This window comes from Duffyella sp. Ts4, from assembly GCF_051851875.1.
GTDB lineage: Bacteria > Pseudomonadota > Gammaproteobacteria > Enterobacterales > Enterobacteriaceae > Duffyella > Duffyella gerundensis.
This window is the reverse complement of the sequence record NZ_JBLYPN010000009.1, coordinates 1-57671: the sequence shown is the minus strand read 5'-3', so window position 1 is coordinate 57671 and position 57671 is coordinate 1. Positions and strand designations below refer to the sequence as shown.

45 protein-coding genes and 2 tRNA genes (1 of these 47 running past the window's edge) are annotated in these 57671 nt (G+C 58.4%); 28 read left to right on the top strand and 19 right to left on the bottom strand.

Annotation, left to right across the window (positions count from 1 at the left end; genetic code table 11):
• Positions 1 to 635, bottom strand: the 5' portion of a protein-coding gene (ygbI, locus tag ACJY2L_RS14100; RefSeq protein WP_067431977.1) for a DNA-binding transcriptional repressor YgbI. The gene continues 127 nt to the left of window position 1, outside the view; only the first 635 of its 762 coding nucleotides appear in the window; its start codon is at positions 633 to 635; the stop codon falls past the left edge of the window.
• Between the two features lie 243 nt (positions 636 to 878).
• Between ygbI and ltnD the strand changes: the two genes are divergently transcribed.
• From ltnD to ACJY2L_RS14075, 5 genes are all read left to right on the top strand, one after another.
• Positions 879 to 1790, top strand: a complete 912-nt coding sequence (gene ltnD / locus ACJY2L_RS14095; RefSeq protein WP_439212345.1) for an L-threonate dehydrogenase — start codon at positions 879 to 881, stop codon at positions 1788 to 1790.
• Positions 1787 to 3052 (top strand): 3-oxo-tetronate kinase, encoded by a 1266-nt coding sequence (gene otnK, locus ACJY2L_RS14090; protein WP_439212344.1) that lies wholly within the window; start codon positions 1787 to 1789, stop codon positions 3050 to 3052. The genes ltnD and otnK overlap by 4 nt, the downstream gene beginning before the upstream one ends.
• A complete protein-coding gene (gene otnC, locus ACJY2L_RS14085; protein WP_439212343.1) occupies positions 3049 to 3672 on the top strand; it encodes a 3-oxo-tetronate 4-phosphate decarboxylase in 624 nt (207 codons plus the stop codon). Before otnK ends, otnC begins: the two co-directional genes overlap by 4 nt.
• A 2-nt stretch (positions 3673 to 3674) precedes the next feature.
• On the top strand, positions 3675 to 4460 hold the full coding sequence (locus ACJY2L_RS14080; RefSeq protein WP_439212342.1) for an HPr family phosphocarrier protein: 786 nt from the start codon (positions 3675 to 3677) through the stop codon (positions 4458 to 4460).
• Between the two features lie 69 nt (positions 4461 to 4529).
• Positions 4530 to 5885 carry a GntP family transporter gene (locus ACJY2L_RS14075; protein WP_209501751.1) on the top strand — a complete coding sequence of 452 codons (1356 nt, stop codon included), beginning with the start codon at positions 4530 to 4532 and terminating at the stop codon, positions 5883 to 5885.
• 35 nt (positions 5886 to 5920) lie between these two features.
• Here the strand turns inward: ACJY2L_RS14075 and sbcB are convergent, their stop codons facing one another.
• The 4 genes from sbcB to ACJY2L_RS14055 all read right to left on the bottom strand — a co-directional run bounded on the left by sbcB (position 5921) and on the right by ACJY2L_RS14055 (position 11316).
• Positions 5921 to 7348 carry an exodeoxyribonuclease I gene (sbcB, locus tag ACJY2L_RS14070; protein ID WP_439212341.1) on the bottom strand — a complete coding sequence of 476 codons (1428 nt, stop codon included), beginning with the start codon at positions 7346 to 7348 and terminating at the stop codon, positions 5921 to 5923.
• 217 nt (positions 7349 to 7565) lie between these two features.
• Complete coding sequence (locus ACJY2L_RS14065) at positions 7566 to 8291, bottom strand: DUF421 domain-containing protein (protein WP_439212340.1); 726 nt, start codon at positions 8289 to 8291, stop codon at positions 7566 to 7568.
• Between the two features lie 2 nt (positions 8292 to 8293).
• Positions 8294 to 8992 (bottom strand): DUF421 domain-containing protein, encoded by a 699-nt coding sequence (locus tag ACJY2L_RS14060; protein ID WP_439212339.1) that lies wholly within the window; start codon positions 8990 to 8992, stop codon positions 8294 to 8296.
• Between the two features lie 188 nt (positions 8993 to 9180).
• Positions 9181 to 11316, bottom strand: a complete 2136-nt coding sequence (locus tag ACJY2L_RS14055) for a TonB-dependent siderophore receptor (protein ID WP_439212667.1) — start codon at positions 11314 to 11316, stop codon at positions 9181 to 9183.
• Positions 11317 to 11658: 342 nt separating this feature from the next.
• On the opposite strand from ACJY2L_RS14055, the gene dacD reads away from it, so the two are divergent.
• From dacD to ACJY2L_RS14040, 3 genes are all read left to right on the top strand, one after another.
• Positions 11659 to 12828, top strand: coding sequence for a serine-type D-Ala-D-Ala carboxypeptidase DacD (dacD, locus tag ACJY2L_RS14050; protein WP_439212338.1), 1170 nt, complete (start codon positions 11659 to 11661; stop codon positions 12826 to 12828).
• A gap of 151 nt (positions 12829 to 12979) precedes the next feature.
• Positions 12980 to 14038 carry an FUSC family protein gene (locus ACJY2L_RS14045; protein WP_439212337.1) on the top strand — a complete coding sequence of 353 codons (1059 nt, stop codon included), beginning with the start codon at positions 12980 to 12982 and terminating at the stop codon, positions 14036 to 14038.
• Between the two features lie 148 nt (positions 14039 to 14186).
• Positions 14187 to 14507, top strand: coding sequence for a DUF496 family protein (locus tag ACJY2L_RS14040; protein ID WP_067431926.1), 321 nt, complete (start codon positions 14187 to 14189; stop codon positions 14505 to 14507).
• 38 nt (positions 14508 to 14545) lie between these two features.
• Here the strand turns inward: ACJY2L_RS14040 and ACJY2L_RS14035 are convergent, their stop codons facing one another.
• The 3 genes from ACJY2L_RS14035 to ACJY2L_RS14025 form a co-directional block, all read right to left on the bottom strand.
• Entirely contained in the window at positions 14546 to 15628 is a 1083-nt protein-coding gene (locus ACJY2L_RS14035; RefSeq protein WP_439212336.1) for a LacI family DNA-binding transcriptional regulator, read from the bottom strand.
• A 29-nt stretch (positions 15629 to 15657) separates the two neighbouring features.
• A complete protein-coding gene (locus ACJY2L_RS14030) occupies positions 15658 to 16578 on the bottom strand; it encodes a ketopantoate reductase family protein (protein ID WP_439212335.1) in 921 nt (306 codons plus the stop codon).
• A 123-nt stretch (positions 16579 to 16701) separates the two neighbouring features.
• Positions 16702 to 16777, bottom strand: a tRNA-Asn gene (locus ACJY2L_RS14025).
• 176 nt (positions 16778 to 16953) lie between these two features.
• Between ACJY2L_RS14025 and ACJY2L_RS14020 the strand changes: the two genes are divergently transcribed.
• Positions 16954 to 18657, top strand: coding sequence for a DNA/RNA non-specific endonuclease (locus ACJY2L_RS14020; protein ID WP_439212334.1), 1704 nt, complete (start codon positions 16954 to 16956; stop codon positions 18655 to 18657).
• A 113-nt stretch (positions 18658 to 18770) separates the two neighbouring features.
• The gene (locus tag ACJY2L_RS14015) at positions 18771 to 19892 is read left to right on the top strand and encodes a Gfo/Idh/MocA family protein (protein WP_067431915.1); all 1122 of its coding nucleotides are present in this window, start codon (positions 18771 to 18773) and stop codon (positions 19890 to 19892) included.
• Positions 19893 to 19908: 16 nt separating this feature from the next.
• On the opposite strand, the gene ACJY2L_RS14010 is transcribed toward ACJY2L_RS14015, so the two are convergent.
• The 4 genes from ACJY2L_RS14010 to ACJY2L_RS13995 form a co-directional block, all read right to left on the bottom strand.
• Positions 19909 to 20736: a glycosyltransferase family 8 protein gene (locus ACJY2L_RS14010; protein ID WP_439212333.1), complete on the bottom strand. Its 828-nt coding sequence runs from the start codon at positions 20734 to 20736 to the stop codon at positions 19909 to 19911.
• Between the two features lie 21 nt (positions 20737 to 20757).
• A complete protein-coding gene (locus ACJY2L_RS14005; RefSeq protein ID WP_439212332.1) occupies positions 20758 to 22143 on the bottom strand; it encodes a D-arabinono-1,4-lactone oxidase in 1386 nt (461 codons plus the stop codon).
• Positions 22144 to 22241: 98 nt separating this feature from the next.
• Complete coding sequence (locus ACJY2L_RS14000; RefSeq protein WP_439212331.1) at positions 22242 to 22874, bottom strand: TetR family transcriptional regulator; 633 nt, start codon at positions 22872 to 22874, stop codon at positions 22242 to 22244.
• 200 nt (positions 22875 to 23074) lie between these two features.
• Positions 23075 to 24556, bottom strand: a complete 1482-nt coding sequence (locus ACJY2L_RS13995; RefSeq protein WP_439212330.1) for an efflux transporter outer membrane subunit — start codon at positions 24554 to 24556, stop codon at positions 23075 to 23077.
• Between the two features lie 87 nt (positions 24557 to 24643).
• On the opposite strand from ACJY2L_RS13995, the gene ACJY2L_RS13990 reads away from it, so the two are divergent.
• The 3 genes from ACJY2L_RS13990 to ACJY2L_RS13980 all read left to right on the top strand — a co-directional run bounded on the left by ACJY2L_RS13990 (position 24644) and on the right by ACJY2L_RS13980 (position 29513).
• Positions 24644 to 25258 carry a TetR/AcrR family transcriptional regulator gene (locus ACJY2L_RS13990; RefSeq protein ID WP_439212329.1) on the top strand — a complete coding sequence of 205 codons (615 nt, stop codon included), beginning with the start codon at positions 24644 to 24646 and terminating at the stop codon, positions 25256 to 25258.
• Between the two features lie 74 nt (positions 25259 to 25332).
• Positions 25333 to 26439 (top strand): efflux RND transporter periplasmic adaptor subunit, encoded by a 1107-nt coding sequence (locus ACJY2L_RS13985; RefSeq protein WP_439212328.1) that lies wholly within the window; start codon positions 25333 to 25335, stop codon positions 26437 to 26439.
• On the top strand, positions 26436 to 29513 hold the full coding sequence (locus ACJY2L_RS13980; RefSeq protein WP_439212327.1) for an efflux RND transporter permease subunit: 3078 nt from the start codon (positions 26436 to 26438) through the stop codon (positions 29511 to 29513). The genes ACJY2L_RS13985 and ACJY2L_RS13980 overlap by 4 nt, the downstream gene beginning before the upstream one ends.
• A gap of 222 nt (positions 29514 to 29735) precedes the next feature.
• On the opposite strand, the gene ACJY2L_RS13975 is transcribed toward ACJY2L_RS13980, so the two are convergent.
• Positions 29736 to 30743, bottom strand: a complete 1008-nt coding sequence (locus tag ACJY2L_RS13975) for a LacI family DNA-binding transcriptional regulator (RefSeq protein ID WP_439212326.1) — start codon at positions 30741 to 30743, stop codon at positions 29736 to 29738.
• Positions 30744 to 30986: 243 nt separating this feature from the next.
• Between ACJY2L_RS13975 and ACJY2L_RS13970 the strand changes: the two genes are divergently transcribed.
• From ACJY2L_RS13970 to maa, 4 genes are all read left to right on the top strand, one after another.
• Positions 30987 to 32228: an MFS transporter gene (locus tag ACJY2L_RS13970; protein WP_439212666.1), complete on the top strand. Its 1242-nt coding sequence runs from the start codon at positions 30987 to 30989 to the stop codon at positions 32226 to 32228.
• Positions 32229 to 32246: 18 nt separating this feature from the next.
• Positions 32247 to 33680: a glycoside hydrolase family 32 protein gene (locus tag ACJY2L_RS13965; protein WP_439212325.1), complete on the top strand. Its 1434-nt coding sequence runs from the start codon at positions 32247 to 32249 to the stop codon at positions 33678 to 33680.
• A gap of 119 nt (positions 33681 to 33799) precedes the next feature.
• Complete coding sequence (locus ACJY2L_RS13960; RefSeq protein WP_439212324.1) at positions 33800 to 35164, top strand: carbohydrate porin; 1365 nt, start codon at positions 33800 to 33802, stop codon at positions 35162 to 35164.
• Between the two features lie 66 nt (positions 35165 to 35230).
• On the top strand, positions 35231 to 35788 hold the full coding sequence (maa, locus tag ACJY2L_RS13955; RefSeq protein ID WP_272889040.1) for a maltose O-acetyltransferase: 558 nt from the start codon (positions 35231 to 35233) through the stop codon (positions 35786 to 35788).
• 340 nt (positions 35789 to 36128) lie between these two features.
• Here the strand turns inward: maa and ACJY2L_RS13950 are convergent.
• Positions 36129 to 36204: transfer RNA gene (locus ACJY2L_RS13950), tRNA-Asn, on the bottom strand.
• A 504-nt stretch (positions 36205 to 36708) separates the two neighbouring features.
• On the opposite strand from ACJY2L_RS13950, the gene ACJY2L_RS13945 reads away from it, so the two are divergent.
• The 5 genes from ACJY2L_RS13945 (at position 36709) to cbl (ending at position 42495) form a co-directional block, all read left to right on the top strand.
• Positions 36709 to 37632 carry a sugar ABC transporter substrate-binding protein gene (locus ACJY2L_RS13945; protein ID WP_439212323.1) on the top strand — a complete coding sequence of 308 codons (924 nt, stop codon included), beginning with the start codon at positions 36709 to 36711 and terminating at the stop codon, positions 37630 to 37632.
• Positions 37633 to 37663: 31 nt separating this feature from the next.
• Positions 37664 to 39148 carry a sugar ABC transporter ATP-binding protein gene (locus ACJY2L_RS13940; RefSeq protein WP_187487503.1) on the top strand — a complete coding sequence of 495 codons (1485 nt, stop codon included), beginning with the start codon at positions 37664 to 37666 and terminating at the stop codon, positions 39146 to 39148.
• 16 nt (positions 39149 to 39164) lie between these two features.
• A complete protein-coding gene (locus ACJY2L_RS13935; RefSeq protein ID WP_067431873.1) occupies positions 39165 to 40196 on the top strand; it encodes an ABC transporter permease in 1032 nt (343 codons plus the stop codon).
• Between the two features lie 263 nt (positions 40197 to 40459).
• Positions 40460 to 41377: a nitrogen assimilation transcriptional regulator NAC gene (gene nac / locus ACJY2L_RS13930; protein WP_067431870.1), complete on the top strand. Its 918-nt coding sequence runs from the start codon at positions 40460 to 40462 to the stop codon at positions 41375 to 41377.
• Between the two features lie 152 nt (positions 41378 to 41529).
• Complete coding sequence (gene cbl, locus ACJY2L_RS13925) at positions 41530 to 42495, top strand: HTH-type transcriptional regulator Cbl (RefSeq protein WP_439212322.1); 966 nt, start codon at positions 41530 to 41532, stop codon at positions 42493 to 42495.
• Between the two features lie 35 nt (positions 42496 to 42530).
• Here the strand turns inward: cbl and ACJY2L_RS13920 are convergent, their stop codons facing one another.
• The 3 genes from ACJY2L_RS13920 to ACJY2L_RS13910 form a co-directional block, all read right to left on the bottom strand.
• Entirely contained in the window at positions 42531 to 44324 is a 1794-nt protein-coding gene (locus ACJY2L_RS13920; protein ID WP_439212321.1) for a thiamine pyrophosphate-requiring protein, read from the bottom strand.
• 148 nt (positions 44325 to 44472) lie between these two features.
• The gene (locus tag ACJY2L_RS13915) at positions 44473 to 45312 is read right to left on the bottom strand and encodes a GNAT family N-acetyltransferase (protein WP_439212320.1); all 840 of its coding nucleotides are present in this window, start codon (positions 45310 to 45312) and stop codon (positions 44473 to 44475) included.
• A 9-nt stretch (positions 45313 to 45321) separates the two neighbouring features.
• Positions 45322 to 46653, bottom strand: a complete 1332-nt coding sequence (locus ACJY2L_RS13910) for an NAD(P)/FAD-dependent oxidoreductase (RefSeq protein ID WP_439212319.1) — start codon at positions 46651 to 46653, stop codon at positions 45322 to 45324.
• A 247-nt stretch (positions 46654 to 46900) separates the two neighbouring features.
• Here ACJY2L_RS13910 and phnF point away from each other — a divergent pair, with 247 nt between their 5' ends.
• Both phnF and phnH read left to right on the top strand, forming a co-directional pair.
• A complete protein-coding gene (phnF, locus tag ACJY2L_RS13905; protein WP_439212318.1) occupies positions 46901 to 47620 on the top strand; it encodes a phosphonate metabolism transcriptional regulator PhnF in 720 nt (239 codons plus the stop codon).
• Between the two features lie 228 nt (positions 47621 to 47848).
• Positions 47849 to 48424 (top strand): phosphonate C-P lyase system protein PhnH, encoded by a 576-nt coding sequence (gene phnH, locus ACJY2L_RS13900; RefSeq protein WP_439212317.1) that lies wholly within the window; start codon positions 47849 to 47851, stop codon positions 48422 to 48424.
• A gap of 40 nt (positions 48425 to 48464) precedes the next feature.
• On the opposite strand, the gene ACJY2L_RS13895 is transcribed toward phnH, so the two are convergent.
• The gene (locus ACJY2L_RS13895) at positions 48465 to 51023 is read right to left on the bottom strand and encodes an ATP-binding protein (protein ID WP_439212665.1); all 2559 of its coding nucleotides are present in this window, start codon (positions 51021 to 51023) and stop codon (positions 48465 to 48467) included.
• A 138-nt stretch (positions 51024 to 51161) separates the two neighbouring features.
• On the opposite strand from ACJY2L_RS13895, the gene ACJY2L_RS13890 reads away from it, so the two are divergent.
• The 3 genes from ACJY2L_RS13890 (at position 51162) to ACJY2L_RS13880 (ending at position 54935) form a co-directional block, all read left to right on the top strand.
• Positions 51162 to 52673, top strand: a complete 1512-nt coding sequence (locus tag ACJY2L_RS13890) for a sugar ABC transporter ATP-binding protein (RefSeq protein ID WP_439212316.1) — start codon at positions 51162 to 51164, stop codon at positions 52671 to 52673.
• Positions 52674 to 52685: 12 nt separating this feature from the next.
• On the top strand, positions 52686 to 53669 hold the full coding sequence (locus tag ACJY2L_RS13885; protein ID WP_187486740.1) for an ABC transporter permease subunit: 984 nt from the start codon (positions 52686 to 52688) through the stop codon (positions 53667 to 53669).
• Positions 53670 to 53996: 327 nt separating this feature from the next.
• On the top strand, positions 53997 to 54935 hold the full coding sequence (locus ACJY2L_RS13880) for an ABC transporter substrate-binding protein (protein ID WP_439212315.1): 939 nt from the start codon (positions 53997 to 53999) through the stop codon (positions 54933 to 54935).
• 31 nt (positions 54936 to 54966) lie between these two features.
• Here the strand turns inward: ACJY2L_RS13880 and ACJY2L_RS13875 are convergent, their stop codons facing one another.
• Positions 54967 to 55719: a response regulator gene (locus tag ACJY2L_RS13875; RefSeq protein WP_439212314.1), complete on the bottom strand. Its 753-nt coding sequence runs from the start codon at positions 55717 to 55719 to the stop codon at positions 54967 to 54969.
• A 357-nt stretch (positions 55720 to 56076) separates the two neighbouring features.
• On the opposite strand from ACJY2L_RS13875, the gene ACJY2L_RS13870 reads away from it, so the two are divergent.
• The gene (locus tag ACJY2L_RS13870; RefSeq protein WP_439212313.1) at positions 56077 to 57372 is read left to right on the top strand and encodes an NCS2 family permease; all 1296 of its coding nucleotides are present in this window, start codon (positions 56077 to 56079) and stop codon (positions 57370 to 57372) included.
• Positions 57373 to 57671: the final 299 nt, after the last annotated feature.

The following is a 57671-nucleotide window of genomic DNA, read 5'->3' as shown; positions in this document are numbered from 1 at the left end:
TTGTATTTGGAGCTGTCGCTCAGCAGCACGCGTTTGCTGCTAACCTCGCTTACCGTTTGTTTCACCGTGACCTTGTCTTCATCCGGCGTGAAAATGCCGCGCGGGCCCCAGCAGGAGGCGGAAATAAAGGCGATATCGATCGCCAGATGGCGCAAGGCCGCCGCCGCCGCATGGCCGACGCAGGAGCGATTCTCCCGACAGACGATGCCGCCGGTGTGAATCACCCGGCAACCGCTGCTGTCAATCAGCAAATTGGCAATCTCAAAGTCGTTGGTCACCACCAGCAGATCATCACGTTCGGTTAACTGACGCGCCAGCGCCAGCGTGGTGGTGCCAGCATCAAGATAAATGCAGCTGTGACGCGGAATGTGCTGTGCCGCCAGCAGGCCAATCGCCCGCTTTTCATCGTTGTACATGGCACTTTTTGCCAGATGCGATGGCTCTGCCGCCAGCCGTTCCGCCGTTCGCACGCCGCCCGATACCGACAGCACCGCACCTTGTTCCTCCAGCTTTTGCACATCACGCCGAATGGTCATATGCGATACGCCAAGCCGTTCGGTCAGCTCGCTGATGCTCACCACGCCGCGTTCAGCCACCAGCGCCAGAATTTGTTGATGTCGTTCTACGGGAATCACTGCTTACCCCCCTGCGTTATCATTTTTTCACATTGTAATGTAACAGCGCATCGATGCCAGCGAAAATCACCGCTGCCAGCGGCAGTTGTAGTCGGTATTGATGCGCTTTCCTGTTAACTCCTGTGAAAATTAGCGGCCATGTGTGTTAATTATTGTGAGACTGAGCACGTTTATTGCGCCGCTTCTCTGCCAGGATTAACAGTAACAAACAAATAATCACTTAATTTAACAGCGGAGGCGCATGTGCTTTCAACAGTTCGCAACATCTGTGTAATCGGTCTGGGCTCCATGGGCATGGGCGCAGCACAATCCTGTATTCGCGCAGGTCTCAACACCTGGGGCGCCGATCTCAATCCCACGGCGCTGGAGACGCTGCGTCAGGCAGGCGCGCGCGATGCGCAGCCTGCCGCTCATGACTTTGCCGCCGAGCTCGACGCGGTCCTGCTGCTGGTGGTTAACGCGCAACAGGTGCGCGCCATCCTGTTTGGTGACAACGGACTGGCCGCCAGCCTGAAACCGGGCACCGTAGTGATGATCTCCTCCACCATTTCAGCTGCCGATGCGCAGGCGTTTGCCCAGCAGCTGGCGGAACATCAGCTGGTGATGCTGGATGCGCCGGTATCCGGCGGCGCGGCTAAAGCGGCTACCGGCGACATGACGGTAATGGCTTCCGGCAGCGACGACGCCTTTACCCGCCTGCAGCCGGTGCTGGATGCCATCGCCGCCAAAGTCTATCGCGTCGGCAATGAGATCGGTCTCGGCTCAACGGTCAAAATTATTCATCAGCTGCTGGCGGGCGTGCATATCGCGGTAGGCGCCGAGGCGATGGCGCTGGCGGCACGGGCGGGCATTCCGCTGGCAACCATGTATGACGTGGTGACCAATGCCGCCGGTAATTCGTGGATGTTTGAGAACCGTATGCAGCACGTGGTGGACGGCGACTACAGCCCGAAATCCGCGGTCGATATCTTTGTGAAAGATCTCAATCTGGTGGCAGAAACCGCCAAGTCGCTGCATTTCCCTCTGCCGCTGGCCTCGACCGCGCTCAATATGTTTACCGAAGCGAGCAACGCCGGATATGGTCGGGAAGATGACAGCGCGGTGATCAAGATTTTTAGTGGCATCACGCTGCCGCAGGCAAAGGGGGAGGCATGAGCCGTTTAGGCGTTATCGCCGATGATTTTACCGGCGCCACCGACATCGCCAGCTTTCTGGTGCAGAACGGCCTCGCCACTATTCAGTTTAACGGCGTGCCGCAGGGCGATGAAAAGGTGAATGCACAGGCGATTGTTGTCAGCCTGAAATCACGTTCCTGCCCGCCGGCGCAGGCGATTAGCCAGTCGCTGGCGGCGCTGAGCTGGCTGCAACAGCAGGGCTGCGATCGCTTTTACTTTAAGTATTGCTCCACCTTTGACAGCACCGCCACGGGCAATATCGGCCCGGTGACCGATGCGCTGCTGGCGGCGCTGGATGAAACCCTAACGGTGATCTCTCCGGCGTTGCCGGTTAACGGCCGCACGGTCTATCAGGGTTACCTGTTTGTGAATGACCAGCTGCTCTCTGACTCCGGCATGCGCCATCATCCGGTCACGCCGATGACCGACAGCTATCTGCCGCGACTGATGGAACAGCAGGCGCACGGCAAGGCGGCGGTGATCGGCACCCCCACGCTGGATCGCGGCGCCGGGGCGGTGCGTGAGCAGCTCACGACGCTGGCGCAGCAGCAGGTTCGTTACGTGGTGCTGGATGCGTTACACGAACAGCATCTGCTGGTGCAGGGCGAAGCGTTGCGCGAGATGCGGCTGGTGACCGGCGGTTCTGGCCTGGCGATTGGCCTGGCGCGGCAGTGGGCCAATAACAGCACGGTGAATCTTCAGGCAGAACAGGCGGGCAGGCCGCGTGGCGATCGGGCAGTGGTGATCTCCGGTTCCTGTGCGCAGATGACCAATCGCCAGGTCAGTGCCTATCGCCAACAGGCACCGGCGCGGGAAGTGGACGTGGAAGCGTGCCTGCAACAGGTCGAAAGCTATGCTCAACTGCTTTGTGACTGGGTTGAGGCCAACACGCATCAGCCGCTGGCGCCACTGCTCTACGCCACCGCCGACGCGCAGCAGCTACAAACCATTCAGCAGCGCTACGGCGCCGCACGCAGCAGCGAAGCGGTGGAGCAGCTGTTTGCCGCCGTGGCGCGCGAACTCAAAAGCCGTGGCTGGCAGCGCTTTATTGTCGCCGGTGGCGAAACCTCCGGCGTGGTGGCGCAAAGTCTTGGCGTGACCGGCTTTCATATTGGCCCCACCATTTCGCCGGGCGTGCCTTGGGTACGCGATATCGATCAGCCGCTGTCGCTGGCACTGAAATCGGGCAATTTTGGCGATGAGCAATTCTTTGCGCGGGCACAAACGGAGTTTCCACTATGACTGAACAACAGGCACGACAGGAGATGGTGCAGCTTGGCGCGTCGCTGTTCCAGCGCGGCTACGCCACCGGCTCGGCGGGCAACCTCTCGGTATTACTGGAGGATGGCCGTTTGCTGGCTACGCCAACCGGCTCCTGCCTCGGCGAGCTGCAGGCAGAAAACCTGTCTATCGTGACGCTGCAGGGCGAGTGGCTGGCGGGCGATAAGCCATCGAAAGAGATCGCCTTTCATCGCGCGCTCTATCTGAATAATCCTGCCTGCAAAGCGGTGGTACATCTGCACAGCCATTACCTTACCGCGCTCTCTTGCCTGCAGGATCTCGATACCAACAACTGCATTCGGCCTTTCACGCCCTATGTGGTGATGCGCGTCGGTGACGTGCCGGTGGTGCCCTATTATCGGCCAGGTGACGTGCGGCTGGCGGAAGATCTCGCCGTGCTGGCGCCGCGCTATCGGGGTTTCCTGCTGGCGAATCACGGCTCGGTGGTGGTCGGCGGTTCGTTACGCGAGGCGGCAGATAATACCGAGGAGCTGGAGGAGACGGCGCGCCTGATCTTCACCCTTGGCGATCGGCCTGTGCGTTATCTCACCGACGGCGAAGTCGCGGAATTAAGGAGCTAATCATGCCAAAGTTTGCGGCTAACCTGTCGACACAGTTCACCGAACTGCCTTTTATCGAACGCTTTGCTGCGGCTGCTGCTGCGGGCTTCGAGGCGGTGGAATTTCTGTTTCCCTATGATTATCCGGCGGCGCAGCTGAAGCAGTTGCTGAGCGAGAATCAGCTGCAGCTGGTGCTGTTTAATACCGCACCAGGCAACGTCGCGGCGGGCGAGTGGGGCGTATCTGCCATTCCGGGACGCGAAGCGGAGGCGCGAGCGGATATCGATCGCGCGCTGGAATATGCGCGTGCACTCCATTGCCCGCAGGTGCACATCATGGCGGCCACGCTGCCCGAGGGTGCCGATCGTGAAGCCTTTTGCCAGACGTTCATCAGCAATATGCGCTACGCCGCCGAGCGCTTTGCACCGTACAACATCGATCTGCTGATTGAGGCGCTGAACCCGCTGACCAAACCCAACTATCTCTATGCCAGCCAGTATCAGACGCTGGAGATGGTAAAGCGCATCGACCGACCTGGCGTCTATACCCAGTTGGATCTGTTTCACGCGCAGCTGGTTGACGGCAACCTCAGCCACCTGATTCGCCACTTTGCTGGCTGCTATCGCCACGTGCAGATCGCTTCTGCGCCCGATCGGCATGAACCGGACAGCGGCGAGATTAACTATCCGTGGCTGTTTGCGTTGCTCGATGAGGTGGGATACCGCGGCTGGATCGGCTGTGAATACGTTCCCCGCGGCAACACGCTGGACGGCCTGGGCTGGTTTCAGCCGTGGGCAACGCGCCGTTAACGCCAGGGCGGCAGGCAACTGCTGCCCCGTTCCTGTCTGCTGATAACAAAACTTTTCCTGAGGTTTACCATGTCGACCGCGTTGCTGTTAGCCATTGCGACCGCCAGCATTGTCATTTTGCTGCTGCTGGTTATTAAAGCCAAAGTTCATCCTTTTGTTGCCTTGCTGATAGTGAGCCTGTTTGTGGCGATCGCCACCGGCATTCCCGCTGAAAAAATCATGGAAACGATCACCAGCGGCATGGGCGGATTGCTCGGACATATCACTATTATCATCGTGCTGGGCGCCATGCTCGGCGCGGTGATCGAAGCCTCCGGCGGCGCTGAGTCGCTGGCGCAGCGCTTCAGCAAATCGCTGGGTATCAAGCGCACGGTAGCGGCGTTGACCATGGCGGCGTTTATCCTCGGTATTCCGGTGTTTTTCGAGGTCGGCTTTATCATCGTGATTCCGCTGATTTATGGCTTTACCAAGGTGGCGCGCGTCTCGCCGCTGAAGTTTGGTTTGCCGATGGCGGGCGTAATGTTAACGGTGCATGTCGCCTTGCCAACCCATCCGGGCGCAGCAGCGGCAGCCGGTATTCTGCATACCGATATGGGCTGGCTGATGATGCTTGGCATCGTGATTTCGATTCCGGTGGGTATTGTTGGTTATTACGTGGCGAAGCTGATGAACCGCCGCCATTTCCAGCTTAGCGTTGAGGTTCTTGAGCAATTGCAGATGGCGAAGCCCGAAGGCGCGCCGAAAAAACATGAGCCTGCACCGCCGGGTGCGCTGACCATTAGCGGACTGATCGTGGTGCCGATTGTATTGATCGTACTGGGCACGCTGTCGCACACGCTGCTGGATGAAGCCAGCATGCTGCGCAAAGTGATGACGGTGATCGGCACACCGCCCATTGCGCTGCTGATTGCGCTGGCGCTGGCCGCCTGGCTGTTGGGGCTGCGCCGCGGCTGGAGCAAAGACAAGCTGGAGCAGCTTACTGCCCACGCTATTCCTGGTTCGGCCAGCGTGATTCTGGTGGCAGGCGCGGGCGGCGCTTTTGGCAAAGTGCTGGTGGAGTCGGGCGTCGGTAAAGCGCTGGCCCTGACGCTGGAGGCGCTGCATCTGCCCCTGATGCCCGCGGCGTTTATCCTGTCGCTGGCGCTGCGCGCCTCCCAGGGATCGGCCACGGTCGCCATTCTCACCACCAGCGGTCTGCTGGCGCAGGCGCTAACCGGCGTCAGTGAGATGCAACGGGTGTTGATTACGCTGGCGGCCTGCTTCGGCGGCCTCGGATTATCGCACGTTAATGACGCCGGATTTTGGGTGGTCACGCGCTATCTTGGCCTGTCGGTCGCCGATGGCCTGCGCACCTGGACGGTGCTCACCACGGTGATGGGCGTTTGTGGTTTTGCCCTGACCTGGCTGGTCTGGGCGATGGTATAAGGCAAAAAAATCCCCTCTGTCGAGGGGATTAGTCGTTATGAAACCAGTTCGCGCGCGTACTCATAGAGCGCTTTCAGCTGCGCTATCTTATCGCTGTCCGCCTCATGCAGGCTGGCCAGCGACTCAAGCTCCAGCAGGAAACTCTGCACTCGCTCCGGATTCAACACTTCCCGACGATGCTGCAACCAGCGCTGCTGTTCGGCATCATCCAGCGTGCCGGGAAAGTTGCGCGCCCGGTAGCGAAACAGCAATTTCTCAATGCGCACATCGTTGAAGGTCAGATCCAGCGCGGGCAGATTCTTCGCCTCGGTCTGCTGCAAAATGGTCATGGCGGCTTTATCGGCATCACTGAAAAAGCCGTTATAGATCTGCGCGTCCACATCCTCGGAGGGGGTAAACGGTTCAGCTTCAGCAAACAGCGCCACCACTTTTTCACGGATGTCGCTTTGCTGGCGCAGCGTTGCCAGATTATTCAGGCAGTGCTGGCGATCGATGCCTAACCGTTGCGCATCTTCCGGCCGCAGCGTATTGGCGGGCGCCAGCACCGGGCATTTATTGATGTGCACCAGCTTGATCGGCACCGCCGCTTCACCGTTCAGCGCATCGGCGCGGGTATAAAGCCGCTCGCGCAGGGCATCGGCATCCAGCGTCAGCAAGGGCGTAATATCGCCAGCCAGATCGCAAACAATCAGCGCGTTACGATTTTCCGGGTGCCAGGCCAGCGGGGCGATCCAGCTGGTGTTGCCGCGCCAGGCGCCAAACATGCCGGAAATATGCAGCAGCGGTTTCATCTGCGGAATATCGATCAGCGTATTGAGCTTCTGCTTGTTGCGATGGCTGAACAGGAAGTCGAAAAGTTTTGGCTGTTTCTCTTTAACCAGCTTCGCCATAGCGATAGTGGCGTACACATCAGACATCGCATCGTGCGCATTTTCATGCGCCACGCCGTTGGCTTTGGTCAGCAGCTCAAGGCGGAAGCTGGGAAAGCCTTCTTCATTTTCCGGCCAGTTGATGCCATCGGGGCGCAGCGCATAGCATGCGCGCATGACGTCGAGCAGATCCCAGCGCGAATTACCGTTTTGCCAGCTCCAGGCGTAAGGATCGTAGAAGTTGCGATAAAAAATATTGCGCGTCACTTCATCATCAAAACGCACGTTGTTGTAGCCCACCACGCAGGTGCCCGGCACCGTAAACAGCGCATGAATCCGCGCCGCAAACTCCACTTCACTGATGCCGCGCGCCGTCGCCAGCTGCGGCGTAATGCCGGTGATCATCACCGCCTCTGGCTGCGGCAGATAATCATCCGCGGGCTGGCAATAAAACACCTCCGGCTCACCGATGATATTGAAATCCATATCGGTACGGATACCGGCAAACTGCGCCGGCCGATCCAGCGATGGGCTCTTGCCGAAGGTCTCATAATCGTGGAAAAGGAAGGTAGGTTGTTGGGCTGTTTTTGACAAAATGGTATCCGGTTCAGAGGGCTGGATTGAGGTAATAAGCGCTTATTATACCCAGGAATCGGCATCCTTGTTATCAAACGGAACATTGGCGGAACCCGCCGCGCATTCTGGCCGCGTTTTTTTTCGACACCTCACCTGAGGCCTTATCCAGCCGGGGCGAACCATTATTTCTTGCCTGCAGCCTTCTGCCAGCACCCCAATAATCAAACCACATCCTTCAGCCTGCTTCCCTGCGGTGATCTTCTTGATGCGCACCATAAACCTTGTCGATGCCGAGCCGTTTTACCGCAGGCTGCCATTGTTGCCTGCCACAGTGTTCACATCCTTCATCTGGCGGGCATTGCGCATTGACCACATGGCCGCAGTGTCCGCAGGCAAAGCAGTGGTCCACCGCGATACGTTGGGTAAACGTTTTGCTCTGTTCCGGCAGCAGCCATAATCCCGCGCGGGGTTGCCGATACAGCAACAGGCTCACCCGGCCAGAGGGTTCCAGCCAGGCACGGCGCACTTCGCCGAGGTGCTGAACCCCCATTGCGCGCAGTTCGGAAAACGCCCGATCGCGTGATAGTTCGGCGTGCTGCAAGTGCTCCAGCGCCAGCCGTCCGTCCATAACCAGCGGCGTGGCATCGCCCTGGGTCAGGGTCTCTACCCGGCGATAATAAAATGAGCACAGCGACAGCAGGCGGAAACAGCCCAGCAGCGTGATCAGCAACAGCAGGGTGGTCAGAATGCCTTTATCCGGCGTCTGCAGCGGCGCACCAATTGCCGCGCCGGGCATCACCATGATCGCCAAATCGATGATGCTCAGCTGTCCGGCAAAGCGGCGGCCCATCAGACGCAAAACCAGCAGCAGCACCAGATAGATGACCACAAAGCGCAGCATGACTTCAGCGGCAAAGCTCCACGGCGCTTCGCCCATCAACCATCTGTTCAGCCTCTCCATGATTAATCCTCCACCGAGACGCAGGCTGGCAGCCAGTGTTGCGCATGGCAGCGGATGCAGGCGCAGTTTGGAGCCGGTTGCTGTTCAATTACATGACCACAGGATGCACAGGCCAGATGCCCGTCATCCTGCATGGCGGCCAGCAAGGCTTTATCATTGTGCGGCACAATCGGCAGGCCCGGCTGCGGTGTGTCGCTCCAGATCAACGTCAGCGCGCCAGAAGGCTCAAGATAGACGCGGCTGAGCTGACCAGGCTGCTGCACGCCACGACAACGCAGCAAAGAGAACATTTTTTCGCGCGAGAGCACGGCACCGCGCAGCGTATCAAGCTGTAGGCGGCCATCCTCCAGCGCGATGCGTTCCGGCCCAACCAGCAGCCGATCCACAGAACGAAAGCGCAGGCTGATATGGCCCATCAGATGCTGCATCGCCAGCAGGCCGATTACGATCAGCAGCGGTGGCAACAGGCCGCGCTTATCGTCCAGCAATGGCACGCCCATGGTGCCCGCGAGGGTAATCACCGCAGAGAGTTCAATCAGCGTATATTGCGAGGCGACGCGGCGACCCAGCAGGCGCAGTGCGACGATGATAATGACAAAACAGAGCAACGCGCGGATCATCACTTCAAGTAAAAATAGCGGAGGATGGCTGCCCAAAACCAAACGGGTGACATCCGAAAGTGAAATATCATCCTGTTTCATGACGACTGCAACTCCAGACGGTAATCATGGGAACAGTGATTATATCCGCCCGGCAAGAGCTTGCCCGCCAGCCACCCTCGCTGCCGTTTTGCTTGCTGGCCGCCGCGCCTTGTGGCATCGCCACTGGGCGATTATGTAAAAAATCATAAAAAAACCCGGCGGGTGCCGGGCTGTTAGGGGGTAGCGTATCAAAACGACAGGGTGACGCCTGCGTACCAGGCACGTCCCGGTTCGTTGTAGGTCGAGGCGCCTTCGTTCTCGCGATAGACGCGCTTATCCAGCAGGTTATTGATACCCGTGGTGGCACGCAGATTTTTGGTGAGATCGTAATTAAGGTTCAGACCAACCACCGAATAGGCAGCCACTTCGCGGTTGGAGAGCGTGCCCGCTTCGGTACGAATCTCGGCATACTCGCGCGGCTTCTGACGGCCATACATCGTCCAGTTCACATTGGTGGAGAACTTGTCGGTTACCTGCCAGTCGAGCTGCGTATTGATGGTGTATTCCGGGATGATCGACAGCGGATTGCCGGTTTGCTTGCTCTCGGAGGTAATCATCCAGGTGGCATTAGTGCGCCATTCCAGCGTGTCGCGAATAACCGGCACGCTCAGATTGCCTTCCAGTCCTTCCACTACCGCCTTGCCGCCATTCTCCCAGCGCAAAATGTTGTAGCCGTTGGAGGCTCTGCCCACCCGATCGGTGCCGGAGACGATTTTGTTTTTATAATCGTTGCGGAACCAGGTGACGCCCGCGATCCAGCCATCATGCGCAAACTCAAGGCCAAACTCTTTGTTGATGCTGATCTCCGGATCCAGATCATCATTGCCCAGCAGATAACAGCTGCCGCTGGTCAGGGTTAACGGACAGCCGTTGCCGCGCGTGGCCAGCAGATAGCCTTTGGTGGACTGATAAAGGTTCGGTGCCTTAAAGGCGCGCGCGATGCCCGCTTTCAGGGTGAAGTTATCGCCGAGGCTCTGGGAGAGGTTCAGGCTCGGACTCCAGTTACCGCCAAAGCTATCGTGATAGTCGAAACGCAGACCGGGAATCAGTTCGGTAGAGGAGGTGGCGGCAATATTATTTTCCAGATAGATGCCGCTGAGGTCGGCGCTGTTTTCGCTGCTGCGCCCGGCAGGATCGCCGGACGTCCCGCCGATGGTTACGCCCGCCGCATCAGTAGCTGACATTGAAGCGGGATCGTTCAGCCGATCGCGGTTCCATTCTGCGCCCAGCGTCAGCGTATGGTCGACCCACAGCTCAAACGGCACGTTAACTTCGCCATTGACGCGATAGCTCTCCAGACGGCTGGTGTTGAAGCTGTTGTCGTTGATCATGCCCTCAACGCGGCCGGTCGAGCCTTCGGTCAGGCGGGTATTATTGGTTTTTTCATAGTTGAAACTGAGCGTTGACTGTCCCCAATCCCAAATGCCGTTATGCGCAACTCCGTAGCTCTGACGATAAAGACGATTGGTCTCATGGCCATACAGTGATTCTACCAGGCCATTCGGGCTGGCGTTGGCGTTGCTGTACTGCGTATCACCGGCGTAAATATTGCCCTGGCGGCTGTAGCCATAGCTAAAATCCACCACCTGCAGCGGCGTGATTTTCCACGATAGCAGCGCATTGATATCTTTATTGCGCACGCCTTCGCGACCGGCGGCGTAAGAGCCGTTTTGCTGATTGTTGATGTCCCAGGCGTCGGCATCGGTTCTGTTGATGTTGCCGTAAAGGCGCATGGTCAGCGCGTCGCCGGCCAGCGGGCCGCTGAGATTGAAGTTGGCGCGGCGGGTGTCGCCTTCGGCATCATCTTCCGGCTGGTTGGTAAACAGCGACAGCGAGCCGTGCCAGTCACGGGTAGGGCGTTTGGTAATGATATTGACCACGCCGCCGGCGGCACCGGAGCCATAGCGCGCCGCAGCGGGGCCGCGCAGCACGTCGATGCGCTCCACCATTTCTGCCGGTACCCAGTTGCTGTCGCCGCGCGTATCACGCTCGCCGCGCCAGCTGTAGCGAACGGCGTTGCGCGAGGTGACCGGCACGCCATCGATCAGAATCAGGGTATTTTCCGGTCCCATGCCGCGAATATCGATCTGGCGATTGTTGCCGCGGCTGCCGCTGGCGCTGTTACCGGTGAGGTTGACGCCGGGCATTTTGCGAATGATATCGGAGAGATCGTTTACCGGCGGGCTCTTTTTGATCTCTTCCGCGGTGATCACCGAGGCGCCAGGCTGCTGCTTCAATTCCTGCTCGGCGGTCACGATCATCGCCTCGTCGGCGGCAAGGCGTTCTGTGTCGTCAGCGGCCAGCGTGCTGGTGCTGACCAGCACGGTTAACAGCAGGGCGGCAGGGCATTTTTTGTCATGTTTAGTTACATTCACCGGAGGTTTTCCTGTACCTGGAAACAATTAGAAGCGAATGCGCATGATAATGATAATAATTATCATTGTGTACACCCGGAAATGAATCTCCTTTATTTCCTCACGATTGCTGATAAAACCAGCGATTAAGTTCATCGCCCGGCCTGAAAAACCGCCTCACGGCGGGCGCAGCGGCGCAAAATTTAGCGCCAGCGTCATCATTCATATTTTCTTGCAATTGCCCGCAACAAAACGCCGCGCTTTGCCGTACAAAGTGCGCCGGAGATTTATTTTTTAGATGAGGAAGTTGTGTTGAAAAGGCGTCTGAGTGTTTCGTTATCCGTTGTTGTGGCTCTGATTTCTTCGGCATATGCCGATGACGATACGATGCCTTTCCCCCTGACGCCACCGGCGATCGATGCCGCTTCCTGGGTATTGATGGATGCCACCACCGGGCAGATCCTCACTGCGGGCAATCCTGATGAGCGGCGCAATCCGGCCAGCCTGACCAAACTGATGACCGGCTATGTGGTGGATCGGGCAATCGATCAGAAACGTATCACGCGTGATGACGTGGTGACCGTCGGCAAAGACGCGTGGGCTGCCGGTAATCCGGAGTTCAAAGGCTCGTCACTGATGTTTCTCAAGCCCAACGAGAAGGTCAGCGTGCGCGATCTGAGCCGCGGCGTCATTATCGATTCCGGCAACGATGCCTGTGTGGCGCTGGCCGATTACGTGGCGGGCAGCCAGGCCAATTTCGTTACGCTGATGAACCAGTACGTCAGCAAGCTAGGCCTGGCAAACACCCATTTTGAAACCGTGCACGGGCTGGACGCGCCGGGTCAGTTCTCCACCGCCCGCGATTTGGCAAAACTGTCGCGCGCTATTATCGCTGGTGAGCCCGATTTTTATCAGATGTACAGTGAGAAATCGCTGACCTGGAACGGCATCACCCAGCAGAACCGCAACGGCCTGCTGTGGGATAAAACCCTGCACGTTGACGGCCTGAAAACCGGTCATACTGCCTCGGCGGGCTTTAATATCATCGCCTCCAGCGTCGAAGGCCAGCATCGCCTGATCGCAGTGATCATGGGCGGTAAAAGCAGCAAAGGCCGCGAAGAGCAGGCGCGCAAACTGCTGACCTGGGGACAGAACACCTTTGATACCGTGCAGCTGTTCCATGCCGGGAAAAAGATCGGCGATGAGCAGGTCTGGTACGGCAATCCGCATCAGGTCGCGGTGGGCACGCAGCAGGACTATTATCTTTCGGTGCCGCGCAGCGAAGTCAAAGACGTCAAGGCCACCTACGTGATCGATCGCCCGCTGCTGGAAGCGCCGCTGAAGGCGAATGAGCCGATCGGCATCATCAAAGTGCTGGATAAAGGCAAAACGTTGGCCACCTATCCGCTGGTCACGCTGAACGCGGTTAACCAGGGCGGTATTGTGACGCGTATCGAAGATTATCTGAAGCTCAAGCTGTAACGCTGGCGCGCGGCAGCACAAGGTTGTAACGTTGATGTTGCCGCGCGTTACCGCGTTGTAAAATATAGAGAAATATCACCATAAAGCCGCGCTAATCCCGGCGCTCAGGCGTAAGATAGCGCGCAAATTGTTCGCTATTATGGAGCCTGCTTTGCGTCCCGATAAGCCGATATCGGCCTTTGAATTCCGCCTTTACCGACATTACCGCATCGTTCACGGGGTGCGCATCGCCATCGCCTTCATTCTCTCTTTTCTGCTGGTGCGCCTGACCGATATTCCGGAAGGCACCTGGCCGCTGATCACGCTGGTGGTGGTGATGGGGCCGGTTTCCTCATGGGGAAATGTGTTCCCGCGCGCGATTCAGCGCATTGGCGGTACCCTCGCCGGTTCACTCTCCGGGCTGGTGGCGTTGAAACTGGAGCTGATTTCGCTGCCGTGGATGCTCGTTTGGTGCGCGGTAGTGATGTTTGTCAGCGGCTATCTGGCGCTGGGTAAACAGCCTTATATGGCGCTGCTGATCGGCATTACGCTTGGTGTAGTGGTGGGTTCACCGGCTGGCGATATGGTTACCGCACTGTGGCGCGGCGGCGATGTGATCCTCGGCTCGCTGCTGGCGCTGTTTTTTACCAGCATCTGGCCGCAGAAAGCCTACATTCAGTGGCGCATCCGCCTGGCAGAAACGCTCACCTCAACGGCAAAAATCTATCACGCCGGTTTTTCTCCCAACGTGGTGCAGCAGCCGCGGCTCAATAAACCGCTACAGCGGGTACTGGCCGACGTGGTGAAGCTGCGTGCGCTGCTGGAGCCAGCCAGCAAAGAGACGCGTATTCCGCGCTCGGTAATGGATGCGATTCAGACGGTGAACCGCAACATCGTCTGTACGCTTGAGCTGCAAATCAACGCCTGGTGGGCATCGCGCGAAAGCCATCTGATCCTGCTAAACGCCCCGGCGCTGCGGCGCGCCCAACAGATGAGCGAGGCAACGCTGCGCAATCTGGCTGAGGTACTGATCAGCGGCGATCCGGAGAAAGTGGCGAGCAACAGCCACGAGCTGGCTGAAATCGCCAGCGAACTGCGTACGCTGATTAACGCCGCTAAAATTGGTGAGGGTGTGGAAACGCCGATTCACGGCTACGCCTGGCTGAGTCTGGAACTGGCTAAGCAGCTGGAAAGGTTAAGCGATCTGATTCGGCTGGCGCTGCGCAAATAACAACATACTGTGTGGAAAGGTATTTTCGCGCTAATATAAGCACCAGTCCGAATTTAAATGTGAAAATTGCCATCGGTGTCGGCGAGCCGCTAAGCTGAAGGCTGAACTTGTTACGCCTGCTCATGCAGGCCCAATCAAAGGTGTCATCATGGAAAATGCTAAGCAATCATTTCAGGACGTGCTGGAGTTTGTACGTATGTTCCGCCGCAAGAACAAGCTGCAGCGCGAAATTCACGATAACGAGAAGAAGATTCGTGACAACCAGAAACGCGTGCTGCTGCTGGATAACCTGAGCGAATATATCAAACCTGGCATGAGCGTTGAGGCGATTCAGGAAATCATCGCCAGCATGCGTGTGGATTACGAAGATCGCGTTGACGATTACATCATCAGAAACGCCGATTTGTCGAAAGAGCGTCGTGATCTCTCCAAGCGCCTGAAGGCGATGGGCGAGCCGAAACCGCAGTAATCGACCCTCCCTCATCCTCATTGCAGGATGAGGGAATGCTATTCGTGGCGCGGCTTCCGCGCCCGCAGCCTCTGCGCCAGCCTCGCCAGCTCATCGGCAATCTCCTTCTCTTCATCAGCGATATCCGCTCTGGCGGTGGTCTCGCGAATCACCAGTTCCGTGGTCAGCGGCGGCGCCTGCCAGCTGCGTTGTTCGATATTCGCGACCAGTTGCAACACACTCTGTTTGCCAAGCTGCCGTAAATCCTGACGTACGGTGGTCAACGGCGGCTGATACCAGGCGCTTTCCGCCGTATCGTCGTAGCCCACCACCGACACATCCGCCGGAACCCGCACGCCGTGTTGATGTAACGCGCGCAGGGCGCCGAGTGCCATCTGATCGTTAGCGGTCAGCAGCGCATCGGGCAGGTTATCCGGCAGCAGCGTTAGCATCGCCTGATAACCGGCGCGCGCGCTCCAGTCGCCTTCCAGCACGCTGTGCGGTTGCAGCTGATGTTCCGCCAGCACCTGTTGCCAGACGTCAAAGCGCTGTTTTGCCGCAACAGAAGAGGCGGGGCCGTTGAGCAGGGCGATGCGCCGATGACCGAGCGCCAGCAGATGTTCAGCACCCAGACGCGCGCCCCATTCTGCCGAACAGACGCACTGGGCCACCGGCGCATCCGCTGCCACGTCCATAAACAATGCAGGCAGCGTCGCCAGCAGTTCGCTCAGCTCACAGGCGTCGGCGGTGTGCAGCGGCAGGTTGAGCAGCAGGCCATCTACCCGCTGAGCCAGCAGTTCGTTGACCGCTGCGCGCGCCGCGTCAACACCGGGCGCATCGGCCATGGCGATCACCAGCTGATAACCCTGCGCCGAGGCTTCATGTTGAATGGCCGACGCGATCTGCGCCGGTGCCTGCAGCACCAGATCGCTGGTCGCCAGACCGATGGTGCGCCGGGTTTTGCCCGCCAGCTGTTGAGCAACGCGGTTGGGCACGTAGTTGAGCTGGCGCATTGCCGCTTCCACCCGCTGTCGGGTGTCAGGTGCCACCTGCTGCGAGCGGTTTAGGACGCGCGACACGGTCTGATATGAAACGCCAGCCGCACGGGCCACGTCGTCGAGCGTCACCGAGCGGGATGCCATGACCTTCTCCTGAATAATCTGCGGTGGCGTTATGCCTGTCGTTGCTGTTGCCAGACGTTAAGCTGCGTCCATGTCGCGCTGAGCAGCGGCGTTGGCACGCTGTGTCGCTGCGCGCGCTCGACCAGATCGCCAATAATTTGCTGCGCCTCGATGGCGTTGCCCTGCATCAGATCGCGATACATCGATGAGGTCATCGGTTTCTCAGTCTGACACAGGCTTTCCAGCAGGCGCGCGGTGACGGCGGGGCGATCCTCATAGCCGGAAGCGACCAGCGTCGCCAGCACCTCGGCAAACAGCGCGCCGATCAGCTGCTCGCCCTGCGGCGCGGCCATGACCTGCGCGGTATCGCCGCGCATCAGGCAACATACCGCGCCCAGGCTGGCCAGAAACAGCCATTTCTCACACAGATCGCGCTGCACATTATCACTGAGCTGTGCCTCGATATTCGCCTGACGCAGCAGCCGATCAAGCTGCTCAATGCGGGGCGTCATCTCGCCGGAGAATTCACCGTAGATCAGCTGATGCAGCGGCGTCATCTGCACAATCTGCTGCTGGTCATTCAGCGTGGCGATGATTTTGCACAGGCCGCCCACAATGCGCGCCTCACCAAAGCGCTGGCGCAGGGTGGCAATATGCTGCATGCCGTTGAGAATCGGCATAATCATCGTCTGCTCGCCGACCGCCGGGGCAATATCGTCCATTGCCTGGTTCAGCGCGAAGCTTTTCACCGAGAGAATAATCAGATCGAACGGCTGGCTGAGTTCATGTGCCTGCAGCAGCTGCGGTTTGAGAGTCAGATCGCCGTGCGGGCTGATGATCTGCAGGCCATCGCGCTTCAGCTGTTGCGCGCGCTGCGCCCGTACCAGAAAAGTCACATCCAGCCCGGCCTGCGCCAGTCGGGCACCAAAATATCCGCCGGTTGCACCAGCACCGACCACCAGAATACGCATCCTTCTCCCTCCGTTATTGTCAGCAGAAAGGCATAACCTGGCAGATTACCCGGCCCGATGCCAGCCGCGATCGACCAATACAAAAAGCCCGCTCGGGTTTCCCTGAGCGGGCTTCTCTAAATTTGGCTCCTCTGACTGGACTCGAACCAGTGACATACGGATTAACAGTCCGCCGTTCTACCGACTGAACTACAGAGGAATCGTGTGAACGGGGCGCATATTATCGGGCAGGTTACGCCTTGTCAAAGGCTGATTTCATAAATTTTACTGATTGCTGAATAAAACGGCAATCTGCGCTTTTTACCCTTGCCATGCCAGCGTCATCTTTAGCGACTATGGTTAGAAAGCGCCCTTTGACCGCGCCGGAGAGAAACCATGAACCAGCAACTGCAGGCTATGATTCAACACCGCGTGGCGCAGGCCATGCCGCAACCGCGAACGGTGATTACCGGCGGGCAAAACGACCTGTTGCCCACCGCCTTTATGACTCAGGGCGTGGCCCGCGCCCGGGCGGTGGCGATGATCCGCGAAGATGGCGTGCCAAAGGGCACCGGCTTTCTCATTCCCGGCGGGCTGTTTGTCACTAATCATCATGTGCTGCCGGAGCGCCCGGCGCCGGGTAAGATTACGCTGACCTTTGGCTTCTGGCTGGATGAGCAGGGCGTGGTGCGGCCGGGAACGCTGTGCGAGATTGACGCCGAACGCTTCTGGTTGACCAGCCCGCTTGCGGCGCTGGATTGTACGGTGGTGGCGCTGGGTGCTTTTCGTGACGGCGGTCGCGGCGATCTGCCGCTGGCAATTCCGCTGGTGGCGGGCATGGCGGAGCCGGGCGGCTACCTCAATATCATTCAGCATCCCGGTGGCCGGGCGCAGCAGGTGGTGCTGCGCAATAATGTGCTGCTTGCTAATCCGAAACCCTGGCTGCATTACGCCTCTGACACCGAAGCCGGTTCGTCCGGTGCGCCGGTATTTAACGATCGCTGGCAGCTGGTCGGCGTGCATCACGGCAGCGTACCCGATGCACAGGGCCAGCGCATTAATGAAGGCCTCGCCGCCAGCGCGCTGATCGCCTGGCTCAGTGAAATGCTGCCGCAGTTGCCGTCACCGATGCAGCCGCAGTTACAAAACGCCCTGCGTGGCGATCTGCATGCGCAGCCGTTGGTCGGCGCGCCGGACAGCTATTACGCCAACCGCGACGGCTATCAGCTCGCTTTTCTTGGCGAGCAGACGGTGACATTGAAGGATATTGTGGCACCGCGGGCGGCAGAGGTGGCGCCCTTGCTGGATGGCCGCAGCGGCAGCGATGCCATTCTTAACTATGAACACTTTTCGCTGGTGATGCATGCCAGCCGTCGCCTGGCGTTCTTCACCGCCACCAACATCGACGGCGCGCGTTATGTGGCAATCGATCGCGCCAGCGGTCAGCCGTCGCTGCTTGCCGAGGCGGACAGCTGGGTGGAGGAGAGCCGCCTCGACAGCCGCTATCAGACAGGCCAGGCGTTTTACCGTGAATTCAGCCGCTGGTTCGACCGCGGCCATCTGACGCGCCGTAGCGATCCCACCTGGGGCACGGCAGAAGAGGCGATGCGCGCTAACCGTGACACCTTTCACTTTACCAACTGTTCGCCGCAGCATTTCCGCTTCAATCAGAGCCTGAAATACTGGCAGGGGATTGAACGTTATATTCTGGAATTCGGCGTATTGAAATCTAAAAACCGCATTACCGTGCTGACCGGCCCGGTGCTTAACGGCGACGCGCGACCCTACGGCGAGGTGAGCGTGCCGCTGCTGTTCTGGAAAGTTGTGCTACGCATCGGCCCGGACGGAGACCCGCAGGCGACCGCGCTGATCGCCTCGCAGGCGGCATTAATGGATGAGCCGCGGCGCTTGCTGGCGCGCACGCCGGCAGAGAGCGCGCCGGATGTCGATGAGTTCCGTATTACCGTTGCCGGTCTGGAGAGCCTGACCGGACTCGATTTCTCCGCCTTTCGCCACTGGGATAGCTGGCAACCCGCTCCGGCGCTGCGTGCCGATCCGCTGCCCGCCGCGCTGATCCTGTCATGGGAAGATCTGCTGTAGCGGCAGGCGTGATGCGTGACCGCACGGTGATCACAATTATTTCATTTTGTCATTGTCGCTGCGATAAATGAAATATATATTTCATCTGATTACTCATTTATCAGGAGCGCAGCATGAAAAAGGTCCGCATCGGCATGATTGGCAGTGGCTACATCGGTCGCTGTCACGCGATCGCCTACGCACAGGCGGCAACGGTTTTTGCGCTAAAGGGCGAAATCGTGCGTGAAATGCTGGCGGAGGTGAATCCGCAGCTGGCGCAGGAGAAAGCCCAGGCGTTTGGTTTTACCCGTGCCACCGGCGACTGGCGCGAGCTGGTCAGCGATCCGCAGATCGATGTGGTCGATATCTGCGCGCCTAACTTTTTGCATAAAGAGATGGCGCTGGAGGCGATTCGTCACGGCAAGCACGTCTATTCAGAGAAGCCGTTAGCCCTGAGCGTCGCCGATGCTGAAGCGATGACCCGTGCCGCGCAGCAGGCAGGCGTGAAAACGCTGGTGGGCTTTAACTACATGAAAAACCCCACCAGCCAGCTGGCGAAAGAGATTATCGCCCGCGGTGAGATTGGCAAGGTGGTGCATTTTTACGGCACGCACAATGAGGATTATCTGGCTAATCCAGCCACGCCACGCGACTGGCATTGCCAGCAGGCGCTGGCCGGGCTGGGCGCGCTGGGCGATCTGGCTGCCCATATCGTCAATATGGCGCACTATCTGGTGGGCGGCATTACTGAGGTCAGCGGCGACATGCAGACGGTGATCACCGAGCGGCCCGATCCGCAGGCGCTGGATCGCCTGTTGCCGGTGGAAAATGAAGATCAGGCCAGCGCGCTGCTGCGTTTCAGCAACGGTGCGCACGGCGTCATCGAAACGTCGCGTATCGCCTGCGGCAGCAAAATGGGTTTGACCTACGTGGTAACCGGCACCAAAGGCACGCTGCGTTACACGCAGGAGAGAATGGCGGAGCTGGCGCTTTATCTGCATGATGACGAGGCGGGACGGCAGGGCTTTAAAACTATTCTTACCGGCCCGGCGCACCCGGATTATGCTAATTTCTGCGTTTCAGCGGGTCACGGCATCGGCTTTAACGATCAGAAAACCGTGGAGATCCGTGATTTGATCAACGGCGTGGCCGCGGACGATCCGATGTGGCCCGATTTTGCCGAAGGGTTGCAGGTTTCAAAGGTGCTGGAAGCGATTGCGGTATCAGCGAAAGAACGGCGCTGGATCAACGTCTGATCCTGCGCCGTAAGCGTTAGTCGGCCATCGTCTGCCACCAGAGTTTATCGAGCGCGTAATATTTATCGCGCTCGCTTTCTGGCTGGTTCAGATCGCGGTGCCAGGGCTTCGCCTGGATATAGTGCAGGTTTTTAATCTCGTCGACTTTACAGCTGGCGGCATGCTGATAAGGCAAGGTTTTTAAGGCGTTATAAACCCACGAAAGCGGCTGCCAGCGCCCGGCGAACACCTCATTCAGCAAATCCTGTTCAGAGAAGGCGTAAGCGGAAAGATCGTCGATTGCCGCAATGCTGTTGGCCAGCGCCGCAAACTGCGCGTCGTCTGGCGTCAGCACCAGGAAGCCGCCGTTAAGGTAGTTATCCAGCGACGCCGGAGCGGGCAGGCCGCGATCCTGCCAGGTGTAAAAGCAGTTTTCTGGCTGCCAGCTGGCGGGATAACTCGCCACCTTATTTGGGTTACAGCGGCAGGCGTGGCAGGCGGCAATCTCGCCGGGTGCCAGCGGCTGATCAAACAGCTCATCCATGTTTTTCAGCACCAGCATATCGGCATCGAGAAACACCAGCCGACTAAACTCGGTAAGCTGCCAGGCGCGCAGCTTGGTCCAGACTTCGCTGAACTGTGCCGAGGCGTAATGCTGTTCCAGTTCGGTTTTTGGGGCCAGCGGTTCCACGGCACGCAGCAGGCAGCCCGCCTGTTGCAGGCGCGCACGGTCATCTTCACCAATATTGTCGGTCACCATCACCACCAGCGGCCAGGCGCTCTGGCTCTGCTGGAGTGATTTGTGCAGTGCCTGCACCCCAATCAGGTATTCCGGCTGGGTAAGCAGCGTAATCCAGGCTTTCATGTCATCCCTTTACTCAAAAAATTAATCGAACAGCTTAGCAAGATAGTCGTTGCTGAATTTCTGTTGCGGATCGAACTGGCTGCGCAGGGCGCGGAAGGCGTCCCACTGCGGATAGATTGCACTCCAGTTATAGAGCGACTGATTGTAATATTTGCCCCAGTGTGGACGGCCGCCTTCCGCCGCCAGCAGCTTCTCGACTTCGGTCAGGAAATGCAGCCCCGCTTCAGACAGCGTACCGTCATCGGCGTAATAGACGACAAAGCCGAAGTAGCAGGTCTCCTGCTGCGCCGACGGGTTAAGCCAGCCGGAAGAGGCACCGGTGCAGCGAATGATAATGGGGTAGTGCATGTGCGGCTGGTTTTCCGCATACCAGCGTTTGATCTTGCTGATGATCTGCGGCGTTTTCGCCAGCGGCACGCCAATCTCGACGTTGATCTGCGGCACGGCAATCCCACGGCAGAACAGCTGATAGATGTCGCCGGTAACGTCGGAAAAATCGCGGAAGCGGGTCACGGTACGGAACTGTTTGCCGCCTTCGCCGCGAATCTGCGTATCACGGTGCATATGTTCCAGCGTCTGATCGATGGTCTGATTCAGCTGGCTGTTGCCTTCGCCTTCATTCTGCTTAACCACTTCACGGTTGTTCTGCTGATACGCCTGGGTCTCTTCCGCCGTCGCCTCGCGCGCATTCCAGACGTGCATCTGGTTGTCATCAACAAACCACCAGGCTTTACTGAGGGCAAAATCGCGGTTCCACTGCGGCAGATCCTGCTCCAGCGTATCGGCGCTGAGGGCGGTTTTGAAACAGGTATAGATGTGCGCTGGCCGGGTGCGCAGCGTCACGGCGGTAACGATGCCGAGTGCGCCCATCGACACCTGCACCGCGCCAAATTCACTGTCCTGCGGCGTAAACTCACGCAGCGTGCCGTCGGCCATCAGCAGGCGAATCATGATCGCCTCGTCGGCCAGCGAGCTTTGTTGTAATCCCTGACCGTGGGTGCCGGTGGCCATGGCACCCGCCAGCGTTTGCACGGAAATTACGCCCGGCGACGAGGCAAGCATGCGGTCCATCTGCGTCAGGCAGTCATAGACGTCGCTCAGCAACGTGGCACCGGCAAAAGTCACGGTGTCATCGGTGCTGGCAATCAGCCCACTCAACGCGCTGAGGTCGAGCAGCAGATCGCCACCGGCGGCGATATCCAGCATGCGACCTGGCGCCATGCGGCTGCCAATAACGCGGATTTTGCCGTGATGAGACGCGACCAGCTGCTGCAATTCCGCTTCGTTTTGCGGACGACGCAGCTGCTGGCGATTGCCGAGGGTGGCGTTATGCGCCCAGTTCCACAACTGCGGATCCTGTTCGGTGGCATGCGTATTACGCAGCGGATAGAGTGTCTCTTCGTTCAAGACGGCGTTCCTTTTGTCAGCTCGGTGAATTGCGTCTCTTTACGCAATGGTGAAGTAAGCGTAGACCAGGAACCTGCCGCTACGTTAATGCCACCTGACTAACGCGGGCAGATGTAGCCCAGTGTGGCATCAACGGCTAACTGACGGTTGCGGCGAATGCTTTCCGCCTCGCTGTCGTTGGGGGTGAAGAGGGTGTTGAAGGTGTAACGATTTGCAACATGATGCACGCAAATGCTGCTGATCAGCCGGTGCACATCCACCGTATCGATGGACGGGAGGAAAACCGCGTCGCGCTGGCCACGCTGTAATACCGCCTCCAGCACATCCAGCGCGCTTTTGTTCAGCGCCTTGATGCGCGCGGAACGGGAGATATAGCGGCCACGCAGAAGGTTTTCGGTGCAGACCAGCCGCATAAAATCGGGATGCTGAGTGTGATAATCAAAGCTCGCTTCCACCAGTCGAATCATCGCCTCGCGCGGCGGCAGGCCGGCGAGTTCCAGTCCGCTTTCATGCTCGCGCATCGCCTGATAGACCTGCTCCAGCACCACAACATAGAGCTGCTCTTTACTGGCGAAGTGATACACCACCATGCGCTTGGTGGTCTGCGCTTTTTCAGCGATCTCTTCCATGCGCGCGCCCTGCATGCCAAATTCGGCAAAATTAGCCAGCGCGGCGGCGATAATGCGCTTTTTTAGCCCTTCCGGGTCATTTTTACGTTTTGAACTGTCCACATCATGCTCAGCAAAATAAGAAGCAAAGCGGCATGGTAGCACAGGGCTTTACGCGTCAGTAAAGCGGGACGCCGGAATAAAAACGCCGGCGCGGCAGGGAACAGCAGCAGGATTTAACGCCACGCATGGCGGCCACGGCTCTCTGGCCTTTCTCTGCCGCAAGGCTGATTTACACCGAAACTGTCAGGCGCGTTGGCCGGTTACGGCTTTGCCCGCGCACCGATGCCAGCCGGTGCGACATCCCCCTTCTCGGGCTGCCAGCCACCGCCCAGTGCATTAAAGGTCGCCACCGCCGCACGCGCCGTGGCCGTTTGTGCCTGGGCTCGGGCATCGGCCGCCTGCAGCAGATTTTGGTCGTCATACAGCACGTCAATCAGGCTGGCAGCACCCTGTTGCCAGGCGCTAAAGGTTGCATTGCGTGCGCTGCTCAGCGCAGTTTCCCCGGCAATCAACGTAGCGGTTTGTTTTTCAGTGTTGGTCAACGCGGAGAGCGCATTTTCCACGTCCGCCGTGGCCCGTAATGCGGCCTGTCGATACGCCGCCAGCGCTTCAGCCTGCTCGCCTTTTGCCTGCGCGATCTGCGCGTTGATGCGGCCGAAATCAAACAGCCGCCAGCGTAAGCCGATGACGCCGGACGCCTGGCTGGCAGCACCGGAAAAGAGATGGCCTTCGGAGATTGCCGTGGCGCTGCCGAGCAACGCACTCAGCGAAAAGGTGGGGTAGTATTCGCCAATCGCCTGGCCGATGCGCGCGTTAGTCGCCGCGAGACGGCGCTCGGCCACGATCAGATCGGGTCGGCGTCGCAGCAGGTCGGCAGGCGTGCCGGTGGCGGTCATTTGCGGCACCGATGGTATGGCAGCAGGTTTGGCCAGCAGCGTGCGATGGGTGCCCGGCGGCGTGGCCAGCATCACGTCCAGCGCATTCATCGCGGCATCAATGGCCTGTTGCAGGGCAGGAATACGGGCTTCAACCTGTGCCAGCGCGCCTTCGCTCTGTTGCAGCTGACGAGTTTCCACCAGCCCCTGCGCGGTAAGCAGCCTGACTTTTTCGGTCAGCTCACGCTGTGCCGCCACCTGTTGTCTGGCGATCTCCAGCCGTGCCTGTAAACCGCGCAGCGTGATATAGCTGTCTGCCGTTTGCGCGGCAACTGCCAACCGGGTCGCCACCACCGCCGCCTGTGCGGCCTGATACTCTGCCAGCGCCGCTTCTCTGCCCCGGCGCAGGCCGCCAAACAGATCCAGCTCCCAGCTGGCGTTGAGATCGGTTTGCCAGGCGCTGCCATAACGCGAGTCATCCGGCCTGGCGTTAAGCAGCTGACCGATCGGGGTTTCCAGCGACTGTCTGGCGCGCGCGCCCTCCGCGCTGACCGTGGCAGAGGGCAGCAGCGCCGCCGTGGCCGCGCCAACGCCCGCACGCGCCTGGCTGAGACGGGCTGCCGCCTGGGCGATATCAAGATTCTGCGCCAGTGCGCTTGAAACCAGGTGGCTTAACAGGGGATCATGGAACGCTTGCCACCAGAGGCTAAAACTGGCGGGCTGACCGGTGCCACTCTGCGAAACAGCGGATGAGGTCTGATAGCGATCGGACAGCGCGAGATCGGGACGATGATAATCGGGTCCCACCGCGCAGCCTGCCAACAGGCTGCCGCTGACCAGCAGAGAAAGGGCACGCAGAACAAACATGAGCATTCCTTGAACAACTGAATTTGTGACCATATTATACTTTGGTCACTCATTGTCAATCAGGCCGGTGCGGGCTAAGCTGGAGAAATGACGACACTTATGAAGAACTCCCACACGCGTGGCCCTCTGGATCACAGCGTTCGCGAACAGGTGGTGGCCGCGGCCACCGAGTATTTCAGCCACTTTGGTTATGAAAAAACCACCGTATCTGATTTAGCCAAAGCCATCGGCTTTTCCAAAGCCTATATCTATAAATTTTTTGATTCCAAACAGGCGATTGGCGAGGTGATTTGCAGCAATCGCCTGGCAATGCTGCGGGATATCGTGCTGTTGGCAATCGCCGATGCGCCCACGGCATCGGAAAAATTACGCCGTTTTTTCAAGGCGTTGGTTGAAGCAGGCAGCGATCTCTTTTTCCACGATCGTAAGCTGTATGACATTGCGACCGTCTCGTCCCGCGATAAATGGCCTTCCGCCGTGGCGCATGAGGCGCAGCTACTGCAGCTGGTGCAGGAGATTTTGCTGGCGGGTCGTCAGTCAGGGGAGTTTGAGCGCAAAACGCCGCTGGATGAGGCGTCACATGCCATTTTTCTGGTGCTGCGCCCTTATATCAGCCCCGTCCAGCTGCAGTACAATCTGGATACCGCCGATGAGGCGGCTCAGCACCTCTCTTCGCTGATCCTGCGCAGTCTGGCCCCTTAATTTGTGACGATTGACATTTTTGGTCACTAGTCGGAGAATGCGGTTTCTGTCCTGATACTTCAGTAAGGGAACCCATGCTCCGGCTTAATGCTGCCTCCATCGCCGTTTTACTGTTACCGCTTGCCCTGACGGCCTGCGGCGACAATCCCGACGCCACCGATCCGCGTACCCAGCCTCCGCTGGTGCGGGTCGCCGCCGTGACGCCTGCGCAGCACAACGCACGGGCATTTAGCGGCGTGGTGGTGGCCCGTACGCAAAGCGACCTCGGCTTTCGCGTCTCCGGCAAAATCCTTGCACGGCTGGTGGAAACCGGCCAGCGCGTGCGGCGCGGTCAGCCGCTGCTGCGTCTGGATCCGGTTGACCTGCGCCTGCAGGCGCAGTCTCAGCAGCAGGCGGTCGCCGCCGCCCGCGCGCGCGCACGACAAACCGCCGACGATGCTGCGCGCTATCGCGGGCTGGTTAGCGCCGGTGCGGTCTCTGCCTCCGATTACGATCGCATTAAGGTCGCGGCTGATACCGCTAAAGCGGAGCTCAGTGCCGCACAGGCGCAGGCCGATGTGGCGCGGAATGCCACCGGCTACGCCGTGTTACTGGCCGATGCCGATGGCGTGGTGGTTGAAACGCTGGCGGAGCCGGGGCAGGTGGTCAGCGCCGGACAGCCGGTGGTGCGACTGGCGCACGCCGGGCAACGCGAAGCGCGGGTGCAGCTGCCGGAAACGCTGCGTCCCGCCGTAGGCAGCACCGCGCGGGCAACCTTATACGGCGCCAGTGAGGATGCCGAACCGGCTACGCTGCGGCTGCTTTCCGATGCGGCCGATCCGCTGACCCGCACCTATGAAGCGCGTTATGTGCTGACCGGCGCGCTGGCCAACGCGCCGCTGGGCGCTACCGTGACGCTGGCGATCGGTGATGCAGCCGCGTCGACGCTGATGCAGGTGCCGGTCGCCGCACTGTACGATGCGGGCAAAGGCAGCGGCGTCTGGCGGATTAGCGGTGAGCCCGCCAGCGTCTCCTGGCAGCCGGTGCAGGTGGTCGGCATCAGCGATGAGGCGGCCAGCGTCACCGGCAACCTGCGGCCCAATGAGCAGGTGGTCGCGCTCGGCGCCCATCTGCTGCATGAAGGGGAAGCGGTGCGTCTGCCGGACACGCATCACGCTGCTCCCACCGGGAGTCAGCCATGAGCAGCGGCCGCTTTAACCTCTCCGCGCTTGCCGTCCGTGAGCGCGCCATAACCTTGTTCCTGATTATCCTGATCGTGGTGGCGGGCATCCTGTCGTTTTTCGAGCTGGGACGCGCCGAAGATCCGCCGTTTACCGTGAAGCAGATGACGGTGATTACCGCATGGCCGGGCGCCACCGCTCAGGAGATGCAGGATCAGGTGGCGGAACCGCTGGAAAAGCGCCTGCAGGAGCTGAAATGGTATGACCGCAGCGAAACCTACACGCGGCCAGGGCTGGCATTCACCATGCTGTCGTTGCAGGACAGCGCGCCGCCTGCCGAGGTGCAGGATGAGTTTTATCAGGCGCGCAAGAAAATCAGTGACGCAGCCAAAACGCTGCCCGCGGGCGTCATCGGCCCGATGGTCAACGATGAGTTTTCCGACGTGACCTTTGCGCTCTATGCGCTGAAGGCCAAAGGTGAGCCGCAGCGCCTGCTGGCGCGCGATGCCGAACAGCTGCGCCAGCAGTTGCTGCACGTGCCGGGGGTAAAAAAGGTCAATATTATCGGCGAACAGGCTGAACGCATTTTTGTCTCGTTCTCACACGATCGGCTGGCGACGCTGGGCATCGCGCCGCAGGATATTTTTACCGCGCTCAACGAACAAAACGTACTGACGCCCGCCGGTTCAATTGCCACTAAAGGCCCGGAGATTTTTCTGCGGCTGGACGGCGCGCTGGATTCGCTGGAAAAAATTCGCAACACGCCGATTGTGGTGCAGGGCAAAACGCTGAAGCTGGCCGATGTCGCCACCGTGGCGCGCGGCTATGAAGATCCCGCCACCTTTATGATTCGCAATCAGGGGGAACCGGCGCTGCTGCTCGGCATCATCATGCGCGAAGGCTGGAACGGGCTGGAACTCGGCAAGGCGCTGGCGGCGGAAACCACGCAGATTAATGCATCGATGCCGCTGGGCATGTCGCTGGTCAAGGTCACCGATCAGGCGGTGAACATCAGCGCCTCGGTGGATGAGTTCATGGTGAAGTTTTTCGTCGCCCTGCTGGTGGTGATGGTGGTCTGCTTTATCAGCATGGGCTGGCGCGTGGGCGTGGTGGTGGCCGCGGCGGTGCCGCTCACGCTGGCGATCGTTTTTGTGATTATGGCGGCGTCGGGTAAAAACTTCGACCGTATTACGTTGGGCTCGCTGATTCTGGCGCTTGGCCTGCTGGTGGATGACGCGATTATCGCCATTGAGATGATGGTGGTGAAAATGGAGGAGGGCTACGATCGCATCAAAGCTTCGGCCTACGCCTGGAGCCACACCGCCGCGCCGATGCTGGCGGGCACGCTGGTCACCGCAGTGGGGTTTATGCCGAATGGCTTTGCGCACTCCACCGCCGGGGAATACACCAGCAACATGTTCTGGATTGTCGGCATCGCGCTGATCGCTTCATGGGTGGTGGCGGTGGTGTTTACGCCTTATCTCGGCGTAAAAATGCTGCCGGAGATCAAAACCGTGGCGGGCGGCCATGCGGCGATCTACAACACGCGGCACTATCAGCGCTTTCGTCGGCTGCTCGGCGCGGTGATTGCCCGCAAAGGCTGGGTCGCGGCGGCGGTGGTCGTGGTATTTGTGCTGGCGGTGCTGGGCATGGGACTGGTGAAGAAGCAGTTTTTCCCAACGTCAGATCGCCCGGAAGTGCTGGTGGAAATCCAGATGCCTTATGGCAGCGCCATTGCCCAGACCCACGCTGCCGCCGTGAAGGTTGAGCAGTGGCTGCAACAGCAGCCGGAAGCGCACATCGTGACCAGCTATATCGGTCAGGGATCGCCGCGTTTCTATCTGGCGATGGCGCCAGAGTTGCCCGATCCCTCGTTTGCGAAAATTGTGGTGCTGACCGCCGATCAACAGGCGCGTGAGGCGCTGAAACAGCGTCTGCGCCAGGCGATTGCCGGCGGGCTGGCGTCAGAAGCGCGCGTTCGCGTTACGCAGCTGGTGTTCGGTCCTTACTCACCCTATCCAGTGGCGTGGCGGGTGATGGGGCCGAACCCGGATACGCTGCGCGATATTGCGGCGAAGGTAGAGGCGATCATGCAGGCCAGCCCGATGATGCGCACCGTGAACATCGACTGGGGCGCACGAGTGCCGACGCTGCACTTCAGCCTCGATCAGGATCGTTTGCAGGCGGTAGGGCTGACTTCCAGCGCGGTAGCGCAGCAGCTGCAATTCCTGCTCTCCGGCGTGCCGATTACCGCCGTGCGCGAAGATATTCGTTCGGTGCAGGTAATGGGCCGGGCAGCAGGGGATATTCGTCTCGATCCCGCCAAAATTGCGGGCTTTACGCTGGTGGGCAGCGCCGGACAACGCATTCCGCTGTCGCAGGTGGGCGAAGTCGCGGTGCGCATGGAAGATCCGCTGCTGCGCCGCCGCGATCGCACGCCCACCATTACCGTGCGCGGTGATATTGATGAGGCGTTGCAGCCGCCGGACGTCTCTGCGCGGCTTGCACCTTTACTGCAGCCGGTGATCGATGCGCTGCCTGCGGGCTACCGCATTGAGCAGGCGGGATCGATTGAAGAGTCCGCTAAGGCCACCAAAGCGATGGCGCCGCTGTTTCCGATCATGATCGCCATGACGCTGCTGATTATCATTCTGCAGGTGCGATCGATATCAGCGATGGTCATGGTGTTTCTTACCGCGCCGCTGGGGCTGATTGGCGTGGTGCCGACGCTGCTGCTGTTTAATCAGCCGTTTGGTATCAATGCGCTGGTGGGGCTGATTGCGCTGTCAGGGATACTGATGCGCAACACGCTGATTCTGATTGGGCAGATTCACCACAATGAGCGCGAAGGGCTGGATCCGTTTCATGCCGTGGTGGAAGCGACGGTGCAGCGGGCGCGGCCAGTATTACTGACGGCAATCGCCGCCATTTTGGCCTTTATCCCGCTGACCCATTCGGTGTTCTGGGGCACGCTGGCCTACACGCTGATCGGCGGCACCTTGGGTGGCACCCTCGTCACGCTGGTGTTCTTGCCAGCGATGTACGCCCTCTGGTTTCGCATTAAGCCGGATGGCCGCGATAACGCCGCCAGCTAATCGCTGAAGAGAGTGGGGCGTTCAGGCAACTGGACGCCCTTTTTTTATGCGCTGGGCCACGCATTATGAGGCCGCAGCGTGATCGGGTATCGAGCGGCGTATCCGTGGCGGTGCGCGGTGATATCAAAAAAGCAGGCAACGCATAAGGTGCAATGGCCGCAATCAACAACCTGTTTAACCGCTGCGCGTTTTAACGCTTCGGCGTCGGAAACCTGTGGCGATTCACTTTACTGCATTCATTGACTGACGGAGCAGTAATGGGCTGTCGACTTTTATGACATCGCGATGGGCTTTACCTTCGATAATGTGAAGCGCACTCAGCCTGCCAATTTCATAATGGGGTAATTGCACCGTGGACAACGGCGGCAGGAACAAATCACCGATCCCCACCATATTATCGTAGCCCATCACTGCCACATCTTCGGGGATCCTCAGGCCTTGTGCCATGAGCGTCTGGTACACCATAAACGCGATGCGATCGTTACCGCAGATCACTGAATCGAATAAGGGTTTTTGCTGATGAATATGTGCCTGCACAACCGCCGGAATATCCCGATAATGCTCATCGCCAAATGCCATGTAATAGTGGCCCAGTGTCTCAGGGGCCACTCCAGCCTCTCTGCATGCCTGTTCCAGACCTTTGCGGCGTCTGACCGTGGCAAGATGGGCCGCAGGCAAATGTAAGCAGAGTGGGCGCCGATAGCCTGCAGACAAAAGCGCACGTACCGCAGCATATTGTCCATGTTCGTCATCCGGAATATAACTCGCTACCTGTTGATGCAGGCTTTCGCAATTGGCGAGCACACAGGGCAGGTTTAATAACTTCTCGGGCAGCGGCACCTGTCGCAATCCCATGGTGGTATAGATAATGCCATCCGGCCGGTGTGAGAGAAGCAGATCAACCATATTCTCCGGGCTGTCATCCGAAAACATGTTCACCACAAAGCTATTCCAGCCATGCCCCCGTGCCGTTTCTTCAATGGAGAGGGTAATTTCCACCGAAAACGGGGTAGTAACGGTATCCAGCGCCAGCACACCGATCGTTTTTGCAATGGCATGAGCGCCGCGTATTTTTTTTGCCGATAAATCGGGCACGTAATTGGTCGCATCGATAGCAGACTGTACGCGGGACAAGGTCTCCGGCTTTAGGCGCTCCGGGGAGTTTAATGCCCTGGAAACCGTCATCAGCGAGACATTCGCCAGTTTTGCCACATCTTTCAGGGACGCCATGCGTTTTGCTCCAGCTCTGGTCTGTGCCACAGGTTATAAAACTAACTTGCTGATGTAAAAGGATCATCCGTGATTTTGGACGACGGAAGTGGGTTGCAGTAAATAAGAAATATTGATCATGATCTCATACTGTGTATGTTAACGTTAACTTTTGTGATTAACATCCAGAATTGCAGCAAAACGCCATGCGCCTCTCTTAATGTTAACGTTATCATTTTGGCCCCACCTCAGTATGAGATTGTCATAATGAAAACCCGTCATTCTCACCGTTATCTGATACTCAGTTTTTTATTGTTCTTTTTCTTTGTCACCTGGTCTTCTACCGGCTCACTGCTCTCGATCTGGCTACATCAGGAAGTCGGTCTGAAAGCAGGGGATACCGGAATCATTTTTTCAGTGGTCTCTTTTTCCACGCTGTTTGTGCAAATTTGTTATGGCTTTATTCAGGATAAGCTGGGGCTGCGCAAGCATCTGCTCTGGTTTATCACCGCATTATTGATTTTTTCCGGCCCGGCCTATCTGTTGTTTGGCCATCTGCTAAAAATTAACGTCTTTCTGGGCAGTTTTTTTGGCGGCATTTATATCGGTCTGACATTCAATGGCGGTATTGGCGTACTGGAATCTTACACCGAGCGTGTCGCCCGTCAGAGCCAGTTTGAATTCGGAAAAGCAAGGATGTGGGGGTCGCTGGGTTGGGCCGTGGCAACCTTTTTTGCCGGACTCTTGTTTAATATTAAACCGGCATTAAACTTCGCCGTCGCCAGCTGTTCTGGTTTGATCTTCTTCCTGCTTTTGATGCGCTTACGCGTTTCTTCAGCCCCCCATGCAATGGAGGAGGCGGTGGCAGGGGGAAAAGTCACGCTTGAGGATGCATTACGCCTGCTGACCCTGCCGCGTTTCTGGGCGTTAGTCTTCTTTGTGGTCGGCACCTGTATTTACGGTGTCTACGATCAACAGTTCCCGGTCTATTTTTCATCACAGTTCCCGACGCAACATGAAGGGAATGCCATGTACGGTTATCTTAATTCGTTTCAGGTATTCCTTGAGGCCGCAGGCATGTTTTGTGCGCCATGGCTGGTCAATCGTGTCGGCGCTAAAAACGGGCTGATTTTCGCTGGAATGGTGATGGCGATGCGCATGGTCGCTTCCGGGTTAGTGGAAGGCCCGCTGCTTATCTCTATTACTAAGCTGCTGCATGCCGTTGAACTCCCGATACTGTTAATCGCTATCTTCAAATACAACAGTCTTAACTTCGATAAACGCCTCTCTTCCACGCTCTATCTGGTGGGCTTTGCCTGTACCAGTTCAGTGATTGCCACCGTGTTGTCACCCCTCGCTGGCTACAGCTACGAAAAATACGGATTTGCTCAGTCCTACCTGTTTATGGGAGCGATGGTGTTCTGTATCACCTTTATTTCTATTTTCTTGTTGCGCTCCGGTAAAGCTTCACTGGATCCGCAGGTAAGCCCACTTTCCACTATCTGATTGAAAAGGCTGAAAATTATGAACTACACAATTGCTCAGGCTGAACAGGAGCTGCAGGCTAAATGCGAGAAGCTAAACCTGCGCTGGTATCCGCGCTATCACCTTGCCGCCAGGGCTGGCTGGATTAACGATCCTAATGGCCTGATCTGGTTTGAGGGCTGGTATCACGCCTTTTATCAGCATCATCCTTATTCCACTCAGTGGGGGCCGATGCATTGGGGACACGCGCGGAGTAAAGATTTGCTTCACTGGGAGCATTTACCGGTTGCTCTGGCCCCGGAAGGGCCGGAAGACAAAGACGGCTGTTTTTCTGGTTCAGCGGTTATTGACGGCGATACCCTGGCGCTGATTTACACCGGACATAAATTTCGCGGTGATGTCAGCGACGACGAGAACCTTTATCAGGTTCAGTGCCTGGCAACCAGTCGCGATGGCGTTCACTTTACCCGTCAGGGGAGGGTTATCGATACCCCGGCGGATTTGCATCATTTCCGCGATCCCAAGGTCTGGCGCGAAGGGGATAACTGGTACATGGTCGTTGGTGCACGCGTTGGTGATACCGGGCAAATACGCTTGTATCGTTCAGCCGATCTGCGTCAGTGGCAGGATGAGGGGATCCTCGATGAGGCGGAAGCCGGTATGGGCTTTATGTGGGAGTGCCCTGATTTGTTTAGCCTGAATGGCAAACGTGTCCTGATGTTTTCTCCGCAGGGGATAGCCGCACAGGGTTTTGAGAACCGTAATCTGTTTCAGAGCGGTTATCTGGTGGGTGACTGGCAGCCCGGAGAGCCGTTTGTCCGCGCAGGGGAATTCGTCGAAATGGATCACGGGCATGATTTCTATGCCCCGCAGAGTTTCCTGACGCCAGATGGCCGCCGCATCGTGATTGGCTGGCTGAATATGTGGGAGTCGCCGATGCCGGAGCAACAGGACGGCTGGTGCGGAATGTTGTCTTTGCCGCGTGAGCTGACGCTTAATGAGAACAATCGTCTGCAAATGCGCCCCGCGAAAGAGGTGGAAGCTCTGCGCCAGGCCTGGCTGCCGTGGCCGGTCAGTAGCCTGAAAAACCAGCAGACTCTCATGGCGAACAAAGCGGAGGCCATGGAAGTCGTGCTTCACTGGGACTGCACAAGCAGTGATGCGGAACAGTATGGACTTAGCCTGGGAGAGGGTCTGCGTGTTTATGTTGATACACAGATGCAGCGTCTGGTGCTTGAACGCCGTTATCCGCAGTACGGATTATGCGGCACACGCAGCGTACCGTTGGTTCCCGGCGCGCCTCTGGCTTTACGTCTGTTTATTGACAGCTCGTCGATCGAAGTATTCGTTAATGACGGTGAGGCATGCCTCAGTAGCCGAATATATCCTGATGCCGATCGCCGCCAATTAGGTTTATTCGCCTGGCATGGCACGGCGACATTATCAGAGGCTGGAGCCTGGCAGCTGGAATAAACCATTTCAGTAACGATAATAACCCGTCTTTAATGATGGGCGGGCTATTATCGCGTTTATCTTCGGGCTCTGTTTATAAAAAATGACAAATTAATATAAATAATAAGAAGGATTTTCCGATGAATAAAATCTGGGTCGGAGCTATTTTGACGTCTGTATGTACCTCGGTAGCCCATGCACAGGATACGCTTTCCCTCGAACAGCGGCTGGAACACATGGAGCAGCGGCTGAAGGCCACTGAGCAGCGCGCGGCGGGTGCGGAGGCAGAAATTCGCGCCCTCAGGCAGGAGAAACAATCGTCCCCGGTGGTAAAGAATACTCCCGCAGTGCCCGTCGCGCCCGCTCCGGCTCCGGCTCTGCAGCTTACGGGCTATGGTGATATTAAATTTTATGGCGACGTTGAATTTAATATGGATGGCGCCAGCCGCACCGGCAGTCTGACCTCGATAAAAACCAGCACAAATAAAAACTGGGCTCCGGAAGATAAAGAGCGCTGGGATATCAATGGTCGTATTTTGCTCGGCTTTGATGGTGTGCGAAAGGGCATTAATGGAAAATATGCCGGGTTTAGCGTTCAGCCACTGGCTGATATTAACGGAAAAATGAACCTTGACGATGCGGCATTTTTCTTTGGTCAGCAGGATGACTGGAAAATTAAAATCGGTCGTTTCGAGGCCTGGGATATGTTCCCGCTTAATCAGGATACCTTCATTGAATATTCCGGTAATACCGCCAACGATCTCTACAGTGACGGTTACGGTTATATCTATATGATGAAAGAGGGCCGCGGACGCAGCAGCAGCGGTGGCAATTTCCTGCTCAGTAAGACCCTTGATAACTGGTATTTCGAACTCAACACGCTGATAGAAGATGGCAGCTCGCTATTTGTCGACAATAAGTATCACGGCAATGCGTTAGATAACCGTAAAAATGTGGTGTATGCCCGCCCGGTTGTGGCCTGGCAATCTGGCGAGTGGTCGGTGGCCGCCGCTGTCGAAAGCAATCTGGTGAATAATGCCTATGGGTATCAGAATACGCAGGGGACCTGGGTGGACCCGTCGAGCCGGACCGGTTACGGCATAACGACGAGCTGGAACACGCTTAAAACGGATGCAGAAAACGGTGCGGTCGTGAACCTGAGTACGGCTTATCTCGACGCTGCTGATGAAAAAGATTTCAGCGCAGGGATCAATGCCTTATGGCACCGCGTGGAGTTGGGCTACATCTATGCGCATAACAATATCGACAAATTCAATATGGCCGGGATGGCCAGTGACTGCGACAGCGACTGCGCGATTCTGGCACCGGGTAAGTATGACATTCATACTCTCCATGCTTCATGGCATCTGCCCGATATCATGGATATGCCTAACTTCAATATTTACCTGGGCGCTTATGCCTCCTGGCTTGAATCGCCGACCGTTAAAACGGGTAATACCGATGACCGCTATGGTGCGCGCGTACGCTTTAAATATCTTTTCTGACACCGGTTGCCGTAAAAATCTGATACGGGGAATGGGCATGAGCGCATCACTAAAGGATATCGCACTATGACGTTGAATCGCGAAAAACAAAAAATGATCGCCGGTGAACTCTATAAGAGCGGTGATGCATTACTTATTAGCGAGCGCAGACGCGCACGCCAGCTTTTACATGATTACAACCATTCATCGCCAGATGATGAAGAACGGCGGAAGCAGTGGCTTAACGAACTGTTAGGCACTCATCAGGGAGCGTATATCGAGCCGACTTTCCGCTGTGATTATGGTTACAACATTCATCTGGGCAAAAATTTCTACGCCAATTTTGACTGCGTGATCCTTGACGTATGTGAGGTGCATATTGGCGATAACTGCATGCTGGCGCCGGGAGTGCACATCTATACCGCCACTCATCCGCTTGATGCTCAACTGCGTATCAGCGGGAAAGAATTCGGCAAGCCGGTAACGATTGGCAATAATGTGTGGATCGGTGGACGTGCGGTGATCAACCCCGGTGTAACCCTGGGCGATAATGTGGTGGTGGCTTCCGGCGCGGTAGTGACAAAAGAGGTGCCGTCTAACTGCGTCGTAGGGGGAAATCCAGCCCGTATCATTAAGCAGCTTTAGAGACCGGTGGCGCAGTCGCTGGAAAAGAGGGAATGATATAGCCGTTTTGGCGCGGATACCGTCATGCGGGTATTCCTGCCAGCGATCTATGCCTTCGGATTTCGCATAAAGCCGCCAACTAATGGTGAAGAGAGTAGGGCGTTCAGGCAACTGGACGCCCTTTTTTTATGCGCTGGCCCACACTTCGCGCACTGGGCCGCGCATTATTGTGCCGAAGCGTGATCTGGCATCGGTTGCGGTCATTAAGCTGCGGGCTCGCGCGTTCGATAATCACCCTGCAGCAATAAATGACGGCCATGAAAAAGCCCGCTCAGGTTTCCCTGAGCGGGCTTCTCGAATTTGGCTCCTCTGACTGGACTCGAACCAGTGACATACGGATTAACAGTCCGCCGTTCTACCGACTGAACTACAGAGGAATCGTGTGAACGGGGCGAATAGTAGCGATGGCCCTGGTAAATGTCAAAGCCCGAATCCCGCTTTTTCGATCGTTTGCTGGCAAAAGCAGCAGATTGCCCGCTTAAGCCGCGGCCTGCTGCAAAACTAAACTGCTGGGCGGATCTCACTTTGAGGCAATTTCGCCGGAGATGTTAGAGGCGTGTCAAAGTTTTGTAATTGGGCATTTTTAAAACATACGTTTCAGTGGTTTTATAATTAAAGTTTCAAATAATAATTTAATGAAATAAATAAATCTTTCTGATTGGCGGCGCGTTCCGCCCGTTACGAAAGGGGGATTAAGCAATAATCCACTACGTTATCAGCTGATTGATACACAGGAGAACGCTCAAACGCCTGAAGACTGCATCGTGTTATCTCACTCATGCTCTACGGATTCGTCAGTGCCGTTGGATGAATGTAAAAGAATTTTTTCATTCGTCGTTCCAGCCAACCTGCGCATATTAATGATGAAAAAAGGGTCACCCATGAACATTAGAAAAACCGTTATTGCCTCTTTGCTGGTGTGTATGTTACCTGCCGCCGTCATGGCGAAAGATATTACCGTAGGCGTCTCAATGGCGTTGTTTGATGACAACTTTCTCACCATTTTGCGCAACTCCATGCAGCGTGAAATGAAAAATGAGCAGGTCAACGGCCAGGTTGAAGATGCGAAAAACGACGTCGCGCAGCAGCTGCAACAGGTGCAGAACTTCATTGGTCAGGGCGTTGACGTGATCATCGTCAACCCGGTAGACACCAACGCGGTGAAGCCGATTGTCGATCAGGCGAAGAAAGCGGGCGTGCCGCTGCTGTTTGTGAACCGTAAGCCGCAGATTGAGCTGGGCGATAAAATGGCCTATGTCGGCTCCGACTCTGAACTGGCGGGCCGTCTGCAGATGGAAGCGCTGGCAAAAGCGATGAACGGCAAAGGTAACGTGGCGATTCTGATGGGCGATCTGGCCAACGAATCCACCCGTGAACGCACCAAAGGTGTGGAAGCGGTGGCCAAAAAATACCCAGGCATCAAAATTGTGCAAAAACAGACGGCGAAGTTTATGCGTAACGATGCCGTGGACGTGGTCAGTAACTGGATGACCGCCGGTGATGATATCAATGCCATCGCTTCCAACAACGATGAAATGGCGATTGGTGCCCTGCAGGCACTGGGCAAAAACAAAGACAACGTGCTGATTGCTGGCGTCGATGGCACGCCGGATGCGCTGCAGATGATCAAAAGCGGCAAAATGGTGGCCACCGTGTTCCAGGATGCGAAAGGTCAGGGTGAAGGCGCGATTAAAACCGCCGTTAAGCTGGCGAAAGGCGAGAAAGTTCAGAGCATTGTCGACATTCCTTTCCAGTTAGTGACTAAAGACAACTACGAAAAATACCTCAACCTTAACCAGAAATAATTCTGTCTAATCAGCAGGATGGAGGTGATTTATGGTTGCTTATGCGCTGGAAGCCGAAGGCATCAGCAAGTTCTTTCCTGGCGTTAAAGCCCTGAGCAATGTCTCACTGCGCGTGCGTCCCGGAACGGTACATGCCTTGATGGGTGAAAATGGCGCGGGCAAATCGACGTTAATGAAGTGCCTCATCGGGATTTACCGTCCCGATGAGGGCACCATTCGCGTCAAGGGTGAGCCGGTGCAGTTTGTCGACACGCTGGACGCGCTGCGTTCCGGTATCTCAATGATTCACCAGGAGCTTAACCTGGTGCCGCACATGACGGTGGCGGAAAACATCTGGCTGGGTCGCGAGCCGATGAAATATGGCTTCGTCGATCACCACGCCTTACGTACGCAAACGCAGGCGCTGCTGAGCAAGCTCAATATCCGCCTGCAGGCGGATAGCATGGTCGGCGAACTGAGCATCGCCGCGCAGCAGATGGTGGAGATCGCCAAGGCGGTCTCATGGAATGCCGACATCGTTATTATGGATGAGCCCACCTCGGCGCTGACCGAGAGTGAAGTGGCGCACCTGTTTACTATTATTCGCGACTTGCGATCCCAGGGTAAAGCTATCGTCTACATCAGCCACAAAATGGATGAGATCTTCAACATTACCGATGAGATCAGCATCTTTCGCGATGGCAAATGGGTCAGCAGCGATCACACCGCCAATTTTACCCGCCAGTCGCTGATCACGCAGATGGTGGGCCGCGAACTGACGCAGCTGTTTCCTAAGTTCAACAACGCTATCGGTGAAGAGGTGCTGACGGTACGCAACCTGCAGCGTAAAGGCACCTTTCACGATATCAGCTTCAGCGTACGGCGCGGTGAAATCCTTGGCGTTGCCGGATTAGTCGGCGCGGGCCGCAGCGAGGTGATGGAAAGCCTGTTCGGCATGACCAGCACCGACGGCGGTGAAGTGCTGATTGACGGCGTGCCGGTGAACATCGATTCGCCGTCCACCGCGATTGAAAAGGGCATGGCGTTTCTGACCGAAGACCGCAAAAAGTCCGGTCTGTTTCTGGTGCTGTCGGTGATGGAAAACATGAGCATCGTCAACATGCCGGAATACAGCAGCAAGGCGGGTTTCGTCAGCCATGTGCAGATGGCGCAGGATTGCATGGAGCAGATCCGCAAGCTCAATATCAAAACGCCAACCATGGATCAGATCATCAATAACCTGAGCGGCGGCAACCAGCAAAAGGTGCTCATCGCCCGCTGGCTGCTGGCGCAGCCGAAAATCCTCATTCTTGACGAGCCGACGCGCGGCATTGATGTCGGTGCCAAGGCGGAGATCTATCGGCTGATCAGCGAACTGGCCAACCGCGGCGTTGCCATCATCATGGTCTCCTCAGAGCTGCCGGAAATTATCGGCATGAGCGATCGGGTCATGGTCATGCACGGCGGTCGGATCACCGGGATTCTGGATAAAGAGCAGGCTACGCAAGAGAACATCTTGTCGCTGGCATCGGAATAGGGCGCGAGGAACCATTATGAGCAACACGAAAGTTAACGTTCAACAGCCGGCGGAGCAGCGTTCGCTCTCTGACCGACTGAAGCATCGGGTGCCAAAAGACACCGGTATTTTTATCGTCATGATCGGCATTGCGCTGATTTTTGAAATTGCCGGCTGGTATGTGCGCGATCAATCTTTCCTGATGAACACCAACCGTCTGGTGCTGATTCTGCTGCAGGTGGCGATTATCGGCATTATTGCGGTGGGCGTGACCCAGGTGATCATTACCACCGGCATCGACCTGTCGTCGGGCTCGGTGATAGCGCTAACCGCGGTGGTGGCGGCCAGCCTGGCGCAAACCTCTGACAGCCTGACGCCGATGTTTCCTTCGCTGGTGGATCTGCCTGCGGCGGTGCCGATTGGCGCCGGGATTGCGGTTGGCCTGATTTGTGGGCTGCTCAACGGCGTATTGACCACCAAAACCGGCATTCCGCCGTTTATCGCCACGCTGGGGATGATGGTGTCGGCGCGCGGCCTGGCACAATATTACACTCAGGGTAATCCGATCAGCTTCCTCTCCGATGGCTTCACCTCCATCGGCGAGGGTGCCATGCCGGTGATCATCTTCCTGGCGGTGGCGCTGGTGTTCCATATCGCCCTGAAGCATACCCGCTACGGCAAATATGTTTACGCCATCGGCGGCAACATGACCTCGGCGAAGGTCTCCGGCATCAACGTAAATAAATATCTGGTGATCGTCTATACCATTGCGGGCGGCTTATCCGGGCTGGCGGGCGTGGTGCTGGCGGCGCGCGTCAGCAGTGGGCAGTCGAGCATGGGCGTTGGCTATGAGCTGGATGCCATTGCGGCGGCGGTCATCGGCGGCAGCAGCCTGATGGGCGGCGTGGGGCGCATTACCGGCACGCTGATTGGTGCGGTGATTTTGGGCCTGATCAAAAGCGGCTTCACCTTTGTGGGCGTCGATGCCTACGTGCAGGACATCATCAAAGGGATGATTATTGTCGCGGCGGTGTCGATCGATATGTACCGCAACCGTCAGAAGCGCTAAATCCCAGGGTAAGCGCAGCCATTTGCACGCTGGCTGCGCTTATTTGCACTGAAAGGGTGCGCAACGCGCCAGCCAGTAGATAACCACAACTGATTACTCCGCCCGGGGTAATCAGATTCTCTTATTTTACCGCCTGTTAGCGATCTGCTCCCCGCCTGCTAAAAAAACCTGGCCTGCTAATTGCAACGTCACTGATTATATTGGCCGTAAGGCTTTTGATCTGATGACCCAGTGGGTTCCCGGGGATCCATAACGGAGGCAAAATGAACTTAAGACGACTGAAGTACTTTGTGAAAATCGTCGATATCGGCAGCCTGACGCAGGCAGCGGAAGTGTTGCATATTGCACAGCCTGCACTCAGTCAGCAGGTGGCCACGCTGGAAAACGAGCTGGATCAACAGCTGCTGATTCGCACCAAACGCGGCGTCACGCCTACCGACGCCGGAAAAATTCTCTATGCGCATGCTCGCACCATTTTACGTCAGTGCGAGCAGGCGCAAAAAGCGGTGATCAATGCCGGACAAACGCTGAGCGGCCAGGTGTCGATTGGCCTGGCGCCAGGCACCGCGGCCTCTTCGCTGACCATGCCGCTGCTGCAAACGGTGCGCGATCGCCTGCCCGATGTGCTGGTCTATCTGCATGAAAACAGCGGCGCCTCGCTGAATGAGAAGGTGATTAACGGCCAGCTCGATATGGCGGTGCTTTACGATCGGGCGCCTACCGCCGGTATCACCAGCACACCGCTGATGAAAGAAGAGCTTTATCTGGTGGGCGCGACCGATTCGCCGGGCCTGACGGTGGATCTGGCTGACGTGGCGCAGATGAACCTGTTCCTGCCGCGCGACTACAGCGCGGTGCGCAAGCGTGTTGACGAGGCGTTTTCACTGCGTCGTCTGAGCGCGCGCATTATCGGTGAAATTGAATCGATTGCCACGCTGACGGCGGCCATCTCCAGCCAGATGGGCGTCACCGTGTTACCGGAATCTGCGGCACGGGCGCTGGTCAGTTCCACACCGGCATGGATGGCGCGCATCAACAGCCCGTCGCTTAACCTGCCGCTGTCGCTGAACGTCTCTTCACGCCTGCCGCTTTCACCTTCTGCACAGGCGGTGAAAGATATTCTGCTGTCGCTGGTCAGCAAGCCAGCGGTTGAAGACCGTGAACTGATGCTGGTGAGTTAACCTTTCCCCACGGCGCGCAGTCGCGCGCCTGCTTTATCCCCCCTCGTAGCGTTATCACTAAATCGCATATAAAAACCGTTTTTATTATTTGTTGCTATGGATAAGCATTCTTAAGATGACCTTATCTGACAAATAATTACAGGGGTACGCGCGTGAATTTCCAGCAGCTTAAAATAATTCGGGAAGCCGCCCGTTGCGAATTCAATCTGACCGAAGTGGCCAATGCGCTGTTCACTTCGCAATCGGGCGTCAGTCGTCACATCCGCGATCTGGAAGATGAGCTGGGCGTGGAGATTTTTATCCGTCGCGGCAAGCGGCTGCTGGGCATGACCGAGCCGGGCAAAGCGCTGCTCACCATCGCCGAACGTATCCTTGATGAGGCGGGCAAAGTGCGGCGGCTGGCGGATGTCTTTACCAGCGAAAGCAGCGGCGTGCTGACTATCGCCACCACTCATACCCAGGCGCGTTACAGCCTGCCGCGGGTGATCAAAGCCTTTCGCGCACTCTATCCCAACGTACGGCTGGAGCTGAATCAGGGATCGCCGCAGGAGATTGTATCGATGCTGGTGGCCGGCGAGGCGGACGTTGGCATCGCCAGTGAACAGCTGGTGAATCACAGCGCGCTGGCGGCTTTTCCGTGGTTTGGCTGGCACCATGCGCTGCTGGTGCCTAAAGCGCATGAGCTGACCCGCCAGGATCCGGTGTCGCTGGCGGCGCTCAGCCGTTATCCACTGATCACTTACCGTCAGGGCATTACCGGTCGTTCAAAGGTGGATCGGGCGTTTCATGGCGCAGGGCTGAAGCCCGATATCGTGCTGAGCGCGCAGGATTCCGACGTAGTAAAAACCTATGTTGAACTGGGATTGGGCGTGGGGATTCTTGCCGATCAGGCGTGCCAGCTTGATGAGCATTCGTCACTGGTGCGGCTGGATGTTGGTCATCTGTTTGAGTCCAATACCGTCTGGCTTGGTCTGAAACGCGGCCAGCTGCAGCGCAACTACGTCTGGCAGTTTCTGGAGTTGTGCAACGCTAACCTGTCCATTGAAGAGATCAAACGGCAGGCGCTGTCGCTGCATGATGAGAGCACCACGGAACCGGTGCTCGATTTTCAAATCTGATTCAGGGCGGCCTCATTGCAGGGCCGCCGTCGCGCTTACTTCTTACCCGGTAAAATCTCGTTAAACAGCTGGCTGGCGGTATCGCCAATCACCTGAGCTGCTCCGCGGTCGCCTTTGATCATCGACGCCATAAACGCTTTCGCCTGTTTCAGCGTAATGTGCGGCGGCAGCGGTGCCACTTCCGGATCGGTTTTCACTTCCAGCACCACCGGGCGATCGGCGCTCAGCGCTTCCTGCCAGGCGGCACTCAGCTGCTCAGGGTCATCAACGTAAATGCCTTTCAGGCCAAGCATCTCAGCAAACTGCGAATAGCGCACGTCAGGCACCTGCTGGCTCGCCTCGAAACGCGGATTGCCTTCCATGACGCGCTGCTCCCAGGTGACCTGATTGAGATCCTGATTATTGAACACGCACACCACCAGCTGCGGCGTGGCCCAGCCCTGCCAGTATTTCTGAATGGTGATCAGTTCGGCCATGTTGTTCATCTGCATCGCGCCGTCGCCGACCAGCGCCACCACCGGGCGATCGGGATAAGCAAACTTGGCGGCGATGGCAAAAGGCACCGCGGCGCCCATGCAGGCGAGGCCGCCGGAGAGCGTGGCGCGCTGCCCCTGTTTGACACGGAAATCACGGGCGAACCAGTTAGCGCAGGAGCCGGAATCGGAGGTGACAATAGCGTTATCCGCCAGCAGCGGCGACATCTCCCACACCACGCGCTGCGGGTTAACCGGATTGGCCGGTGCCATGGCGCGCGCTTCCATCACCTGCCACCACGCTTTGACGTTGAGGGCAATCTCCTCCTGCCACTGGCGATCGTCTTTGTGTTCCAGCAACGGCAGCAGCGCACGCAGTGTTTCCGCTGCATCGCCGTGCAGATTAATCTCGTTGGGATAACGCAGGCCAAGCATCGACGGGTCGATATCGATCTGCACCGCCCGCGCCTGGCCCTCTTTCGGCAGGAATTCGGTCCACGGGAAGCCGCTGCCGATCATCAATAGCGTGTCGCATTCGGCCATCATGTCAGAAGAGGGCTGGGTGCCGAGCAGACCAATGGATCCGGTGACAAACGGCGCGTCGTCCGGCAGCACATCCTTGCCGAGCAGCGCTTTGGCCACGCCGGCACCGAGCAGGTTCGCGACCTGTACCACTTCCACCGCCGCGCCGCGTGCGCCCGCACCGATCAGAATGGCGACCTTTTTACCGGCGTTAAGGATCGCCGCCGCTTTTTGCAGGTCTGCCTCGTACGGCACCACTTTTGGCCGCTGATAGCCGGTGCCGGAGTGGGTAAAACCGTGTGCGTGCTGCGGCGGCTGCCACGGCTCATCCTGAATATCTTTCGGCAGGATCAGCACCGACACGCCGTTCTGCGCGATAGCGATGCGCACGCCGCGATCCACCAGATGGCGGATCTGTGCCGGTGCTGCCGCTTCCTGTACGAAGTTAGCCACATCAGCAAATACGCGATCGAGGTTTAATTCCTGCTGATAGGTGGCACCGCGTGAGGTCGCTTCTGCCTGGCCGGAAATTGCCAGCACCGGCACATGGTCGACTTTGGCATCATAGAGGCCGGTCAGCAGATGGGTGGCACCAGGTCCGCCGGTGGAGAGGCAAACGCCCAGCTCGCCGGTGAATTTGGCATGCCCGGCGGCCATAAACGCCGCCATCTCTTCGTGTCGCACCTGAATAAATTCGATGCCCGCGCCTTTCTTGTTGGCGCGCTGAATGGCGCCGAGCACGCCGTTGATACCGTCGCCGGGATAGCCATAAATACGCGTAACGCCCCAGGCCTGCAGGCGTTCAACGAAAAAATCACTGGTCATCGTGCTCATTGCTTATTCCTTCTGATGAATGCGGTCGAGAGGAATAAGCATAGTTGAGGTTAACGGCACCCTGGGCAGAAGCGGCCGAAAAAGCGGGATTAGCGGGTAAAGAGCATGGAAAATCGGCGATCTACCGCTGCGCCTGCTATCGTGTCGATCAGGCCATCGCCTGCGACATCAGGCCAAAGGTCTGCGCGCCCTGCGGCTGCCACGGCGTGCCGTGAATCATCGCGACCGGGCTGTCGACCTTCGTTAGTCCGCACTCAGTCAGCCACGGGCTGAAGCGGCTTACCGGCGTATCGAGGCGCACAAATTCGCCTGCCAGACGGCACAGCGCGTCGCTGACCAGCCGTTTCGCCGACGCCTCATCCGTTGCCAGCAGCGGCCCGACGGTGTGGCCGTGGCCAAAACGCCGCGTCACGGCGAAGCCGCGCATTTGCTGCTGTTCATCCAGCAGAACGCGCAGCGACGCGTCCGTCAGCAGGCGCATCAGCAGGCGGGTGCGCACCATGCCGCTGGCCTGATAATCCAGCGCCGTTAACGCCGCAAGATCGCCGTTCTCTCCGGCGCGGAGCTGCCAGCCAGCGGGCAGCAGCGGCGCGGCGACATCATCCAACTGACGGGTTTGGTGCTGCATCACCTGACCGGTGACGACAAAACCGAGTTTTTCATACAGGCCGCGGCCCATTTCGGTGGCATGCAGGCGCACCTGACAATCGCTGAACCGCGCCAACATGTTAAGCATCAGCTGGCGGCCATAGCCCTGACCGCGCAGCGCCTCGGCAACAATCACCACGCCCAGCGATGCGATGCTATCGCCCCAGCGCCAGCCCATCGCCGAACCGAGCACGCGCGTGCCATCGACGATCACCGTGCCTTCACCCAGCTGCAGCATCTGCTGCAAATCGCTGAGCCGGTGCGGCCACTGCAGCTGCTGCGTAAGCGCCGCCACCTGAGGCAGATCGGCCTCGGTCATGTTCCTGAGGATAATGGTCATCTCAACTCCTTACATCATGCCGGGTTGATCAAGGCCGGTGCCATCCACCAGCCGGGAATAACGATAGGGTGCCGGATCGACGATCGGATCGGCGTTCATGATCAGATCGGCGGCCAGCCGTCCGGCGCCAGGACCGATGCCAAAACCGTGGCCGCTGAAACCCGCTGCGATCAGCAGGCCGGGCAGGGCAGGCACGGCAGAGATCACCGGAATGGCATCGGGCGTACTGTCGATCATGCCGCCCCACGCCTGCGCCAGCTGTAGGCCCGCCAGCGCCGGATATTCGTTGCGTATCGCCGCCAGTCCCTGCTCAACGATCTGCCGATCGGCGGCGGGATCGAGGATTCTGCACTTTTCAAACGGCGACTGGCGATCAAACTGCCAGTTAACCCAGGCTTCCGGGCCGTGCAGAAAAGGCCGCAGCCCCAGCGAAATATGCAGGTTGTTACGACGCTTTTTAAAGGTGGGATAGAACTGGCGCGCATAGCGCAGGCTCTGAATGCCTGGCTCAAGCCGCCCTTTGCCCGAGACCGATACGGTATAGCTGCCGTCGCGCTGAGGTCGACAGGCAAAATCTGGCGTGTAGAGCGGTGCGGCGATCGCCTGGGCAATGGGCGCGGTACGAAAGGCGGTGCCGATAACGTTGCCCAGCGGCAGGTCGATGCCGTGACGGCGACAGAACAGCGAACTCCAGGCACCCGCGGCCAGCAGCACGCTGCTGGTTTTGATCCGTCCGCGCTCGGTCCAGACGCCGCTGACCCGTCCGGCTGTAATATCCAGCCCACGCACCGCGCACTGCTGAAAGAGCTGCGCGCCGAGGCGCTGGGCGGCGATAACCAGTCCGGCGGCGGCCAGTGCCGGTTCTGCGTGGCCATCGGTCGGCGACGACAGGCCGCCGCGCCATGCGGTACGGCTGCCGGGCGTCATCGCCTTCGCCTGCTGCGCATTGAGGATCTCGCTGTGCATGCCGTAGCCTTTCGCCATCTGATTCCAGCGTTCCCAGGTAGCGATCTCCTGTGGGTTGCAGGTGGCGTAAACCAGGCCCGAGCGACGGAAGCCCAGCGTTTCGCCGGTCTCCGCTTCCAGCTCGCCCCAGCGTCGCAGGGCATACATGCTTAGCGGCAGCTCGCGCTCGTCGCGGTTCTGCTGGCGACACCAGCCCCAGTTACGGCTCGACTGTTCGCCGCTGACCAGCCCTTTTTCCAGCAGCACCACCCGAACGCCGCGCCTCGCCAGTTCATAAGCAGCGGCGGCACCGGCAATGCCTGCGCCGATGATCACCACATCCGCGCTGTCGGGCAGATGGGCGTTGTCCTGTACGTAGCGCATCAACGCCGGCATAACGATTCCTTAAGGGTTGTAAAGCGGAGCCAGCTCTGTTGCCGGGCAGGCGGCCAGTTTACGGTCAACGCCGCTGCGGTTAAAGATCCTTTCGCCATCCGCTCCCTCCGGTCTGGCCCAAAGTGGGCATCTTCATGTTTTCGCCATCTGCCTTTCACCCCGCTGTCACACTGCGGGCGCAAAGTCGTCGTCAACAACGCAGCGACGTGCGCTGCGGGTTCCCCTCATATTAATGGAGGATTTTACGGTGAGTGAGTTATCCAGACATCCGACCAGAGTCTACCAGGCGATTGCCGCCCAGCTGGAAGCGTCGCTGCAACACGATTATCGCTGCGGCGACTGGCTGCCTTCCGAGCAGCAGCTGGCCAGCCACTATGCGGTGAACCGCCACACGCTGCGCCGTGCGGTGGATGAACTGGTGATCAAAGGGCTGGTGCAGCGCCGCCACGGCGTTGGCATTTTAGTACTGACCCGGCCCTGGGATTACCCGTTGCATGCGCAGGCGCGCTTCAGTCAAAACCTGATGGAGCAGGGCAGTCATCCCACCAGCGAACGGCTGCTGGCGGTGCTGCGACCGGCGAGTCAGGAAGTGGCGCTGGCACTGGCGATCGAAGAGGGCGCCAGCGTCATTCATCTGCGCACCCTGCGTCGGGTTAACGGCGTGCCGGTCTGCATCATTAACCACTATCTGCCACAGCTCGCCTGGTGGCCAACGCTGCAGCAGTTTCAGAACGGATCGCTGCACAGCTTTATCAGCCGCGAGCTGAATCACGATCTCACCCGCCAGCAGACGCGCATCAGCACACGCCGCGCGCAGGCCAAAGAGTGCCAGCGGCTGGAGATCAGCCTGCATGCGCCGCTGCTCTGCGTGCGTACTCTGAACCGCACCGCCAGCGGCGAGATGGCGGAATACTCCGTTAGCCTGACCCGCGGCGACATGATTGAGCTGACGCTGGAGCATCAATGAATAACGCAACCCCGCGCCTTGCCAGCAGTGGCTTTCCACGCGGGTACAACGGAGCAACATCTTTTGCTGCCACCGCGATAGCACTGGCCGCGCCATGCCGAACGCCACCGGATCACAGGAAAAGCCGATTCAGCTCTGGCTGGCGGCATAACAGGCGCGGCGCAAAACGCACGCACGATATCTCAGGCAGTAAGCTGACTTTTTTATTCTGATTCGCGGAGACAATGCATGACCTTACTGGCAAGTTTTTATCATCCGGTGGCCGATTCCCAGCGCGCCTTTCGCCGCATTCTCAAGGCAATGAGCGAGCCTGGCGTCATGGTGATGCTGCCGTTGCAGCAGGGCTGGGGCGATCTCTCACCGGCGGCAACCGCCACGCTGCTGACGCTGGTCGATAATGAAACCGCGCTGTGGATCGATCCGGTGCTGGATGGCGACACGCTACGCAGCAATCTGCGTTTTCATATCGGCGTGCCGTCGTGTGAAGCGCGCTGTGCGCCTTTTGCCCTGACCCACGCCGCCGCCGATCCCGATCCGCTGGCATTCGCCGCCGGAGACAATCTGGCACCGGAAACCGCCACCACGCTGATTATCGATCTGCCCGCGCTGAGCGGCGGCCTGACGCTGCGGCTCAACGGCCCTGGCATTCGCGAGACCCGCGCCATCGCGCCGCAGTTGCCGCCGCGCGTGCTGCACTATCTACGTGAACGGCCGCACCATTTTCCGCAGGGCATCGATCTGATTTTTACCTGCGGCGAAAGCATGATGGCGGTGCCGCGCACCACACAGGTCGAGGTGTGCTGAACGGCACCGGCAATGCCGAACGGATAGCGCCAGCGCGATATCACCGGCACGCCGATTCCGCTGTAGCAGACGCCCGCCGCCAACTTCGGCGAAGCGCGCTCGCCAGCTGCTGTTGACTGAAGGGTTTGGCCAACTGTTCGCACGGTGGCAAATCGGCATCCTGCTGCTGGCGCAGATCCTGGCCGCTGATCAGCAGCGTCGCCAGGTCGGGACGCAGCCGCTGCGCCTGGCGTATCACCTCGGCGCCGTTCAGCCCATCCTGTAGCATCAGGTCGCTGACCAGCAGCGCAATCTCCGGCGTCTGTTGTAGCAGGGCGAGGGCGCTGTGGCCATCGGCGCACTCTAGCGTCAGATAGCCCAGCGGATGCAGCTGATCGCACAGCGTCTGCCGCACCGCCTCATCATCGTCCAGCACCAGCACCAGTTGATCGCTGGCGGGCGGCGCTAACGCCACGGGTGCAGGCGGCATCTCAACGGCGGCATGACTGGCGCGCGGCAGCTGCAGGCGCACGCAGGTGCCGACGCCGGGCGCAGTTTCCAGCTCCACGCGACCACCGGACTGACGCACAAAGCCATACACCATCGACAGGCCAAGGCCGCTGCCGCTGCCCGGCGCTTTAGTGGTAAAAAAGGGTTCAAACACCTGCGCCCGTACCGCCTCACTCATGCCGCAGCCGCTGTCGATCACCTCTACTGCCACCACGTCGCGTTCGCTGCCGTCCGCTTTTTGTTGCCGCTGATTCGCGACGCGGATGCGGATTTCGCCCGTCTGCTGTTCCATGGCGTCACGCGCATTGACCACTAAATTAATTAGCGCATTCTCCAGCTGGCTGGCGTCGATCCATGCCGGCCAGCCCGATTGCTGCGCCTCGACCACCAGCGTTTGCCCCGGCAGTAGCGAAGGCGACATCAGTTCCTGCAGGTTTTCCACCAGCGTGGCCACCTGCACCGAGCGCGGATGCAGCGCCTGCTTGCGGGAAAAGGCCAGCAGGCGTTGCGTGAGCTGAGCGGCACGCTCTGCTGCCTTCAGCGCCCGACTGATGCGCGTGGCGTGTGAATTGGGCTGCGCCAGCTCGAGGCTGCCAATAATCACCGCCAGCAGGTTGTTGAAATCGTGGGCGAGACCGCCCGCCAGCTGGCCCACCGCCTTCATTTTCTGGCTGTGCAGCAACGCCTCTTCCAGCGCTTTGCGCGTGGTGCGATCGAGCACGGTGTTGACCATGCCGCGGTGCGGCACCGGGCTGTAACGCAGTTCCAGCGTACGGCCATCGGCCAGCCGGATCTCCTGCGGTTCGCCCTCCGGCGAGGCGCGAATGCCCAGCCGTTCCATCAGCTGCTGATAATGTTGACCGCGCTGCAAATCGTCGGCGGCGAGTCCGAGCAGCAGCGGATATTGCGCGTTCCACACCACCAGCTGGCCGTCACTGTCAAACAGCGCAAAGCCGTCGCGCATGGCGAGAAAAGTCGACTCCAGCTGGCTGCTTTTCTCTTTCAGCAGACGCGAGGTGTGCTCCAGCGAGGCGGTATTGCGTGCAAAGACGTTAAAGGCGCGCGCCAGATCGCCCAGCTCATCGCGCCGCTCCAGTGCCGGGACGCTGACCACCTTTTGTCCTTGCGCCAGCCGGGTCATGGCGCTGGCAATGGCGGTGAGGTTTGAGCCGAGGTTGCGGTAGATATAGAAACCGGCGTAGCCGGTAATCACCAGCGCCAGCAGGGCAAACAGCACGATAAACAGAATGATTGAACTCAGCTCGCGATGGGTGCTGGCGGTGCGCCGTTCGGTTTGCAACGCTACCTGCTGCACGTAGAGATTGATATCCTGATTAAGCATCGCCACCAGCGCTTTGATCTGGTAGGTGTCATAGGCGATCGCCAGATCGCTCTCCTCCAGCCGATCGGCCAGTGGCAGCAACTGCCGTTCGTTATCGCGAAAGCGCGCCATTTTTTCCGCCACCAGCGGCGCCAGCGGCTGTGCGGGCCAGCGAGCTATTAGCGCGTCGATGCGGCTGATCAACGCCCGTGAGGCGCTGCTGCGAATACCGACGTTGAGCAGGCCGTCGATCTGCTCGCGCAGCGCGGCGGTGCTGGCATCGTTCGCCAGCAGAATGCCGATGTGCTGTAACAGAATTTGCGTCTGCCACAGGCCGCTGAGCATCTGATTGCGCTGCAAATGGCGGCGATGACCGCTTTCCAGCAGCCGCGAAATGCTCGCTTCCAGCCGGTTGCTGCGCTGGCGAATGCGCGCCACCAGCTGCGGTTCACGCGCGGCCAGCGGCGCGGCGGCGAGATCGTTCAGCGACTGTTGCAGCGCGCGCTGCGTCTGCTGCAAGCGCTGCGACTCGCTCTGATACTCCAGCGCGCCCACCACCTGCGACAGCCTCACCGCCGCGGTTGCCACGTTGGCGGTATCGCGCGCCAGCGCCAGGCTGCTGGTCATGTCGCGCAGGGTTTGCGCCTGCGCCTGCTCCTGAATGTGCCCGGCATGGTTGAAACCGACAATCGCCACCGTGCTGACCATCAGCGTGACCACCACCACCAGCAGGTTAAACAACAGCAGGCGACCGCGTGCGCCCGCCAGCCAGTGCAGCTTTCTGTTCATCATCCGTCCCGATTACGCCCGATAGCGCGAGTATAAAAGCGCCGCGCATTCACACTATGACAAAGATGAACGGCCGCTGACATTTTCCATTTATCTGACGCTGCTTTACTGCCAGCAGAGCCGTAATGGAGAGAGACGATGGCAACCACCCCAATCCTTGAAATGAGAGATATCTCGCGCCGCTTTGGTCAGTTCTATGCGCTGAAGTCGGTGAACCTGACGGTTTTTCCCGGTGAGGTGCATGCGCTGATGGGCGAAAACGGCGCCGGTAAAAGCACGCTGATGAAAATTCTGGCCGGTGCCTATACCGCCAGCGGCGGCGAGATTTTTATTGATGGCAAACCGGTGCTGATCAAAGGGCCGAAAGAGGCGCTGGCGGCGGGCATTACGCTGATCTATCAGGAGATCAACCTGGCCCCCAACCTGACGGTGGCGGAGAACATCTTTCTCGGCAGCGAAATTCATCGCGGCGGGCTGGTGAACCGGCGTCAGATGGTTGCCGATGCCCAGCAGGTGATCGACCGTCTCGGCGCGCAGTTTCGCGCCAGCGATCTGGTGATGCGCCTGAGCATTGCCGAACAGCAGCAGGTAGAGATCGCCCGCGCACTGCATCGCAACAGCCGCATTCTGGTAATGGATGAGCCAACGGCGGCGCTGTCGTCGCGGGAAACGGAACAGCTGTTTGCGCTGATTAAACGGCTGCGCAGCGAAGGCATGGCGATCATCTATATCAGCCATCGCATGGCGGAAGTCTATGAGCTGTCCGATCGGGTCAGCGTGCTGCGCGACGGCCAGTATGTCGGCAGCCTGACGCGTGAAGAACTCAACGCTCACGAACTGGTACGCATGATGGTTGGACGGCCGCTGAGCGATCTGTTTAACAAAGACCGCACCATCGCCAAAGGCAACGCGCGGTTGCGCATCGATGGGTTGACCGACGGCGGCAAGATCAAGCCCTGTTCACTGGTGGTACACGCCGGGGAGATTGTCGGCCTCGCCGGGCTGGTCGGCGCCGGTCGCAGCGAGCTGGCGCAGCTGATTTTTGGCGTACACAAAGCCAGCGGCGGCACGGTGCAGCTCGATGGTGAAACGGTTTCCATTGCGTCGCCGCGTGAGGCGATCGCCGCGGGCATCGGTTTTCTGACCGAAAACCGCAAAGAGCAGGGGCTGTTTCTTGAGCTGGCGGCGCATGAAAACATCGTGATGGCCACCCTTGAACGCGACGCGCAATACGGGTTGCTTAACCGACGTAAAGGACAGCGAATTTCCACCGACGCCATTGCGCTACTGAATATCCGTGTGCCGCATGCACAGGTGCGTGCGGGTGGCCTGTCGGGCGGGAATCAGCAAAAGCTGCTGATTTCACGCTGGGTCTCTATCGGCCCGCGCATTCTGATTCTTGATGAGCCGACGCGCGGCGTGGATGTCGGCGCCAAAAGCGAAATCTACCGCATGATGAACCAGATGGCCGGGCAGGGCGTGGCAATTCTGATGATCTCCAGCGAACTGCCGGAGGTGGTGGGCATGAGCGATCGGGTCTATGTGATGCAGGAGGGACAAATCGCGGGCGAACTGGCCGATGCGACCATTACGCAGGAACACATTATGGCGCTGGCTACCGGCGCTGAACTGGCGCGCACCGCGCAGTAACAGGAGATAACTATGAGCAGCGAATCTGCCCGCGCGAGCGCACCCGGCATGAAACGTGCCCTGCTGGGCGACCTGATGCAAACAGTCGGCATTCTGCCGATCCTGATCTTAATCGTGGCGATATTTGGCTTTGTCGCACCTAACTTCTTCACCGAAGCCAACCTGCTGAATATCACGCGCCAGGCGTCGATCAACATTGTGCTGGCGGCGGGCATGACCTTCATCATTCTCACCGGCGGTATCGATCTCTCGGTGGGATCGATGCTCGGCACCACCGCGGTGGTGGCGATGGTGACCTCGCTGGATCCGGCGTTTCAGGCACTGACCATTCCCGCCGCGCTGGGTGCGGGCCTGCTGATGGGCCTGTTCAACGGCATTCTGGTCGCCTGGGCTGGTCTGCCGCCGTTTATCGTCACGCTCGGCACCTATACCGCGCTGCGTGGTGCTGCCTACCTGCTGGCCGATGGCACCACGGTGATCAACTCCGATATCAACTTTGAGTGGATCGGCAACGGTTATCTCGGGCCGGTGCCGTGGCTGATCATTATCGCCTTCGCGGTGATCGCCATCTGCTGGTTTATCCTGCGTCGCACCACGCTTGGCGTACACATTTACGCGGTGGGCGGCAACATGATGGCGGCGCGACTGACCGGCATCAAAGTGGGCGCGGTATTGATTTTTGCCTACGCCACCAGCGGCCTGCTCTCCGGGCTGGGCGGTCTGATGAGCGCCTCACGGCTTTATAGCGCCAACGGCAATCTCGGCGTTGGCTATGAGCTGGATGCCATTGCGGCAGTGATCCTCGGCGGCACCAGCTTTGTCGGCGGCATCGGCACGATTACCGGCACGCTGGTGGGCGCGCTGATTATCGCCACGCTGAATAACGGCATGACGCTGATGGGGGTGTCCTATTTCTGGCAGCTGGTGATTAAAGGGGCGGTGATCATTATTGCGGTGTTGATTGATAAGTATCGTACGCGGGGGCACGTGCATTAAGTGTGCGTATAGCGGGCTATTTTACCTGGAGCGTGCGTATAGCGGGCTATTTTACTTGCCATTTTGTCCCCGGGCAGTGCGCGCAATCCTCACGTACTTCAGTACGCTCCGGTTGCTGTGCGCTGGCCGTGAACAAACTGGCGGCGACAATAACGCCCTCGACCCGTGTGGAAAGATAAAAGCAAAAGCAAGGTAAGGGTAAAAGACAAGTAAGGGAAAAAATCAGGTAAGGGCAAAAGACAGGCAAGGGCAAGAGATTAGGCAAGCGGTATCGGTAACAGAGCGCCATTTAGCGGTTGGCACCATTAAACAGACTGGAGAATGACTATGCGTTTTAATCCTATTGTCAGCGGGCTGCTGGCGGCCACGCTGCTGACCGCGCCGCTGTTGCAGGCGAAAGAGCTGAAGTCGATTGGGGTGACGGTGGGCGATCTGGCTAACCCGTTCTTTGTGCAGATTACCAAAGGCGCGGAGCTGAAGGCGCGCCAGCTGGCGGGCGACAAGGTGAACGTGACGCTGGTGTCGAGCGGCTACGATTTGGGTCAGCAGGTGGGGCAGATTGATAACTTTATCGCCGCGAAGGTCGATATGATCATTCTTAACGCCGCCGATTCCAAAGGCATTGGCCCGGCGGTAAAACGTGCGCGCGATGCTGGCATCGTGGTGGTGGCAGTGGATGTCTCGGCAGAGGGAGCGAATGCGACCATCACCTCTGATAACACCGAAGCGGGACAGATGGCGTGCAAATATATTGCCGACCGCCTGAAAGATACAGGCAACGTGGTGATCATCAACGGACCGCCGGTCTCTGCGGTACAGAATCGCGTGGAAGGCTGCATGAACGAGCTGAAATTGCACCCGAACATCAAGCTGCTGTCGCATAACCAGAACGCCAAAGGCAGTCGTGAAGGTGGACTGGAGATCATGACCTCGCTGCTGTCGGCCAATCCAAAAATTGATGCGGTGTTTGCGATCAACGATCCAACGGCGATCGGGGCCGATCTGGCGGCGAAGCAGGCGCAGCGTAGCGAATTCTTCATCGTTGGCGTCGATGGATCGCCAGATGGTGAAGAGGCACTAAAGCGTAAAAACTCCCTGTTTGTGGCGACGCCCGCGCAGGATCCGCAGGTGATGGCCTCGAAGGCGGTGGAGATTGGCTATGACATTCTGCAGGGCAAGCCTGCACCAGATAAACCGGTACTGATTCCGGTGACGCTGATCGATCGCAACAGCGTCAGCAGCTATAAGGGCTGGACGGTGAAATAAGCGCGTCGGGCGGCGCGGTGCCGCCCGCGATTCAGGCGATGCGGGTTTGCAGCGGCTCGGCTTCCGGGCGCTGCACATCGGCGGCAAACACATAGCCAAGGCCGCGAATGGTGCGGATCAACATTGGCTGATGCGGATTGGTTTCGATCTTACGGCGCAGACGCATGATCAACACGTCGATGGTGCGATCAAATACCTCCAGCGTTTCGCTGTGGGTCAGTTCCAGCAGCTGATCGCGCGTCAGTACTTTGCGGGCATGGCGTACCATCGCCAACAGCAGAGAAAATTCGCCCTGGGTCAGCACCACTTCCTGACGCTGAGCATTAAGCAGCATGCAGCGGCTTTCGTCGAGCAGCCAGCCGTTGAACTGCCAGCCCGGCGTGCGCTGTTGAAAGGGGCTTTCCATACTCAACAGCCCACTGCGCCGCAACACCGCCTTCGCCCGCGCCACCACCACGCGTGGATTAAACGGCTTGGCGATATAGTCGTCGGCGCCCATCTCCAGGCCCACTACCACATCCGATTCTGAACCCATGCCGGTAAGCATGATCACCAGCAATCCGGCCCGGCTACGCTGCATCTGCTGTAGCACCAGCAGGCCGTTGGTGTCGGGCAGGATCATATCGAGCATCACCAGTGAAATCTCCGGATGCTGCGCCAGCAGGCTCAGCGCATCGCTTCCGCGATGACAGCAGAAGACCGTGAAAACATGCTCACTCAGTACGTCCTGAAGCAGCGCACAGATTTCAGGATCGTCATCCACCACTAAAATGGCTGGTTTCATGCCGCAAATCTCACCGTTAAAAAAGAGTTAAGCGAGTGTAACCGAGCCTGCGCGCCAGAAGAGTGACGGTGTACAGAATTGTGAGACGCGTCTTAAGGAATCGCACTGCACTTTTTTAGGGCGGATTGCGCCAAAAAAGAGCATGTACAGCGCAGTTTTGCCCTCTGCTGAGGCAGCGTGCGGTAAAGCCCAAACGACAGGGCTGCGCGCTGTGTTGTCAGGCATGGCATAGCAATTGCTAGAGCCCAATGCCAGCGCCGTGTTGATCCGCGCGTTTGCGCCTCACAACGATAAGAAATTGCACCACTTTTCAGGCAAGCGGGCCAGCAACAGCGCCCCATTCATGAGAGATCACGCATGTTAGAAAAATTGTTCCAGCTTAAAGCGCATAACACCACCGTGCGGACCGAACTGCTGGCGGGGGTGACCACCTTCCTGGCGATGGCCTATATCCTGTTTGTGAACCCCAGCATTCTCAGCGCCACCGGCATGGACAAGGGTGCGGTGTTTGTCGCCACCTGTCTGGCGGCGGCTATCGGTTCGCTGCTAATGGGATTGATCGCCAACTATCCGATTGCGCTGGCACCTGGCATGGGGCTGAATGCCTTTTTCACCTACACCGTGGTATTGCACATGGGCTACACCTGGCAGGTGGCGCTGGGCGCGGTGTTTATTTCGGCGCTGATTTTCTTCGCGCTGTCGATTTTTAAAATTCGCGAATGGATCATTACCAGTATTCCGCTGCCGCTGCGCGCCGGTATTGCTGCCGGTATCGGCCTGTTTCTGGCGATTATCGCGCTGGAAGGTGCGGGCGTGGTGGTGGCCAATCCGGCGACGCTGGTGGGGTTAGGCGATTTGACTAAGCCCGGCCCGCTGCTGGCGATCCTCGGCTTTATCATTATCGTGGTGCTGGAAGCGCGACGCGTCACCGGCGCGGTGCTGATTGGTATTATGGTGGTGACGTTCATTGCGATGGGCATTGGCCTGACGCCGTTTAGCGGCGTGTTTTCTGCGCCACCGTCGATTGCACCGACCTTTTTACAGCTTGATATCAAAGGCGCGCTGAACGTCGGCCTGATCAGCGTGATTTTTGCCTTTCTGTTTGTCGATGTGTTTGATAACTCGGGCACGCTGATTGGCGTAACCAAACGCGCCGGATTAACTGACGCGCAGGGCAATATCCCCAAAATGGGCCGTGCACTGGTGGCAGACAGCGCCGCCGCGCTGTTTGGTTCGCTGCTTGGCACCTCGACCACCACCAGCTATATCGAATCGGCGGCGGGCGTCAGTGCCGGTGGCCGTACCGGTCTGACCGCCGTGGTCGTGGCTGCGCTGTTTGTGCTGAGCCTGTTTTTCTCGCCGCTGGCCGCCAGCGTGCCTGCCTTCGCCACCGCGCCCGCGCTGCTGTTTATCGCCGTGCTGATGGCATCCGGTCTCGCCGAGATTGACTGGAAAGATATCACCACCGCCGCACCGGTGACGGTTACCGCCCTGACCATGCCGCTGACCTATTCGATCGCCAACGGCATCGCCTTTGGTTTTATCACCTGGACGGTGGTGAAGCTGCTGAGCGGCCGACTGAAAGAGGTGAATCTGGCGCTGATCGTGCTGTCACTGCTGTTCGTGATTAAACTTGGGTGGTTGAGCGCTTAACGGCGCGGGGGCGTTTTCCTCTGGCCGGAAAGGCCAGGGGAGCTTTGCCTTGCAGGCGGCTTTAAGGTCAAGGTCTTGAGGTCAACGCCTTGAGGTCAAGGTCTTAAGGTCAATGTCTTAAGGTCAAAAGCCATTTCGTACAGGCTAAAGCCTGCCCGAGCAGGGCCGGCAGTCGCCCCGGCCCTGCACCCGCGCTATCCGGCAAACACAACCGCCCGCTGCGCGGGTACCCTCAGCAAAAGCCTTTTCCTGACGGACCAGGCGCGATTCGCTCCCGGCTCAGCGCGCCCTCTCGCCGC

Bases quoted from the DNA above. Each gene is read 5' to 3' on its own strand.
- ACJY2L_RS13995 (WP_439212330.1), bottom strand. From the start codon at position 24,556: ATGTTTGTTCTGCGTGCCCTTTCTCTGCTGGTCAGCGGCAGCCTGTTG.
- ACJY2L_RS13940 (WP_187487503.1), top strand. From the start codon at position 37,664: ATGGTTGCTTATGCGCTGGAAGCCGAAGGCATCAGCAAGTTCTTTCCT.
- ACJY2L_RS13975 (WP_439212326.1), bottom strand. From the start codon at position 30,743: ATGGCGTCCCTGAAAGATGTGGCAAAACTGGCGAATGTCTCGCTGATG.
- ACJY2L_RS13965 (WP_439212325.1), top strand. From the start codon at position 32,247: ATGAACTACACAATTGCTCAGGCTGAACAGGAGCTGCAGGCTAAATGC.
- ACJY2L_RS13980 (WP_439212327.1), top strand. From the start codon at position 26,436: ATGAGCAGCGGCCGCTTTAACCTCTCCGCGCTTGCCGTCCGTGAGCGC.
- ACJY2L_RS13920 (WP_439212321.1), bottom strand. From the start codon at position 44,324: ATGAGCACGATGACCAGTGATTTTTTCGTTGAACGCCTGCAGGCCTGG.
- ACJY2L_RS14015 (WP_067431915.1), top strand. From the start codon at position 18,771: ATGAAAAAGGTCCGCATCGGCATGATTGGCAGTGGCTACATCGGTCGC.
- ACJY2L_RS13945 (WP_439212323.1), top strand. From the start codon at position 36,709: ATGAACATTAGAAAAACCGTTATTGCCTCTTTGCTGGTGTGTATGTTA.
- ACJY2L_RS13870 (WP_439212313.1), top strand. From the start codon at position 56,077: ATGTTAGAAAAATTGTTCCAGCTTAAAGCGCATAACACCACCGTGCGG.
- ACJY2L_RS13985 (WP_439212328.1), top strand. From the start codon at position 25,333: ATGCTCCGGCTTAATGCTGCCTCCATCGCCGTTTTACTGTTACCGCTT.
- ACJY2L_RS14075 (WP_209501751.1), top strand. From the start codon at position 4,530: ATGTCGACCGCGTTGCTGTTAGCCATTGCGACCGCCAGCATTGTCATT.
- ACJY2L_RS13875 (WP_439212314.1), bottom strand. From the start codon at position 55,719: ATGAAACCAGCCATTTTAGTGGTGGATGACGATCCTGAAATCTGTGCG.
- ACJY2L_RS13915 (WP_439212320.1), bottom strand. From the start codon at position 45,312: ATGACCATTATCCTCAGGAACATGACCGAGGCCGATCTGCCTCAGGTG.
- ACJY2L_RS13910 (WP_439212319.1), bottom strand. From the start codon at position 46,653: ATGCCGGCGTTGATGCGCTACGTACAGGACAACGCCCATCTGCCCGAC.
- ACJY2L_RS14065 (WP_439212340.1), bottom strand. From the start codon at position 8,291: ATGGAGAGGCTGAACAGATGGTTGATGGGCGAAGCGCCGTGGAGCTTT.
- ACJY2L_RS14040 (WP_067431926.1), top strand. From the start codon at position 14,187: ATGGAAAATGCTAAGCAATCATTTCAGGACGTGCTGGAGTTTGTACGT.
- nac (WP_067431870.1), top strand. From the start codon at position 40,460: ATGAACTTAAGACGACTGAAGTACTTTGTGAAAATCGTCGATATCGGC.
- maa (WP_272889040.1), top strand. From the start codon at position 35,231: ATGACGTTGAATCGCGAAAAACAAAAAATGATCGCCGGTGAACTCTAT.
- ACJY2L_RS13880 (WP_439212315.1), top strand. From the start codon at position 53,997: ATGCGTTTTAATCCTATTGTCAGCGGGCTGCTGGCGGCCACGCTGCTG.
- ACJY2L_RS13990 (WP_439212329.1), top strand. From the start codon at position 24,644: ATGACGACACTTATGAAGAACTCCCACACGCGTGGCCCTCTGGATCAC.
- otnK (WP_439212344.1), top strand. From the start codon at position 1,787: ATGAGCCGTTTAGGCGTTATCGCCGATGATTTTACCGGCGCCACCGAC.
- ACJY2L_RS13960 (WP_439212324.1), top strand. From the start codon at position 33,800: ATGAATAAAATCTGGGTCGGAGCTATTTTGACGTCTGTATGTACCTCG.
- ACJY2L_RS14020 (WP_439212334.1), top strand. From the start codon at position 16,954: ATGAACCAGCAACTGCAGGCTATGATTCAACACCGCGTGGCGCAGGCC.
- ACJY2L_RS14080 (WP_439212342.1), top strand. From the start codon at position 3,675: ATGCCAAAGTTTGCGGCTAACCTGTCGACACAGTTCACCGAACTGCCT.
- ACJY2L_RS14060 (WP_439212339.1), bottom strand. From the start codon at position 8,992: ATGAAACAGGATGATATTTCACTTTCGGATGTCACCCGTTTGGTTTTG.
- ACJY2L_RS14035 (WP_439212336.1), bottom strand. From the start codon at position 15,628: ATGGCATCCCGCTCGGTGACGCTCGACGACGTGGCCCGTGCGGCTGGC.
- otnC (WP_439212343.1), top strand. From the start codon at position 3,049: ATGACTGAACAACAGGCACGACAGGAGATGGTGCAGCTTGGCGCGTCG.
- ACJY2L_RS13935 (WP_067431873.1), top strand. From the start codon at position 39,165: ATGAGCAACACGAAAGTTAACGTTCAACAGCCGGCGGAGCAGCGTTCG.
- ACJY2L_RS13890 (WP_439212316.1), top strand. From the start codon at position 51,162: ATGGCAACCACCCCAATCCTTGAAATGAGAGATATCTCGCGCCGCTTT.
- ACJY2L_RS13895 (WP_439212665.1), bottom strand. From the start codon at position 51,023: ATGAACAGAAAGCTGCACTGGCTGGCGGGCGCACGCGGTCGCCTGCTG.
- ACJY2L_RS14030 (WP_439212335.1), bottom strand. From the start codon at position 16,578: ATGCGTATTCTGGTGGTCGGTGCTGGTGCAACCGGCGGATATTTTGGT.
- ACJY2L_RS14010 (WP_439212333.1), bottom strand. From the start codon at position 20,736: ATGAAAGCCTGGATTACGCTGCTTACCCAGCCGGAATACCTGATTGGG.
- phnH (WP_439212317.1), top strand. From the start codon at position 47,849: ATGACCTTACTGGCAAGTTTTTATCATCCGGTGGCCGATTCCCAGCGC.
- ACJY2L_RS13885 (WP_187486740.1), top strand. From the start codon at position 52,686: ATGAGCAGCGAATCTGCCCGCGCGAGCGCACCCGGCATGAAACGTGCC.